50 protein-coding genes (2 of these 50 cut by a window edge) are annotated in these 57,671 nt (G+C 71.7%); 29 read left to right on the top strand and 21 right to left on the bottom strand.

All coding sequences use genetic code 11. From position 1 onward, the window contains the following. The 7 genes from DEJ17_RS06975 to DEJ17_RS06945 all read left to right on the top strand — a co-directional run. A protein-coding gene (locus DEJ17_RS06975) for a thymidine phosphorylase (RefSeq protein WP_110892709.1) crosses the window boundary here: on the top strand, positions 1-1,057 show its 3' portion. The gene continues 242 nt to the left of window position 1, outside the view; the window shows 1,057 of its 1,299 coding nt (coding positions 243-1,299); its start codon lies off the left edge, out of view; its stop codon occupies positions 1,055-1,057. A 120-nt stretch (positions 1,058-1,177) separates the two neighbouring features. Continuing rightward, positions 1,178-2,290 (top strand): adenosine deaminase, encoded by a 1,113-nt coding sequence (locus DEJ17_RS06970; RefSeq protein ID WP_110892708.1) that lies wholly within the window; start codon positions 1,178-1,180, stop codon positions 2,288-2,290. 3 nt (positions 2,291-2,293) lie between these two features. Continuing rightward, positions 2,294-2,740 carry a PTS sugar transporter subunit IIA gene (locus DEJ17_RS06965; protein WP_110892707.1) on the top strand — a complete coding sequence of 149 codons (447 nt, stop codon included), beginning with the start codon at positions 2,294-2,296 and terminating at the stop codon, positions 2,738-2,740. Then, positions 2,737-3,015 (top strand): PTS sugar transporter subunit IIB, encoded by a 279-nt coding sequence (locus tag DEJ17_RS06960; RefSeq protein ID WP_110892706.1) that lies wholly within the window; start codon positions 2,737-2,739, stop codon positions 3,013-3,015. The genes DEJ17_RS06965 and DEJ17_RS06960 overlap by 4 nt, the downstream gene beginning before the upstream one ends. A 29-nt stretch (positions 3,016-3,044) precedes the next feature. Further along, on the top strand, positions 3,045-3,887 hold the full coding sequence (locus DEJ17_RS06955) for a purine-nucleoside phosphorylase (protein ID WP_110892705.1): 843 nt from the start codon (positions 3,045-3,047) through the stop codon (positions 3,885-3,887). Then, positions 3,884-5,548 (top strand): phospho-sugar mutase, encoded by a 1,665-nt coding sequence (locus DEJ17_RS06950; protein WP_110892704.1) that lies wholly within the window; start codon positions 3,884-3,886, stop codon positions 5,546-5,548. The genes DEJ17_RS06955 and DEJ17_RS06950 overlap by 4 nt, the downstream gene beginning before the upstream one ends. A 177-nt stretch (positions 5,549-5,725) precedes the next feature. Continuing rightward, positions 5,726-6,664, top strand: a complete 939-nt coding sequence (locus DEJ17_RS06945; RefSeq protein WP_146239660.1) for a hypothetical protein — start codon at positions 5,726-5,728, stop codon at positions 6,662-6,664. An 85-nt stretch (positions 6,665-6,749) separates the two neighbouring features. Here DEJ17_RS06945 and DEJ17_RS06940 read toward each other — a convergent pair whose 3' ends face one another. Together DEJ17_RS06940 and DEJ17_RS06935 are read right to left on the bottom strand one after the other, a co-directional pair. Next, positions 6,750-8,537 carry a biotin carboxylase N-terminal domain-containing protein gene (locus tag DEJ17_RS06940; protein ID WP_110892702.1) on the bottom strand — a complete coding sequence of 596 codons (1,788 nt, stop codon included), beginning with the start codon at positions 8,535-8,537 and terminating at the stop codon, positions 6,750-6,752. Positions 8,538-8,616: 79 nt separating this feature from the next. Continuing rightward, positions 8,617-9,411, bottom strand: a complete 795-nt coding sequence (locus DEJ17_RS06935; RefSeq protein WP_110892701.1) for a nucleoside triphosphate pyrophosphatase — start codon at positions 9,409-9,411, stop codon at positions 8,617-8,619. A gap of 14 nt (positions 9,412-9,425) precedes the next feature. On the opposite strand from DEJ17_RS06935, the gene DEJ17_RS06930 reads away from it, so the two are divergent. The 4 genes from DEJ17_RS06930 to DEJ17_RS06915 all read left to right on the top strand — a co-directional run bounded on the left by DEJ17_RS06930 (position 9,426) and on the right by DEJ17_RS06915 (position 13,877). Beyond that, the gene (locus DEJ17_RS06930; RefSeq protein WP_110892700.1) at positions 9,426-10,685 is read left to right on the top strand and encodes a class I SAM-dependent RNA methyltransferase; all 1,260 of its coding nucleotides are present in this window, start codon (positions 9,426-9,428) and stop codon (positions 10,683-10,685) included. A gap of 167 nt (positions 10,686-10,852) precedes the next feature. Then, entirely contained in the window at positions 10,853-11,572 is a 720-nt protein-coding gene (locus tag DEJ17_RS06925) for a response regulator transcription factor (RefSeq protein WP_017888757.1), read from the top strand. Between the two features lie 5 nt (positions 11,573-11,577). Next, positions 11,578-12,831: a sensor histidine kinase gene (locus tag DEJ17_RS06920; protein ID WP_110892699.1), complete on the top strand. Its 1,254-nt coding sequence runs from the start codon at positions 11,578-11,580 to the stop codon at positions 12,829-12,831. Next, positions 12,828-13,877 carry a hypothetical protein gene (locus DEJ17_RS06915; protein ID WP_110892698.1) on the top strand — a complete coding sequence of 350 codons (1,050 nt, stop codon included), beginning with the start codon at positions 12,828-12,830 and terminating at the stop codon, positions 13,875-13,877. Before DEJ17_RS06920 ends, DEJ17_RS06915 begins: the two co-directional genes overlap by 4 nt. 521 nt (positions 13,878-14,398) lie before the next feature. Here the strand turns inward: DEJ17_RS06915 and DEJ17_RS06910 are convergent. Both DEJ17_RS06910 and DEJ17_RS06905 read right to left on the bottom strand, forming a co-directional pair. Further along, on the bottom strand, positions 14,399-14,608 hold the full coding sequence (locus DEJ17_RS06910) for an acyl-CoA carboxylase subunit epsilon (protein ID WP_258366690.1): 210 nt from the start codon (positions 14,606-14,608) through the stop codon (positions 14,399-14,401). Between the two features lie 44 nt (positions 14,609-14,652). After that, positions 14,653-16,248, bottom strand: coding sequence for an acyl-CoA carboxylase subunit beta (locus DEJ17_RS06905; protein ID WP_071406413.1), 1,596 nt, complete (start codon positions 16,246-16,248; stop codon positions 14,653-14,655). Between the two features lie 74 nt (positions 16,249-16,322). Here DEJ17_RS06905 and DEJ17_RS06900 point away from each other — a divergent pair, with 74 nt between their 5' ends. The 4 genes from DEJ17_RS06900 to DEJ17_RS06885 all read left to right on the top strand — a co-directional run bounded on the left by DEJ17_RS06900 (position 16,323) and on the right by DEJ17_RS06885 (position 20,496). Further along, complete coding sequence (locus tag DEJ17_RS06900; protein ID WP_110892697.1) at positions 16,323-17,123, top strand: biotin--[acetyl-CoA-carboxylase] ligase; 801 nt, start codon at positions 16,323-16,325, stop codon at positions 17,121-17,123. 4 nt (positions 17,124-17,127) lie between these two features. After that, positions 17,128-17,676, top strand: coding sequence for a PH domain-containing protein (locus DEJ17_RS06895; protein WP_181421093.1), 549 nt, complete (start codon positions 17,128-17,130; stop codon positions 17,674-17,676). An 82-nt stretch (positions 17,677-17,758) separates the two neighbouring features. Continuing rightward, on the top strand, positions 17,759-19,066 hold the full coding sequence (locus DEJ17_RS06890) for a UDP-glucose/GDP-mannose dehydrogenase family protein (RefSeq protein ID WP_110892695.1): 1,308 nt from the start codon (positions 17,759-17,761) through the stop codon (positions 19,064-19,066). Between the two features lie 11 nt (positions 19,067-19,077). After that, positions 19,078-20,496, top strand: a complete 1,419-nt coding sequence (locus DEJ17_RS06885; RefSeq protein WP_110892694.1) for a hypothetical protein — start codon at positions 19,078-19,080, stop codon at positions 20,494-20,496. Here DEJ17_RS06885 and DEJ17_RS06880 read toward each other — a convergent pair. After that, positions 20,463-21,665 carry a glycosyltransferase gene (locus tag DEJ17_RS06880; protein ID WP_146239659.1) on the bottom strand — a complete coding sequence of 401 codons (1,203 nt, stop codon included), beginning with the start codon at positions 21,663-21,665 and terminating at the stop codon, positions 20,463-20,465. The two genes, DEJ17_RS06885 and DEJ17_RS06880, sit on opposite strands and share 34 nt — an antisense overlap. A gap of 48 nt (positions 21,666-21,713) precedes the next feature. On the opposite strand from DEJ17_RS06880, the gene DEJ17_RS06875 reads away from it, so the two are divergent. After that, the gene (locus DEJ17_RS06875) at positions 21,714-22,937 is read left to right on the top strand and encodes a polysaccharide pyruvyl transferase family protein (protein ID WP_181421092.1); all 1,224 of its coding nucleotides are present in this window, start codon (positions 21,714-21,716) and stop codon (positions 22,935-22,937) included. A gap of 98 nt (positions 22,938-23,035) precedes the next feature. On the opposite strand, the gene DEJ17_RS06870 is transcribed toward DEJ17_RS06875, so the two are convergent. Next, positions 23,036-23,980 (bottom strand): GH25 family lysozyme, encoded by a 945-nt coding sequence (locus tag DEJ17_RS06870; RefSeq protein ID WP_110892691.1) that lies wholly within the window; start codon positions 23,978-23,980, stop codon positions 23,036-23,038. Positions 23,981-24,105: 125 nt separating this feature from the next. Then, positions 24,106-25,383, bottom strand: a complete 1,278-nt coding sequence (locus DEJ17_RS06865; RefSeq protein WP_181421091.1) for an acyltransferase — start codon at positions 25,381-25,383, stop codon at positions 24,106-24,108. Positions 25,384-25,489: 106 nt separating this feature from the next. Between DEJ17_RS06865 and DEJ17_RS06860 the strand changes: the two genes are divergently transcribed. Then, positions 25,490-27,361 carry a glycosyltransferase family 39 protein gene (locus DEJ17_RS06860; protein WP_181421090.1) on the top strand — a complete coding sequence of 624 codons (1,872 nt, stop codon included), beginning with the start codon at positions 25,490-25,492 and terminating at the stop codon, positions 27,359-27,361. A gap of 110 nt (positions 27,362-27,471) precedes the next feature. Then, a complete protein-coding gene (locus tag DEJ17_RS06855) occupies positions 27,472-28,503 on the top strand; it encodes a lysylphosphatidylglycerol synthase domain-containing protein (RefSeq protein ID WP_110892688.1) in 1,032 nt (343 codons plus the stop codon). A 290-nt stretch (positions 28,504-28,793) separates the two neighbouring features. Here the strand turns inward: DEJ17_RS06855 and DEJ17_RS06850 are convergent, their stop codons facing one another. Together DEJ17_RS06850 and DEJ17_RS06845 are read right to left on the bottom strand one after the other, a co-directional pair. Then, positions 28,794-30,350 (bottom strand): DUF2142 domain-containing protein, encoded by a 1,557-nt coding sequence (locus DEJ17_RS06850; RefSeq protein ID WP_110892687.1) that lies wholly within the window; start codon positions 30,348-30,350, stop codon positions 28,794-28,796. A gap of 10 nt (positions 30,351-30,360) precedes the next feature. Continuing rightward, positions 30,361-30,855: a GtrA family protein gene (locus DEJ17_RS06845; RefSeq protein WP_110892686.1), complete on the bottom strand. Its 495-nt coding sequence runs from the start codon at positions 30,853-30,855 to the stop codon at positions 30,361-30,363. Positions 30,856-30,968: 113 nt separating this feature from the next. Between DEJ17_RS06845 and DEJ17_RS06840 the strand changes: the two genes are divergently transcribed. The 6 genes from DEJ17_RS06840 to DEJ17_RS06815 all read left to right on the top strand — a co-directional run bounded on the left by DEJ17_RS06840 (position 30,969) and on the right by DEJ17_RS06815 (position 37,062). Beyond that, complete coding sequence (locus DEJ17_RS06840) at positions 30,969-32,105, top strand: 5-(carboxyamino)imidazole ribonucleotide synthase (protein WP_110892685.1); 1,137 nt, start codon at positions 30,969-30,971, stop codon at positions 32,103-32,105. A gap of 224 nt (positions 32,106-32,329) precedes the next feature. Beyond that, positions 32,330-33,985 carry a glycoside hydrolase family 6 protein gene (locus DEJ17_RS06835; RefSeq protein ID WP_110892684.1) on the top strand — a complete coding sequence of 552 codons (1,656 nt, stop codon included), beginning with the start codon at positions 32,330-32,332 and terminating at the stop codon, positions 33,983-33,985. Between the two features lie 142 nt (positions 33,986-34,127). After that, positions 34,128-35,225 (top strand): hypothetical protein, encoded by a 1,098-nt coding sequence (locus tag DEJ17_RS06830; protein WP_110892683.1) that lies wholly within the window; start codon positions 34,128-34,130, stop codon positions 35,223-35,225. A gap of 54 nt (positions 35,226-35,279) precedes the next feature. Further along, complete coding sequence (gene purE, locus DEJ17_RS06825; protein ID WP_110892720.1) at positions 35,280-35,747, top strand: 5-(carboxyamino)imidazole ribonucleotide mutase; 468 nt, start codon at positions 35,280-35,282, stop codon at positions 35,745-35,747. A gap of 38 nt (positions 35,748-35,785) precedes the next feature. After that, a complete protein-coding gene (locus DEJ17_RS06820) occupies positions 35,786-36,058 on the top strand; it encodes a hypothetical protein (protein ID WP_110892682.1) in 273 nt (90 codons plus the stop codon). 248 nt (positions 36,059-36,306) lie between these two features. After that, complete coding sequence (locus tag DEJ17_RS06815; RefSeq protein ID WP_258366688.1) at positions 36,307-37,062, top strand: family 16 glycosylhydrolase; 756 nt, start codon at positions 36,307-36,309, stop codon at positions 37,060-37,062. A gap of 13 nt (positions 37,063-37,075) precedes the next feature. On the opposite strand, the gene DEJ17_RS06810 is transcribed toward DEJ17_RS06815, so the two are convergent. The 6 genes from DEJ17_RS06810 to DEJ17_RS06785 form a co-directional block, all read right to left on the bottom strand. Further along, on the bottom strand, positions 37,076-38,218 hold the full coding sequence (locus DEJ17_RS06810; protein ID WP_110892719.1) for a glycosyltransferase family 1 protein: 1,143 nt from the start codon (positions 38,216-38,218) through the stop codon (positions 37,076-37,078). 205 nt (positions 38,219-38,423) lie between these two features. Then, entirely contained in the window at positions 38,424-39,275 is an 852-nt protein-coding gene (rfbD, locus tag DEJ17_RS06805; protein WP_110892680.1) for a dTDP-4-dehydrorhamnose reductase, read from the bottom strand. Positions 39,276-39,286: 11 nt separating this feature from the next. After that, the gene (gene rfbB / locus DEJ17_RS06800) at positions 39,287-40,273 is read right to left on the bottom strand and encodes a dTDP-glucose 4,6-dehydratase (protein WP_110892679.1); all 987 of its coding nucleotides are present in this window, start codon (positions 40,271-40,273) and stop codon (positions 39,287-39,289) included. Beyond that, entirely contained in the window at positions 40,270-41,880 is a 1,611-nt protein-coding gene (locus DEJ17_RS06795) for a glycosyltransferase family 39 protein (RefSeq protein WP_110892678.1), read from the bottom strand. The genes rfbB and DEJ17_RS06795 overlap by 4 nt, the downstream gene beginning before the upstream one ends. Further along, the gene (locus DEJ17_RS06790; RefSeq protein WP_110892677.1) at positions 41,877-43,436 is read right to left on the bottom strand and encodes a hypothetical protein; all 1,560 of its coding nucleotides are present in this window, start codon (positions 43,434-43,436) and stop codon (positions 41,877-41,879) included. Before DEJ17_RS06790 ends, DEJ17_RS06795 begins: the two co-directional genes overlap by 4 nt. After that, on the bottom strand, positions 43,426-44,367 hold the full coding sequence (locus DEJ17_RS06785) for a glycosyltransferase family 2 protein (RefSeq protein ID WP_110892676.1): 942 nt from the start codon (positions 44,365-44,367) through the stop codon (positions 43,426-43,428). The genes DEJ17_RS06790 and DEJ17_RS06785 overlap by 11 nt, the downstream gene beginning before the upstream one ends. A gap of 85 nt (positions 44,368-44,452) precedes the next feature. On the opposite strand from DEJ17_RS06785, the gene DEJ17_RS06780 reads away from it, so the two are divergent. The 3 genes from DEJ17_RS06780 to DEJ17_RS06770 all read left to right on the top strand — a co-directional run bounded on the left by DEJ17_RS06780 (position 44,453) and on the right by DEJ17_RS06770 (position 47,762). Further along, entirely contained in the window at positions 44,453-45,061 is a 609-nt protein-coding gene (locus DEJ17_RS06780; protein WP_110892675.1) for a dTDP-4-dehydrorhamnose 3,5-epimerase family protein, read from the top strand. A 14-nt stretch (positions 45,062-45,075) separates the two neighbouring features. Further along, positions 45,076-45,939: a glucose-1-phosphate thymidylyltransferase RfbA gene (rfbA, locus tag DEJ17_RS06775; RefSeq protein WP_110892674.1), complete on the top strand. Its 864-nt coding sequence runs from the start codon at positions 45,076-45,078 to the stop codon at positions 45,937-45,939. Positions 45,940-46,061: 122 nt separating this feature from the next. Further along, the gene (locus DEJ17_RS06770; RefSeq protein WP_146239658.1) at positions 46,062-47,762 is read left to right on the top strand and encodes a glycosyltransferase; all 1,701 of its coding nucleotides are present in this window, start codon (positions 46,062-46,064) and stop codon (positions 47,760-47,762) included. Positions 47,763-47,880: 118 nt separating this feature from the next. Here DEJ17_RS06770 and DEJ17_RS06765 read toward each other — a convergent pair whose 3' ends face one another. From DEJ17_RS06765 to DEJ17_RS06745, 5 genes are all read right to left on the bottom strand, one after another. After that, positions 47,881-48,735, bottom strand: coding sequence for a glycosyltransferase family 2 protein (locus DEJ17_RS06765; protein ID WP_110892672.1), 855 nt, complete (start codon positions 48,733-48,735; stop codon positions 47,881-47,883). Further along, the gene (locus DEJ17_RS06760; protein ID WP_110892671.1) at positions 48,732-49,901 is read right to left on the bottom strand and encodes a glycosyltransferase family 1 protein; all 1,170 of its coding nucleotides are present in this window, start codon (positions 49,899-49,901) and stop codon (positions 48,732-48,734) included. The genes DEJ17_RS06765 and DEJ17_RS06760 overlap by 4 nt, the downstream gene beginning before the upstream one ends. Positions 49,902-49,975: 74 nt before the next feature. Further along, on the bottom strand, positions 49,976-51,151 hold the full coding sequence (locus DEJ17_RS06755) for a glycosyltransferase family 2 protein (protein WP_220033621.1): 1,176 nt from the start codon (positions 51,149-51,151) through the stop codon (positions 49,976-49,978). Further along, positions 51,070-52,299 (bottom strand): ABC transporter ATP-binding protein, encoded by a 1,230-nt coding sequence (locus DEJ17_RS06750; RefSeq protein WP_110892670.1) that lies wholly within the window; start codon positions 52,297-52,299, stop codon positions 51,070-51,072. Before DEJ17_RS06750 ends, DEJ17_RS06755 begins: the two co-directional genes overlap by 82 nt. A gap of 3 nt (positions 52,300-52,302) precedes the next feature. Beyond that, positions 52,303-53,205 (bottom strand): ABC transporter permease, encoded by a 903-nt coding sequence (locus tag DEJ17_RS06745; protein WP_110892669.1) that lies wholly within the window; start codon positions 53,203-53,205, stop codon positions 52,303-52,305. Between the two features lie 189 nt (positions 53,206-53,394). Here DEJ17_RS06745 and DEJ17_RS06740 point away from each other — a divergent pair, with 189 nt between their 5' ends. Together DEJ17_RS06740 and DEJ17_RS06735 are read left to right on the top strand one after the other, a co-directional pair. After that, positions 53,395-53,997 carry a hypothetical protein gene (locus DEJ17_RS06740; protein ID WP_110892668.1) on the top strand — a complete coding sequence of 201 codons (603 nt, stop codon included), beginning with the start codon at positions 53,395-53,397 and terminating at the stop codon, positions 53,995-53,997. Next, positions 53,997-56,555: a hypothetical protein gene (locus DEJ17_RS06735; protein WP_110892667.1), complete on the top strand. Its 2,559-nt coding sequence runs from the start codon at positions 53,997-53,999 to the stop codon at positions 56,553-56,555. Before DEJ17_RS06740 ends, DEJ17_RS06735 begins: the two co-directional genes overlap by 1 nt. Before the next feature lie 81 nt (positions 56,556-56,636). On the opposite strand, the gene DEJ17_RS06730 is transcribed toward DEJ17_RS06735, so the two are convergent. Then, positions 56,637-57,671 carry the 3' portion of a glycosyltransferase gene (locus DEJ17_RS06730; protein WP_181421088.1) on the bottom strand. 252 nt of this gene lie beyond the right edge of the window, so 1,035 of the gene's 1,287 nt are visible here — the last part of the coding sequence; its start codon lies off the right edge, out of view; the stop codon is at positions 56,637-56,639.

Here is a 57,671-nt window from a genome sequence, read left to right as displayed (position 1 = left end):
GACGACGGTCGACAAGCACTCCACCGGCGGCGTCGGTGACAAGATCACCCTGCCGCTCGCGCCCCTGGTGGCGTCGTTCGGCGTCGCGGTGCCGCAGCTCTCCGGCCGCGGGCTCGGCCACACCGGCGGCACGCTCGACAAGCTCGAGTCGATCCCCGGGTGGCAGGCGTCCATCTCGAACGACCGGATGATGCAGGTGCTGCAGGACGTCGGCGCGGTCATCTGCGCCGCCGGGTCCGGGCTCGCCCCCGCGGACAAGAAGCTCTACGCGCTCCGCGACATCACCGGCACCGTCGAGTGCATCCCGCTCATCGCGTCGAGCATCATGTCGAAGAAGATCGCCGAGGGCACCGGCGCGCTCGTGCTCGACGTCAAGTTCGGGTCCGGCGCGTTCATGCCGACGTACGAGGCGTCCAGGGAGCTCGCACAGACCATGGTCGACCTCGGCAACGACGCCGGGGTCGCGACCTCGGCCCTGCTGACCGACATGGAGGTCCCGCTCGGGCTGACGATCGGCAACGCCCTCGAGGTGCGGGAGTCGGTCGAGGTGCTCGCCGGCGGAGGCCCCGCCGACGTCGTCGAGCTGACCGTGGCGCTCGCGACCGAGATGCTCACGCTGGCCGGACTGCCCGACGCCGACCCCGCCGCGGCGCTCGCGGACGGCCGCGCCATGGACACCTGGCGTCGGATGATCGAGGCGCAGGGCGGGGACCCGTCCGCCGCGTTGCCCGTGGCCCGCGAACAGCACGTCGTCACCGCTCCGACGTCGGGGGTCCTCACGCAGCAGGACGCGCTGCCGTTCGGCGTCTCTGCCTGGCGGCTCGGGGCCGGTCGTGCCCGCGCGCAGGACCCGGTGCAGGCAGGTGCGGGCATCGAGCTCCACGCCAAGCCGGGGGACACCGTGACCGAGGGGCAGCCGCTCTGGACGCTGCACTCCGACGACGCGTCGCGGATCTCGCGCGCGCTGGAGTCGCTCGAGGGTGCGTGGACCATCGGCCCGGCGGACTCTGCCACTGCGGCACGTGGGCCGATCGTGCGCGAGCGCATCGGGTCCTGAACCCGGCCACCCGACCGACCGGAGGCTCCCTGCACACCTGTGGGGAGCCTCCAGTGTCTTCCGTTGTGGGTTGTGCACAGGTGCCTGCGCGGCGGCGGTGACCACCGATAGCCTGGGGGCATGAGCGCCGACGCCCCGACCTACCGCCTGCCCGACGCCGGGGCGGTCATCAACGACCTGCCGAAGGTCTCGCTGCACGACCACCTCGACGGCGGCCTGCGTCCTGCGACCATCATCGAGCTCGCGGCCTCGGCGGGTGTCACGCTCCCCACCACCGACCCGGCCGAGCTCGGGCAGTGGTTCGCCGACCAGTCGAACTCCGGCTCCCTGGTGGAGTACCTGAAGACGTTCGACGTCACCACGTCGGTGATGCAGACCGCACCGCAGCTCACCCGGATCGCGCGTGAGTTCGTCGAGGACCTGGTCGCCGACGGCGTCGTCTACGGCGAGGTACGCTGGGCGCCGGAGCAGCACCTGCAGGGCGGACTAACCCTCGACCAGACGGTGGAGGCCGTGCAGGCCGGCATCGAGGAAGCCGTCGACGCCGCCGGTGGGCGCATCCGCGTCGGCCAGCTCGTCACCGCGATGCGGCACGCCGACCGGTCGCTCGAGATCGCGGAGCTCGCCGTCCGGCACCGTGACGCCGGGGTCGTCGGCTTCGACATCGCCGGTGCCGAGGCTGGGTTCCCCGCCTCGAACCACCGCGCCGCCTTCGACTACCTGGCGTCCGAACTGTTCCCCGTCACCGTGCACGCGGGCGAGGCCGACGGGCTCGTGTCCATCCGGTCCGCGCTCGTCGACGGCCGGGCGCTCCGCCTCGGACACGGCGTCCGCATCTTCGAGGACGTCGCCCTCTCCGACGCCGGCGACGGCTCGACGCTGGCCTCCCTGGGCGAGGTCGCCTCGTGGGTCCGTGACCGCGAGATCCCGCTCGAGGTCTCGCCGTCGTCCAACCTGCAGACCGGCGCGATCGCCGCGTGGGGCGACGACCTCGCCGACCACCCGTTCGACGTGCTCTACCAGCTCGGCTTCCGCGTCACGGTGAACACCGACAACCGCCTGATGAGCGGCACGTCGCTGTCGAAGGAGCTCGCGCTGCTCGCGGGCACGTTCGGCTACGACCTCGACGACCTGGCCGCGTTCCAGATCAACGCGGCGCTCGGGTCCTTCCTGCCGCTCGAGGACCGCGAGGAGATCATCGCCACCATCACGGCCGGGTACCAGGAGGCCTGACGCATGGGACTCCCACCGCTGCCGGACACCGCCGTCCTCCTCGGTGCGGACGCGCCTGCGTGGCGTGACGCGATGCGCCTGGTCGGCGGTGGGCTCGTCGCTTCGGGTGCCACCACCGACGAGTACACCGACGCCATGATCGGCATGGTCGAAGAGCACGGGCCGTACATCGTGATCTCGCCGGGGCTCGCCTTCGCGCACGCCCGGCCGGGTGGTGCCGTCGTACGGGACGGACTCGCGATCGTGACGCTCGCGTCGCCGGTGGCGTTCGGCCACCCGCACAACGACCCCGTCCGTGTGGTGCTCGGGCTCGCGGTGGCCGAGGTCGGCACCCACCTGGAGTCGATCGGCGAGATCGCGAACCTGTTCAACGACCCGACCGTCACCGGACGGATCGCGGCGGCGACCACCGCGGACGAGGTCCGCGCGATCATGGGGGTCTCCGCGTGAAGATCGTGACCATCTGCGGCGCCGGCATCGGCTCGAGCGGCATCCTCAAGGTGAACGCCGAGAAGGCGCTCGACGCCCTCGGGCTGTCCGCGTCGGTCGTCGCGGCGGACGTCGCGTCGGTGCGGGACGTGTCCGACGACGCCAACGTCATCCTGACGAGTCAGGAATTCGTCGAGGCGATCGGGGACACCTACGCCGAGGTGATCGTGATCAAGAACCACTTCGACCAGGGCGAGATCACGGCGGCGGTCGACCGGGCGCTCGGCGAGCACTGAGCGCTCAGTCCGCCCTTTAGAGTTGGGGCATGAGCACCGAGAACCCGCTGAACGACCCCGCTGCCGACCCGTTCGAGGTCGCGCGGGACGCCGCAGCCGCCATCGCCGAACAGTCCGGCATCGAGCGGCACGACATCGCCCTGACCCTCGGCTCGGGCTGGGGCAAGGCCGCCGACATCATCGGTGAGACCGTGTCCGAGATCCCGGCCGAGCTGGTCCCCGGGTTCAGCGCCTCGGCCGTCCCCGGACACTCCGGCACGATCCGCTCCATCCGCCTGGCCGACGGCCGTCACGCGCTCGTCATCGGCGCACGGACGCACTACTACGAGGGCCACGGCGTCCGCCGGGTCGTGCACAGCGTCCGCACGGCCGCGGCCACCGGCGCCTCGATCATGGTGCTGACCAACGGTGCCGGCGGCATCAAGGAGCACTGGACCCCCGGCACGCCGGTGCTCATCAGCGACCACATCAACCTGACCGCGGACAGCCCGCTCGAGGGCGCGACGTTCATCGACCTCACCGACCTGTACTCGTCGCGGCTGCGCTCGGTCGCGAAGTCCGTCGACCCGTCCCTCGACGAGGGCGTCTACACGCAGTTCCGCGGCCCGCACTACGAGACCCCGGCCGAGGTCCAGATGGCGAAGACCATCGGCGGGCACATCGTCGGCATGTCCACGGCGCTCGAGGCGATCGCTGCCCGTCAGGTCGGCATGGAGGTCCTCGGGTTCTCGCTCATCACGAACCTCGCCGCGGGGATCCAGAAGACGCCGCTCTCGCACACCGAGGTGCTCGAGGCCGGCAAGCAGGCCGAGCCGGTGATCGCCGACCTGCTCGCACGCGTGGTCGCTGCACTCGGGCAGCCGGCATCGTGAAGCTCGACCTCGACCAGGTGCTGGGCACCGCGCGGGCGTGGCTGGCACAGGACCCCGACCCCGAGACCCGCGACGAGCTGGCTGCGGCGATCGACGCGGCCGCCGACGGTGACGGTCCCGCTGTCCGGACCCTCGCCGAGCGATTCGACGGTCGGCTGCAGTTCGGCACCGCCGGACTCCGCGCGGAGCTCGGCTGGGGCCCGCTGCGCATGAACCGCGTCGTCGTGACCCAGGCTGCTGCGGGGCTCGCACGGTTCCTCATCGACACCGGTCGCTCGTGCAGCGTCGTCATCGGGTACGACGGCCGGGTCAACTCGGACGTCTTCGCGCGCGACTCGGCCGAGGTCATGCGCGGCCTCGGGCTCGAGGTGACCCTGCTGCCCTCGGCCCTGCCGACACCGGTGCTCGCGTTCGCCGTCCGGCACCTCGACGTCGGTGCCGGCGTCATGGTCACCGCGAGCCACAACCCGCCGCGGGACAACGGGTACAAGGTCTACCTCGGCCAGGACGACGACGGCTCGCAGATCGTGCCGCCCGTCGACGGACGCATCGCGGACGCCATCGACGCCGTCGCCGCCGGGTCGGTGACGGAGCTGCCGCGCGACACGGACTACACCGTGGCGTCGGCGGGCCTGCTCGACGCCTACGTGGCCGCCACTGCCGCGATCGTGCCCGCTCCGGCACTCGGTCTCGATGAGCAGCCGAAGGTCGTCTACACGGCGATGCACGGCGTCGGGTGGGAGACCGCACGCGCGGTGTTCGCCGCCGCCGGGTTCGCCGAGCCAGCGGTCGTCCCGGAGCAGATCGAGCCGGACGGAGCGTTCCCGACGGTGTCGTTCCCGAACCCGGAGGAGCCGGGCGCCATGGACCTCGCGATCGACCGTGGTCTGGCCGTCGGCGCGGACCTCGTGATCGCGAACGACCCCGACGCCGACCGGCTCGCGCTCGCGATCCCGGACGGATCCGGTTCCTACCGTCGGCTGTCGGGCAACGAGGTCGGCTGGCTGCTCGGATGGCGAGCCGCCGCACGGGCATCGGAGTCCGGCGCGACCGGCACGCTCGCCGCCTCGATCGTCTCGTCGCCGGCGTTGGCCCGGGTGGCTGCACGCCACGGGCTGGGGTACCGCGACACCCTGACCGGCTTCAAGTGGGTCTCGCGGGTGCCCGAGCTGCTCTTCGGCTACGAAGAGGCCCTGGGCTACCTGGTCGACCCGTCGGTCGTGCGCGACAAGGACGGCATCTCGGCGGCACTGGAGCTGCTGTCCCTCGCCGACGAGCTCGCAGCGTCGGGCTCGACCATCGCCGACCACCTCGAGGCCTTCGCCGCCGAGTTCGGGGCGTTCGCTTCGGGGCAGGTCGCGACCCGCGTCGACGACCTGTCGCGCATCGGGGAGATCATGGCGTCGCTCCGGTCCACGCCGCCGACGACGCTCGGCGGGCTCGACGTGCTCGCGGTGACGGACTACGCCGACGGGGTGGCGGGCTTCCCGCCCTCGGACATCCTGCGCTACGACCTGTCCGGTGACGCCCGGGTGATCGTCCGCCCGAGCGGGACCGAGCCCAAGGTGAAGGTCTACATCGACACCGTCGCGGACGCCCCGGCAGAGGCCCAGCGCCTGGTCGACGCCCTCGCCGACTCGGTGCGCCCCCTGGTGTCGTAGGGCGCGTCCGCCCGAACCAGGTTCCGGACACAGCACCGCGCATTTTCGCGGTGCTGTGTCCATTCCGCAGTGTCGCGTAAGCCCGGTACCGCTCCACAATGGCGACGGGTCGGCTGATTCTCCACAGTGACCGGGTCATCGCGCCGTGAGCGGCCGCCGGGACGCCACGCTGTCCCCATGGAACGCCTCACGCTCATGACGACTCCGGTGGACAGCGCAACGGCTCGCAGCATGCGGCGCAGAACGGAGCGGGGCGAGTTCCTCCGCATCGGCCACGGCGTCTCGACCCCCGCCCAGGCGTTCCGGGATGCGTCGGAAGCGGCTCGTCACCGTGCCCGGATCGACGCCGTCCTCGCTGCCTCCCGTCCAGGGCTGATCGTGTCGCACGCGTCGGCCGTCGTCATGCACGGGCTGCCCTGGTTCGGGCCGCTTCCGGATCGCGTGGCCCTCACCGATCCCACGCGCGACCGCGCGCAGCGGCTGCGGTTCAGCGACAAGGTGCCGGCGCGTGGTCGGGACGTGGCAACCGTGCTGATCGACGGGGTCGTGACGACGGACCTGGTGACCACGGCCATCGACGTCGCGCTCCGATCCGACCGTGGCCATGCCCTGGTCGTCCTCGACGCGGTGCTCCGACGCGGGGTCGATCGTCACGACCTGCTGGCCGAACTCGAATCGCGACCGACACGCCGTGGTGCCCAGCGGGTCCGAGCGCTCCTCGAGCTCGCGGACGGCCGGATCGAGTCCGTCGGAGAGAGCCTCGCGCTGTTGGTGATGCACGATCTCGGGTTGCCACTGCCGGAGCTGCAACACGAGTTCTTCGTCGACGGCCGGTGCATCGCGCGGGTCGACTTCTGGTTTCCGGAGCAGGGGGTGGTCGTGGAGTTCGACGGACTCGTCAAGTACCGGGCCGGCGAGGTTCGCGGCGCGCGGACGGCAGACGAAATGGTGATCGCGGAGAAGTTCCGAGAGGACGCGGTACGTGCAGTCCCGGGGGTCCGGGGTCTCGCCAGGCTGATCTGGCGGGACGTCCTTCCGGGAGGAGATGCTCCGTCCACGCTCCGGAGGTCCGGACTCCCGGTCCCAGAGGCGATCCGCACGACACCGACGTGGTGACGCACCGTGGAACGGACACAGCACCGTGTAGATGCACGGTGCTGTGTCCGGAACCTGGTTCCGGGGGAGAGAAAGTGCCCCCGCGCTACGCGAGCTCGAGCAGCACGTGACCGGACGACACCGTCTGACCGACCGGAGCGTTCAAGCCGGTGACGACGCCGTCCTTGTGGGCCTGCACCGGCTGCTCCATCTTCATGGCCTCGAGCACGACGAGCAGGTCGCCCTTCACCACGGTGTCTCCCTCGGCGACCGCGAGCTTCACCACGGTGGCCTGCATCGGCGACGCCACGGACGACCCGGACTTCGCCAGGCCCCCGCGGACGGCCGACGAGCGGCGCTTCGGGGGAGCGGAGGGGCCGGCGGGACGACGACCGGCGAGACCGGCACCGGCAGCACCGCCACCGACGATCGACGGCATGGTGACCTCGATGCGCTTGCCCTGCACCTCGACGACGACGCTCTCGCGCGCAGCCGGGGCCGGCAGTTCCTCGGGGGAGCCGCTCCACGCCGGGATCTCGTTGACGAAGTCGGTCTCGATCCACTGCGTGTAGATCGAGAACGGCTCGTCGTCGGCCGTCGCGAAGGCCGGGTCCGACACCACGGCACGGTGGAAGGGGAGCACGGTCGGCAGACCGGTGACCTCGAACTCTGCCAGTGCTCGCCGGGAACGCTCGAGCGCCTCGGCACGGGTGGCGCCGGTGACGATCAGCTTCGCGAGCATCGAGTCGAACGAGCCGGACACGACGTCGCCGGAGACGACGCCCGAGTCGACACGGACACCGGGGCCGGACGGCGCGTTGAACGCGTGCACGGGGCCGGGCGCGGGGAAGAAGTTGCGCCCCGGGTCCTCGCCGTTGATGCGGAACTCGAACGAGTGTCCCCGCGGTGTGGGGTCCGAGTAGTCGAGCACGCCACCCTCGGCGATGCGGAACTGCTCGCGCACCAGGTCGATGCCGGTGACCTCTTCGGAGACGCAGTGCTCAACCTGCAGGCGGGTGTTCACCTCGAGGAACGAGACGGTGCCGTCGGCACCGATGAGGAACTCGCAGGTGCCGGCACCGACGTAGCCGACCTCGCGCAGGATCGCCTTGGACGACTCGTACAGCGCGGTCTGCTGCTCGGGCGTCAGGTAGGGCGCCGGCGCTTCCTCGACGAGCTTCTGGTGGCGTCGCTGCAGCGAGCAGTCGCGGGTGGAGACCACGACGACGTTGCCGTGTTCGTCCGCCAGGCACTGGGTCTCGACGTGGCGTGGCTTGTCCAGGTACTTCTCGACGAAGCACTCGCCCCGACCGAACGCGGCGATCGCCTCACGCGTGGCGGACTCGAACTGCGAGGCGACCTCGTCGCGCGTCCGTGCGACCTTCAGGCCACGGCCGCCGCCGCCGAACGCCGCCTTGATGGCGACCGGCAGGCCGACCTCGTCGGCGAACGCGATGACCTCGGAGGCGTCCTTGACGGGCTCGATGGTGCCGGGGGCGAGCGGTGCGCCGACCTTCTCGGCGACGTGGCGCGCGGAGACCTTGTCGCCGAGGCGCTCGATCGACTCCGGCGACGGGCCGATCCAGACGAGCCCGGCATCGATGACGGCGCGGGCGAAGTCGGCGTTCTCGGCGAGGAACCCGTAGCCCGGGTGCACGGCGTCCGCGCCGGAGCGGCGGGCGACCGAAATGATCTTGTCGATGACGAGGTACGTGTCGGCGCTCGTGGTGCCGTTCAGCGCGTAGGCCTCGTCGGCGAGGCGGGCGTGCAGGGCATCGCGGTCCTGATCGGCGTAGACCGCGACCGAGGCCTTGCCCGCGTCGCGGGCCGCGCGGATGATGCGGACGGCGATCTCGCCGCGGTTCGCGATGAGGACCTTGCTGATACGGGGCATGACACAGCAGCGTATTCGTGCGGCGGGAGTGCGTTTTGACTGGCACCCACAAAGAACCACCCGGAACAGGTGCGGATGTCTACAGTGTCCACAGGTCGTGCCAGGCAATGCCGAAGCCCCGGAGGAGCATCGAACGCAGCACCGGCAGCGACATCCCGATCACGGCGGACGGTGCGCCGTCGATCCGCGTGATGTACGCCGCGGCGCGACCGTCGATGGTGAAGGCACCGGCCACCTCGAGCGGCTCACCCGTCGCGACGTACGCGTCGATCTCGTCGACGGACACGTCGTCGGCGAAGGTCAGCACCGCGCTGTCGACCGCCACCACGCGGTCGCCGGCGGCGGCCAGCGCCGACCCGCCGGGCGCGACGTCACCCAGCTGCGGGATGCCGGCGGTGGACGTGACCAGGGACCGGACGGGAGGCACGGGCCGGGTCGGGGCCGCGCCTCCAGGCCGTCCCGTGCCCGGGTCCGGATCGCGGCGTCGGTCGTCGCGTCGTCGATCGATCACGCAGTGTCCGCTCCACAGCGTCCCGCCGCCAGCGGCGAGCATCTGCCGCCAGCGCTCCCGGGCGACCGCGGGGTCGTGCGGCTTGCCGTACAGCTGTCCGTCGACCTCGAAGGCCGAGTCGCCGCCGAACACGACCCCGTCGACCGGCGACCCGGCGACGGCGGAGTCGGCGACTGCGGACGCCTTCGCGACGGCCAGGAGCGAGACGAGCTCCGGCCCGGTCAGGGCACGGCCGAGCGACGCCGCGGCGGCGGCGCCGACGGCGTCCTCGTCGACCCCGGGGGACACGAGCACGGGATCGACCCCGGACTGGGCGAGGAGTGCTCGGCGGGCGGGGGATGTACTCGCGAGGTACAGACGCATGGGACCATCTCACCATGGGTGAATCCGTCGGCACGCTGCTCGAACTCGACGTCACCGGGATCGCCCACGGCGGCATCTCGGTGGCACGGCACGAAGGACGGGTGGTCTTCGTCTCGGACGCGATCCCCGGGGAGCGTGTCGTCGCCCGGGTGACCGAGGACCGCAAGAAGTCGTTCTGGCGGGCCGACACGGTCAGCGTCGTGACGCCGAGCGAGCACCGCGTCCACCACGTCTGGCCCGAGGCGGCACTCGAGCGGGACCCCGAGACGCGCCCGGGTGGTGCCGAGTTCGGTCACATCGCCCTCGCACACCAGCGCACGCTCAAGCACGATGTCCTCGTCGACTCGTTCGCGCGGTTCGCACGGACGGACCTCGCCGAGGTGCTCGGCCACGACGTCGTCGTCGAGGCAGCGCCGGGCGACGACGCCGCGAACGGCCTCGGCTGGCGCACCCGCGTCCGGCTGCACGTCGACGAGCAGGGCACCGCCGGCCCGTTCGCAGCCCGCTCGCACTCCGTCATCCCGGTGACCGGCCTGCCGCTCGCGACCGCCGTCGTGCAGCAGAGCGCCCCGCTCGGCCGTGGCGCGCTGCCGGGCTCGTCGGTCATCGACGTCCTCGCACCGAGCGGTTCCGAGGGGGCACGGCTCGTCATCGACGACCAGAAGCCCACCGTGGTGACCGAGGTCGTGGGGGAGCGCACGTTCCAGGTCGACGACAACGGGTTCTGGCAGGTGCACCGTGCCGCGGCCACCGTGCTCACCGAGGCCGTGCAGGACCTGGTCGACCGCGACCGCCTCGACCCCGAGGGCACCCACCTGGACCTGTACGGCGGTGTCGGCCTGCTCGCCGCCGCCCTCGGCGACCTGGTCGGACCGAAGGCGCGCATCACGAGCGTCGAGAGCGCCGGCCGTGCCACCGAGCACGCGCAGGAGAACCTGTCCGAGTGGCTCGGCGCCCGCGCCGAGACCGGCCGGGTCGATCGCTGGCTGACGAACACCGTGGCGAACGCCTCGCGCGCCGAGCAGGACCGCTTCCGCGCCGGCACGATCGTGCTCGATCCGCCGCGCGCCGGTGCCGGTCGTGACGTGGTTGCGCAGATCGCCGCGCTCCAGCCGGAGCAGGTCGTCTACGTGGCGTGCGACCCGGTGGCGCTGGCTCGCGACGTCGCGACGTTCGCCGATCTCGGATACCGGCTCGAGGCGCTGCGGGCCTTCGACCTGTTCCCGCACACCCACCACCTGGAAGCCGTCGCACGCCTGGTTCCCGCACGCTGAGGCCCCGGGCCGCACGCCCTCGCGTGTCGGGGTGTCCACCGATCGGCGGACCGGCCAGCGTGGCGCAGTCCAGAAGCCCCGCACCTGAGTCCGGGCTGGGTATCCTGGGTCGTTGATGGCACTCCGGTTTCAGGGGCCGGCGTCGCGCATCGGAACGAGAGGCCACTGTGGCAGCAGGAACGACAACCACCAGCACCGAGACGTCAGGGGCGGCCACCAGGCCGGTCCGGGTCGCGATCGTTGACGACCACGAGTCCGTCCGACTCGGGATCCAGGCGGCGTGCCAGAACGAGGGGTTCGAGGTGGTGCTCACCGCCGCCAGCGTCCCCGAGTACGTCCAGAACCTCGACGGGCGAGAGGTCGACGTCGTCGTCCTCGACCTGTCCCTCGGTGACGGCTCGACCGTCACGGAGAACGTCAAGGGCGTGCAGGGGACGGGATCGGCGGTGCTCGTGCACTCCATCGCGGACCGTGTCGCCAACGTGCGTGAGGCGCTCGCAGCAGGGGCTGCCGGCGTCATCCCGAAGTCCTCCGCCACCAAGACGGTGATGGCCGCGGTCGCCACCGTCGCACGCGGCGACGTGCTCAACAACCTCGAGTGGGCGAGCGCCATCGACGCCGACCGCGACTTCGCGAAGGCGCAGCTCGGCCGCCGCGAGCGCGAGATCCTGCACCTCTACGCCTCGGGCCTCCCGCTCAAGCTCGCCGCGCAGCAGCTCGGCATCGGCTACTCGACGGCCCGTGAGTACCTCGACCGGATCCGTGTGAAGTACGTCGAGGTCGGTCGCCCCGCCCCGACGAAGGTCGACCTGCTGCGTCGAGCCGTCGAGGACGGGATCCTCCCCGGGCTCGACTCGGGCATCGACCCCGACGGCGACGGTCGCTGACACGGATGGCGACCGCGGCTGAACCGGCGCGGACGGTCGTCGAACCGGCGCCGTTCGGCGCCGATCCGGCGCGCAGCGTCCGCGCCTCGATCACGCAGGCGTCGGTCGAGCGTGCGTTCGCGATCCTCCTCGCGATGGCGGCGATCGGCCTCGGCATCGTCGACGCGCCCGCGGTCCTGGAGCAGCTGCCGTACCTCGACCCGTTCTGGGGTCCGACGCTGATGCTCGCCCTCGCGGCGTCGTTCGTGTTCATCGGGGTCTCGGCCTTCGTGCAGCGGGTGGCGCAGCCGGCGCAGATCGTCTGCGCGCTGCTGTTCCTCGTCGTGCTCGTGACGTGGACGGCGACCGTGCAGGAGCCCATCCCGTCGTCGCAGCAGCCGTGGCCGTGGTGGTTCTGCACGGTCGGCTGCACGGCGGCGGCGATGGGCTTCGCCACGTGGCGCGCGACGGTCTACACCGCGCTCGTGCCGGCGGTGTACGTCGTGATCCGGCTCAGCCCGCTCGGCGGCGACGTCGGGGTCCTCGCCGTCCTGCTCGACGGCGTCTACACGGCGCTCCTCAGCGGCGCGGTGCTCGTCATCGCGGTGGTGCTGCGGCGTGCGGCCACGGCGGTCGACACGGCGCAGTCCACGGCCGTGCGGCGGTACTCGCTCGCCATCCGGGAACACGCCACCGAGGTCGAGCGGGTCCAGGTGGACGCCATCGTGCACGACAGCGTGCTCACGACGCTGCTCTCCGCCGCACGTGCCGACACGCTCGAGGCCAAGACCCTCGCCGCGCGGATGGCCCGGAACGCGATCGACCACCTCGAGGCTGCGGCCACCGACGGTCCCGGTGACGTCGCGCCGGTCGCCCTCGGGGAACTCCGGGCGCGCATCCGCGAGGGCGTGGGCGCGTTGCCCGCCCCGGTCCGCCTCGTCCCGACGCCGACCGGGTCGGTCCGTCTGCCCGCCTCGGTCGCCGACGCGCTGGCCTCGGCGGCGCTGCAGGCCGCGGTGAACAGCGTGCAGCACGCAGGCGGCGCTGACGTCTCCCGCTGGGTCCGCATCGAGCAGCAGGGGCAGGGGGTGCTCGTCGAGGTCGGTGACGACGGCCGCGGGTTCGACGTCGCTGCCATCCCCGCCGAACGGCTCGGTGTCCGCCGCTCCATCGTGGAGCGGATCGCGACCGTCGACGGGCGCGCCGAGGTGCACACCGCACCGGGCGAGGGAACCCGCATCGTGCTGACGTGGTCGCCGGCTGACAGGACGACCGCATGAAGGTCTCCCTGCCGGCGAGCATCGCCCTCGGCCTGGCGTCGCTGTTCTCCGTCTACCACCTGGTCCTCGCCGCGGCCACGCTCCCGCGTGTCGACCAGGTCGCCCCGATCATCGCCTGCATGGTCCTGTACGCCGCTGCGACCGGGCTCGCGCTGTTCGTCCCCGGCAGGGTCCTGCCGGTCTGGACGGCCTGCTTCTCCCTCGCCACCGCGATCGTGATGCCGGTGATCGCCGCCCCCGTCCTCGTCGAGGGTCGTGGTCCGGGCTCCGCCACCTGGTGGATCGCAGCCATCGGCACCCTCATGGTGGTGCTCGTCGTGCGCGGCCGGGGTCCCTTCGCGTGGGCCGGCGTGCTGTTCCTGACCGTCTACACCGTCGCCTGGGCCGGCCTCGGCTCGCTCGGCGGGCTCGGGGTGGTCGGCAGCGTCGCCTGGGTCGCGATCGCCACGGTCTTCGCGGCCGCGATGAGCCGCGCCCTCCGGAACACCCGTGAGCTCGTGCTCGCCGAGCAGGAGACCGCCGATTGGCAGGCTGCGCAGGACGCCCACGTGTTCGAGCGGCAGTTCCGGCTGCGCCAGACCACCCGGATGGCCCTGCCGATGCTGCAGCGCATCATCGACTCCTGCGGTGACCTCGACGACGCCGACCGTGCCGAGTGCCTGCACCTCGAGCAGGCCATCCGCGACGAGATCCGCGGCCGGTCCCTGCTGTCGGACGACGTCCGCGACGAGGTGATGCGCCTGCGTCGCCGCGGAGCGACCGTCCAGCTGCACGACGACGGCGGGCTCGACGACCTGGACGCACCGGACATCCGCCGCATCCACGCCCGGGTCGCCGAGGCGCTCCGGCAGGCCCGTGACGCCGACAACGTCATCGTCCGGACCGTCGGCGAGGGCTCCGACTCCGCGGTGACCGTCGTCGGACTCCGCCTCGACGGGGCGGCCAGCGAGTCAGCGGCGCTCGGAGCGGGGCTGGACGACGACGACGGTGACGAGGACGACTCCGTCGCGCTCTGGCTGGAGATCCCGCGGCACGAGCCGGCGTAGCGCGCGGCACTCGCGCGCGCGTGTCGCGACGATGCGCCACGTGATCGACAGGTGGATCGTCGCGAACGAGGTGCGGACGAGGTGCGGACGATCATGGTGCGCCGGGCGTGCGGGCGGCGGTGGACGCGATGGGGGACAGCCAGGAGGCCTGTGGCGGCCCCGGCCCGCCGCTCCGACACCCGTCCGCAGCCGCCACACGCCCCGGAAACGGGGAACGGGCCGGTCGGAATCCGACCGGCCCGTTCACGACCCGAGGCTGAGCGACAACCCGAATGTCGCCCTGCCTCGCAGCGGACGGTGGCTTCGTACCCTAGTCGGCCACCGACCTGCGATGTCTTTCGTTGAAGGACACCGAACACCAACTACTATGCCCACGCACGAGCTGCATGTCAGTCGTCATTATGGGGGACAATTCTGGCAGTTCCGGTCCGCATGTGCGGATCGTGTCCCCCGAGTGAGGGGATACCGACCGGGAAGTGCGCCCTGCAACGCGTTCCGGTCACCTGCGCACCAGGGGTACATCAGCGGAGAGATCGGCCCCAGGCGCCCGGTCCGTGGTCGAGCGGGCGGCGCAGTCCGCGGGCCGCGGCGTCCCACCCGGTGCGGGGCTCGACGACCACGGCAGCGCGACCGGCGGCCGCGGCCTCGTCGGCCTGGCGCTGCAGGACGGCCACGACCGCGGCGAGCTCCTCGGGCGTGGGGTCGCCGGAGACCACCCGGACGTCCGCCACGGAGGCGGGCTCGTCCGAGGGTACGGCTGCTGCGTGTCGGCCCATCAGAGGGGAATGTTCCCGTGCTTCTTCGGGGGCAGCGTGGCACGCTTGCCCCGCAGCGACCGGAGGGCCTTGATGACCGACACCCGGGTGGCGTGCGGCTGGATGATGCCGTCGAGCTCACCGCGCTCGGCTGCCAGGTAGGGCGACGCGACGTTGTACGTGTACTCGTTCGCGAGCTTCGTGCGGACTGCGGCGACGTCCTCGCCGGACTCCTCGGCGCGCTTGATCTCGGCGCGGTACAGGATGTTGACGGCACCCTGACCGCCCATGACGGCGATCTCGGCGGTCGGCCACGCCAGGTTGATGTCGGCGCCGAGCTGTTTCGACCCCATCACGATGTACGCGCCGCCGTAGGCCTTGCGGGTGATGACGGTGACGAGCGGGACGGTGGCCTCGGCGTAGGCGTACAGCAGCTTCGCGCCGCGGCGGATGACGCCGGTCCACTCCTGGTCGGTCCCGGGCAGGTAGCCGGGCACGTCCACCAGGGTCAGGATCGGGATGCCGAACGCGTCGCAGAACCGCACGAACCGGGCGGCCTTCTCGCCGGCGTCGATGTTGAGCGTGCCGGCCATCGCCTGCGGCTGGTTCGCGATGATGCCGACCGTGCGGCCCTCGACCCGGCCGAAGCCGATCAGGATGTTCGGGGCGAAGAGCGGCTGCACCTCGAGGAACTCACCGTCGTCGACGATGTGCTCGATGATCGTGGTGACGTCGTACGGCTGGTTCGTCGAGTCCGGGATCACGAGGTCGAGCTCGTGGTCGGCGTCGGTGGTCTCGAGCTCCGGGGCGACGTCGTAGGCCGGCGGGTCGGACAGGTTGTTGTCCGGCAGGAACCCGATGAGCGAGCGCGCGTAGTCGAGCGCGTCGGTCTCGTCCTCGGCCAGGTAGTGGGCCACGCCGGAGACCGCGTTGTGGGTCTGCGCGCCGCCGAGCTCCTCGAAGCCGACGTCCTCGCCCGTGACGGTCTTGATGACGTCCGGACCGGTGACGAACATGTGGCTGGTCTTGTCGACCATGATCACGAAGTCGGTGAGGGCGGGCGAGTACACCGCGCCGCCGGCCGCCGGGCCCATCACGATGGAGAGCTGCGGGATGACGCCGGAAGCCTGGGTGTTCAGGCGGAAGATCTCGCCGTACTTGCCGAGTGCGACGACGCCTTCCTGGATGCGGGCGCCGCCGGAGTCGAGGATGCCGATGATCGGCACGCCCGTCTTCAGCGCGTGCTGCATGACCTTGATGATCTTCTCGCCGGCGACCTCGCCGAGCGACCCGCCGAAGACCGTGAAGTCCTGCGCGTACACAGCGACGTTGCGGCCGTGGATCGTGCCGACACCGGTGACGACCGCGTCACCGTAGGGGCGCTTGGCGTCCATGCCGAACGACGTGGTGCGGTGCCGCACGAACTCGTCGAACTCCACGAAGGAGTTCTCGTCGAGCAGCTGCTCGATGCGTTCGCGGGCGGTGCCCTTGCCCTTCGCGTGCTGCTTGGCGATGGCGGATTCGCCCGCGGCGGTCACGGCCTCGTGGTACCGGTCGCGGAGGTCGGCCAGCCGGCCGGCCGTCGTCGACAGATCGGGGGTGTCTCCTGAAGTCACCCGCTCACCCTACCGGCGGGTGGGACGCTGCCGGTTGGAGGACCCCCACGGTTCCTGCCCGTACATTTGCGTGCATGTCCACATCCCCGTCGCCGTCGTTCCCCGTCACCAGCGAGGCCGTCCGGTCGGCGGGCGCGACGATCACCACCCCCGCCGAGACCGGGTCCACCAACGCGGACCTGCTCGCCGGCGCCCCGGAGCAGCAGCACGGCAGTGTCCTCGCGACCCTGCACCAGACCGCGGGCCGGGGCCGGCTCGACCGCACCTGGACCGCTCCGGCCGGTGAGACGCTCGCCGCCAGCGTGCTCGTCCGTGCGGACCTGGACGACCACGACCGCGGCTGGCTGCCGTTGGTCGCCGGCGCGGCGATGCGCGACGCGATCGCGTCGGTCCTGCCCGCCGGCGCGGACGTCGTCGTGAAGTGGCCGAACGACGTGCAGGTCGCCGGGGACAAGGTGTGCGGGATCCTCTGCCAGGTCGCCGCCGACGGCAGCGTCGTGGTCGGGGCCGGCGTGAACCTGACGATCCCGGCGGATCGGCTGCCCACCACGACGTCCACGTCGCTCCTGCTCGTCGGCGCGGTCGACGACGCACCCGCCCTGGCCGACGCGGTCCTGTCCGCCTTCCTGCAGTCCGTCCTGGAGGCGGTGGCCGGCCTGGTCACGGGTGGTCCCGCCGCCGGGACGGTCCGGTCCCACGTCCGCGCCGCCTGCGGCACGATCGGTCGCCGCATCCGCCTCGAGCTGCCGGACGGCACGGTCGAGGAAGCCGACGCGACCGGCATCGACGATGCCGGCCGCATCACGATCCGGGACCAGGCGGGCGTCACCAGGGGCGTCGCGGTGGGGGACGTCACCCACCTGCGGTATGCATGACGGCATGACCGCCGAGCCCCCGCCCGAACGTGTCGTCGCACGCCTGCGACCGCACGCCCGTCGGCTGGTGCGCCCGGCGGTGTTCGTCGTGCTCGTCACCGCCGCCGGCGGGTTCGGCTTCGGGGTGTTCCAGGCGCAGTTGGCGTGGCTCAACGCCGTCGTCGCGCTCGTCGTCGTGGTGCTCGTCGTGTTCGGCGGCGCCGTCCCGCTGTTCCGCTGGATGTCGGAGCGGTACGTCGTCACCACCCGTCGCCTGGTCGTGGTGGGCGGACTCGGTACCCGGACCCGACGGGAGCTCCTGCACTCCCGCGGCTACGACGTGACGGTGCGGCGCCGCGGGCTGCAGGGGCTGTTCCGCTCCGGCGACGTGCTCGTGTTCCCCGGGGACGACCCAGCGGTGGTCCTCGCCGACGTGCCGCACGCCGACCTCGTCGTCGCCGTCCTGCACGACCTGGTGGAGGCGTACGAGGCCCGGCGTCGGCACCGTGAGCCGGACTGGGACGAGATCGTCGGCGGTCCGGACCGTCCGCCGTGGGGCGACGTGCGGGCCTGACCCGGCCGCTGCGGGCGTCGATGCGGGCGTCGCCGTGGGCGCCGTGATGAGACTTCGGCGAGAAACCGGTACCGTCTTCGACGTGCGTATCTCTGTGATCGGCTGCGGCTACCTCGGTGCCGTGCACGCCGCCTCCATGGCCAAACTCGGACACGAGGTCGTCGCCGTGGACGTCGACCCCACCAAGATCGAGCGGCTCGCCGCGGGCGAGGCCCCCTTCTTCGAGCCCGGCCTGCCCGAGATCCTGACCGAGGCCCTCGAGTCCGGCCGGATCCGCTTCACCACCGACATGGCCGAGGTCGCGGGTGCCCGCGTGCACTTCCTCGCAGTGGGCACCCCGCAGGGTCCGACCGGTGCCGCGGACCTGACCTACGTCAACGCCGCCGTCGCCGCGCTCACCCCGCACCTGTCCGCCGGCGAGTTCGTCGTCGGCAAGTCGACCGTGCCCGTCGGCACCGCCGCGCGCCTGGCCGCCGAGGTCAGCGAAGCCGTCCCCGGTGCCACGCTCGTCTGGAACCCCGAGTTCCTGCGTGAGGGCTTCGCCGTGCAGGACACCATCGCGCCGGACCGCTTCGTCTACGGCGTGCCCGACGGCGAGGCCGGCGAACGGGCCGTCGCCGCGCTCGACGAGGTCTACGCCGAGGCGCTGTCCACCGGTACGCCCCGACTCGTCGTCAACCTGCCCACCGCTGAGCTCGTGAAGATCAGCGCCAACGCGTTCCTCGCCACGAAGATCTCGTTCATCAACTCGATGGCCGAGATCGCCGAGGTCGCCGGTGCCGACGTCACGGCGCTCGCGGACGCGATCGGTCACGACGCCCGCATCGGCCGCAAGTTCCTGAACGCCGGCCTCGGCTTCGGTGGCGGTTGCCTGCCGAAGGACATCCGTGCGTTCCAGGCGCGGGCGAACGAGCTGGGGGTCGGGGAGTCCCTGGCGTTCCTGGCCGACGTCGACGCCACGAACCTGCGACGTCGCGCCCACGTCGTCGAGCTGGCGCAGGAGCTGCTCGGCGGCGTCGTCAGCGGCAAGCGCATCGCGGTGCTCGGCCTGGCCTTCAAGCCGAACTCCGACGACGTCCGCGACTCGCCGGCCCTCGACATCGCGGCCCGCCTGCAGGAACTCGGTGCCGTCGTCTCGGCGTACGACCCCGAGGCCGTCGTCACCGCGCGCCGCGTGCACCCCGAGCTGGACTACGTCGAGAGCGCGGCCGAGGCGCTGGGCGGGGCGGAGCTGGTGCTCGTGCTGACCGAGTGGACCGAGTTCCGCGAGCTCGACGCGACCGCCGCAGCCGCGCTCGTGGCGTCGCCGGTCGTCATCGACGGCCGCAACTGCCTCGACCGTGACGCGTGGACCGCCGCCGGTTTCACGTACCGCGGCATGGGACGCTGACGTCTCCTGGCGTGCAGCAGCGCGGCCGACGCCCGGACCGCGCCCGCACCCTGCTGACCGCGGGGTTCCGCGGCCGGGACTGGGCGACACCGGTCGTCCTCGCCGCCACGCTGCTCGTCCTGACCACCTCGGTGGCACGGACGTTCTCGTCGATGCCGCTCGCGAGCGTCGATGAGTCCGCCCACGTGGACTACGTGTTGCGGGTGTGGCACGGGCAGCTCCCGGTGCTCCTGGACGGCATCCGCTTCCGGCCGGGCTTCGGCGGGACGCCGCCGGTGCAGTGGGTCGCGCAGCACCCGCCGCTGTACTACGTCCTGCTCGCCCCGGTGATCGGCCCGCTCGTGGACGCCGGGCACCCCGTGCAGGCGGTCGTGTTCGGCCGGCTGTGCAACGCCGTGTTCGCCGCCGCGGTCGTGCCGAGCGCGGCGTGGGCGGCCTCGCGCTGCTTCCCGGGCGTCGTGCGGCTGCCCGCGACCGTCGCCGTCGTCACCGCGTCGACCAGCGTCCTCGTGGTGCAGGGCGGCGTCGTCTACAACGACTCGCTGGCGGCGCTGACCTGCGCGTTGGCCTGCGGGGTCGCCGGTGCGGCACTCCGGTCCGGTGTCGGCCCGGGACTCGCGGTCGGGGGAGCACTGGTCGCCGCCGCCGGCACGGCGACGCGGCTGACCTTCGCGCTCTGGCTCGTGGCGATGGTCGTGGCGTTCGCGCTGTCCCGGACGGTGCGGCTCGGTCGCCTGCACGGGATCGGTGCCCGGGTGCTGGTCGCCGCGGTGCCCCTCGTCGCCGCAGCTGCTGCGTCCGGGTGGTTCTGGCTGCGCAACCAGGCGTTGACCGGGTCGTTCAGCGGGCGGCCGACCGCGTGGCCCGGGTACACGCCCCGGCCGCACTACTCCGAGGTCGAGGTCGTCTCGATGCTGGGGTTCTGGCGCCAGCTCTTCGCGCTCTTCCGCGGGGCACTCCCGATCGCGTCGCCGCTGCCGTGGGTGCTCCTGCTCCTGCCGGTGCTGCTGTTCGTCACTGCCCTCGTCACGCGTCGCCTGCGACCCTGGGCCCCGGCGGACGACGACCGGTGGCCGCGCCGGCTCGTCGTTGCGATGCTGGTCGTCGTCACCGTGCTGTTCGTCGTCGTCGAGATCCGCTACGCCGCCGGCGGTGGGGCGCCGCTGAACCGCTACACGCTCACCGTCCTGGTGCCGATCGCACTCGCGATGTCGGCGGGGTTCCTCGCCTGGGGCCGGGCCGGCACGTGGATCGCGCTGGCCTGGACCGTGGCGGCCTTCGTGCCGACCTGGTCGCTCGTCGACACGGCCGGGTCCGAGCTGGTCGGACACTCCGGCGCCGTGGTCGTGCTGGCGGCCTCGGCCGCGGCGGTGTGCGCCGCGGCCGTCGTGGTGCTCTACGCGATCGCCGCGCGCAGCACCGCTCGGTAACGCTCGCCGATCCGTTCGGTGGAGAACTCCGCTGCCGATACGACGGCCTGCTCCTGGTAGCGGGTCCGTGCCGCGTCGTCGGTGAGCACACGCTGGAGCGCTCGGCGGAGTGCCGGGACGTCACCCGGGGGCACGAGCACGCCGGACACGTCGTCCTGCACGACGTCCCGGATGCCGGGCAGGTCGCTCGCGACGATCGCGGCCCCGACCGCCGCGGCCTCGAGCAGGGTGACCGGCAGTCCCTCTTGGTCGCCGTTCGCCGCGGGGATCGACGGCACCGCGACGACCGTGGCCGACGCGAGGGTCTCGAGTACCTCGGTGCGCCCGCGCTGGCCCAGGAACGTCACCGGCAGCCCGGCGGCCTGCTGCTCGAGCTGCGCCCGGTAGGGGCCGTCGCCGACCACGGTGAGTCGCCACGGCACGTCGTCACCGAGTCCTCGGAGCGCCGCAATCAGGTTGCCGAAGCCCTTCTTCTCGACGAGTCGCCCGACCGCCACCACGTGGTGTTCCTGTGCGGGGACGCGGGCGCGGGTGTCACGGGCCGGACCGAGATCGACACCCATGGGGATGACGGTGGAGCGTGACTCGGGCACCCCCCACTCGGTCAGGCGGTCGCGCATCTCGGAGTTCACGGTGGTGACGTGCGCCGAACGGCCGAACACCCAGCGCTTCAGCCGCACCAGGGGAGCGGCGCGCAGGGCGTAGATGTCCCCGCCGTGGGTCGTGACGACGATCGGAACGCCCGGGGCCGCCAGCGTCGCGACGAGTGCCTGCGGGATGGCCCAGTGGGCGTGGATGACGTCGGGCTTCGCGGAGCGGACCACGCGCCGGATCGCGAACCACTGCGCGAGCACCAGCGCCGGCACCTGCACGATGCGGGAGCGCCGCTCCTTGAGGTTGTCGAGGATCGCGCCGTCGGCCAGGTCCTCGAACGCCTTCGGGAAGTACGGGAACCGCCGGACACCGACGTCGCCGATGCGCTCGGTGGTGGCACCGCCGGGCACCCGGGGGGTGAGCACCATCGTGTCGAACTCGAGCGCCTCCTGGTGGGCGAGGTCGAGCACGAACGCCGGGACACCGTCGTCCGGGCGGGCCGGGAACGTCGAGCCCAGGACGAGCAGACGGGGGCGGTCCTGGCGGGAGCGAGCGGAGCGAGTGGTGCGGGACATCGTGCCTTTCCGGGGCTGGCGGGGGACGGTCCGGTAGGCTCTCACCCCGTGCGCGTACTGATCCACAATAGCGATTCGCCCCACAACCGCGGGGACCGGGCGATCCTCGCCGGCAACGTCGAGCTCGTCCGCCGCCGGTGGCCGGACGCCGAGATCGTCTCCCTGTCCCAGTACCCCGAGCGGGACGCCGCGTGGTTCGGGATCCGGTTCCTGCCGGTCTCCCCGTACAGCACCGGCATCGGCGACCTCTTCGCCCTGCTCCGTGCCGCTCGCGGCGCCGACGTGGTGCTCTGGGGCGGCGGCGAGATTCTGAAGGACTACACGAACAAGCTCGGCCTCGTGTACTGGTTCGGCAAGATGCTGCTCGTCCGTGCGGTCAACAAGCACCTCGTCGGGGCGTTCCAGGGCATCGGCCCGACCACCGCCGGGGTCAGCAAGCGCCTGATCCGTGCCACCGTCGACCTCTGCAGCGCGTTCGCCGTCCGTGACGACGAGTCCCGCGAGAAGCTCCTGTCCTGGGGCGTGACGACGCCGATCGTGTCGTCCTTCGACCCGGCGGTCGTCGGGACGGTCACTCCGCCCGACGCCGAGGTGCTCGAGCGGCTCGAGCGCACCACCGGCCTGACCGCCGAGCAGCTCGAGGGCTCGATCGGTTTCGGCGTCCGTCGCTGGTTCCACTACAAGCGCAGCGGCTGGATCCCGTTCCGCTTCCTGCCGAAGCGCTTCCGTCAGACCGGCGTCGACAGCGACAAGCTCGTGACGTACCGGCAGGCCGTCGCCGACCTCGCCGACCGTGTCATCGACCGCTGGGACGCCGACGTGGTGTTCTACCCGATGCACATGGAGGCGTCCGAGGGCGACGCCGCCTTCGCCCGCGAGGTCATCGCGCTCATGCGGCACGCCGACCGCACCCACGTGGTCGAGGCCGACGAGTTCTCGCCGTCCGAGTACGCCGGGCTGATGTCGCGCAGCCGCCTGTTCCTGGCGAGCCGCCTGCACTCCGCGATCGTCGCCACCATCGCCGGGGTCCCCGCTGCGGTGCTCTACTACGTCGACAAGGGCCGGCTCTTCTTCGAGCAGATGGGGCAGCAGGCGTACTCGAAGCCGATCGAGGCCGCACTCGAGCCCACGTTCGTCGACGATGTCACGGCGCAGCTCGAGGCGCTCGACGCGGACCGCGACGCGGTCCGCGCGCAGCTCGCCGAGGGCGTGGCCCGCATGGCGACCGCCCTCGACGCAGACTTCGCCGAAGCGACGCGCGACGTGCGCTGACATCGCGCGCTGACACGGCGGGTGCGAACGCGCGCCCGTGACGGACAGGAGGCCCGTGGCGACACCGCCACGGGCCTCCTGTCCGTCGTCAGCCTGCGTCAGCTCGTCCGGGACGCGAAGCGCTTCAGGTACGTGATGTCGTTGCGGTAGACGTCCTGGTCGCCGGGGAGCGTGCCGCTGGCCGCCCACTGCCAGAAGGTCCACTTCGACCAGCTGCGCCCGAGGGTGCCAGGGGTGGTGAAGTTCTGCACCGGGTAGATCGCGACGAACAACGGGTTCTTCGAGAACTGGTTGCTGTTGTTCGTGCAGCGCTTCCACCAGTCGGTCGTGGTGTAGATCGCGGGGTACCGACCCGTCTTGGCGACGACGGTCCGGTTGAAGTCCTTGATCCACGTGCGCATCGCGCCCCACGACTTGCCGTAGCAGGTGCCCTGGGCGGCGCTGCCGTACTCGATGTCGAGCAGCGGTGGCAGGGTCTTGCCGTCCTTGCTCCACTGACCGCCGTGGGCGAAGAAGTAGTTCGCGGTCGCGGCGCCGCTCGCCTGGCTCGGCTGTGCGTACACGTAGCCGCCGCGGTACAGGTTGCGCTGCTTGGCGGTGGCGTACTGCTGCTTGTAGGTGGAACTGACGTACGAGGTGCCCTCGGTCGCCTTGACGTACACGAACCGGGCGCCGTTGCGGTACGCCTGCAGGAAGTTGACGCTCGGCTGCCACGCGCTGATGTCGAAGCCCTGCACCCGGCCGGGGGGCGGGCCGCCGGCGGTGGCGGCAGCAGCCGACGAGCTGAGGGACTGTGCGCTCACCCCGCCGCCCGAGGTCGCGTCGGGGAAGGTCGTCACGTGGGTCTCACCGGCGTGGGCGGCGATGCCGGCACCCATGGTGTGGTTACCGGTGCGGTCCATCTCGGCGATGGAGAGCTGCTGACCGGTGTCGGCGGGTTCCGTTGCGGTCACGCCGACCGCCGGGCCGCTGCCGAAGGTGATGGCCCCGGCGACGGCGGCAGCGGTGCCGAGTCCGAGGAGTCTGCTGATCGGTGCGCGCATGTGGTCTCGTCTTCCCTGTCGAGATGCCGTGGGCCTGATCTCCCACGCCGCGGTCCGAGTGATGCTACCCGGCCTCGGCGACACCTGTCCGTGAGGCGCACACAGGCGGCGTCCGCCGCCGGGGTCTAGTGGGCCGTCCGCGTGCGCTCGTCGTCCGTCTCGACCTCGGGCAGGCGGCCGCGCGAGGAGACCTCGCGGGTGGCGTGCTTCTGCCGGCGGTTCAGGAAGTTGCGCTCCACGAGCCACCACATCCCGACGCAGATCGCCAGGGTCACCGGGATCACCACGAAGACCATCATCAGGAACTGCCACTTCGGGTACAGGCCCATCGGCAGGAGCAGCAGGTTGCCGAGTCCGAGCAGCGGACTGTGGAAGAGGTAGATCGTGTACGACACGAGGCCGGCGAGCACGAAGGGCTTCCACGCGAAGAACCGTGCGAGCCAGGTGTGCTGCCCGGTGACCGCCTTGCGCCCCATCCAGGTCAGCAGGATGCCGGCGAAGATGCCGAGGACGACCTCGGACGGCCAGGTCTGGTGCTGCCAGTAGTCGCGGTTGCGGAAGAAGACGAGGAGCATGCCGACGAACATCGCGGCCACGAACACGCCGCCCTGCCATCGCGGACCGCCGAGCTTCGAGGTGTTCAGCTTGCCGGTCAGGTGCTCGTCTCGGGCCTTGACGGTGAGCTCGGCGGCGAGCATGCCGACCGCGAAGAGGCCGACGAACCACGGGTGCATCCACGAGTAGCGGCTCTCGGAACCCATCCACATGCCGATGAGGACCAGCGAGGACGCGGTCGCCCAGCCGCCGAAGACCTTCCAGAGCGGCAGGATCAGCAGCGGCATGAGGAAGTAGATCTGCCACTCGACGGCGACCGTCCACATCGGGCCGTTGATCTTGCCGATGTACTGCGGGAAGAAGTCGTGCACCAGGAAGAAGTGCGTGAGGAACGTGCCCCAGCCCATCGGGAGCTTGGTGTCCCACTGGGTGCCGCCGGGCTGCCCCATCACCGGGACGAACAGGATGATGAGCGCGAAGACGACGAGCGACGCCCAGTACGGCGGGATGATCCGTCGGGCGCGGCGCCAGATGAACTTCCAGAAGCCACCCGGCAGCCGGTAGCGGTCGAACCGGGTCACGACGGGCAGCATCAGGACGTAGCCGGACAGGACGATGAACAGCGGGACGCCGAGGTAGCCCCACCCGATGAACGGTCGCAGCCACGGCAGTTCCGTCGGTCCGGTACCGGTCGTCCCCGTGAAGAGGTACGCGTGGTAGAACACCACGGCCAGGGCAGCGAGACCGCGGAGCCCGTCCAGGTACGGGAACTCGAGTCGACCCCCTGCGCGGGGAGCGGCCGCCGTCGGTTCGGCTGCGGATTCGGCTGCGCGGGTTTCGGTGGCCAACGAACGTCCTCGAGGTGGTCGGAGCGGGGTCCCCGGCAGTCTCCCACACGCCGAGCGGGGCCCGCGATCCGCCTCGGTGCGGTCCGGCAAGCGAACGGATGTCATGATGAAGCACGTGACCGTGACGACGACCGCACCACCGCAGATCACCCACGAGCCCGCTCGACGGCGTTCGGGGGCGGGTGCGCGACGGTACCGGCACGTCGTCGCGCCCCTGGTCCTGGGCGTCCTCGTGGTGATCGGGGTCGCCCTGAGCGCCGCCGTGGCGTACCACAACCGCCTCGGCGTGACGAACGTCGACGGCATCTCCTACATGGGCATCGCGCGCGAGTACGCGAACGGCTGGCTGCCCGACGCGATCAACGCGTACTGGTCGCCGCTGGTCTCGTGGTTGATGGCGCCGTTCATCGCGCTCGGTCTCGGCATGCAGACGGCCTTCGCGATCGTCAACTGCTTCGCCGTGGCCGTCGTGCTCGGCATCGGCGGGTGGCTCGTCTGGTCGCAGAACCACCGCATCGTCCCCGCCGTGCTCTTCATGGTCACCGCCATCCCCGCCCTGATGAGCGCGGTGTCGGTGCAGACCCCGGACCTGCTCGTCGTCGCGTGGGTCGTCGGGTTCCTCTGGGCGCTCCGCTGGGCCGACCAGGCGCTGCACGGCTCGACGCGCGCCAGGATCGCCTCCGGCGCGGTGCTCGGCGTCGTGGCGGCGCTCGGGTACTTCACGAAGCTCTTCCTGCTGCCCGTGGCCGTCGGCGCCGTGGTCCTCTGGCTGCTGCTGCGCGTCTGGTCCGCTCGTCGCCGCCGTGAGCCCGTCCGGCACTGGTGGACGGCCCCGGTCGCCACGATCGTCGTGTTCGCCGTCGTGATCGCGCCGTGGGTCGGCGCGCTGACCGTCAAGTACGGCACGGTGACGCTCGGTTCGTCGCTGTCGGTGAACATCGGCTCGAAGTTCGACGACGGCGGCCGCGCCACGGACTGGCCGTTCCTGCCGGTCCCGCCCAACGACCACGCCTTCTCGCCCAACGAGGACTTCACCCCGTCGGTCTACAAGCAGGGCCCGATGGACAACCCGGACCCCGCCGTGGTGCCGCCGCCCACGCAGTCGACCACCGAGGACACCGCGCCGAAGGTCACGAAGGATTCCGGCATCGCGGCCCGCGCCGGGTACTACCTGCACGAGCGCATGCTCGCCCTGCCGTACTACCTGCAGAAGATCAGCACCTTCGCCCCGTTCGCGGCGCCGATCGCCCTGCTCTTCGCGGCAGCACTCGTCATCGGTGTCGTGCGGTTCCGTCGTTACGCGTTCACCTGCATCGTCGCGGCGACGACCCTGGTGTACTTCGTCGGCTACGGCATGATCACGTCGTCGTCGAGTGGCGGCGGCAACGCCCGGTACTACTGGCCGCTCTTCTACCTGACCGCGATGATCGGGGCGCTCATGCTGCCGGCCGTCTGGCGGTTGGTGCGCCGTCGCGGCGTGGTCCGGACGATCGTGGCGTGCGTCGCGATCGCGGTCGTGCCGATCGCCTCGTACACGCAGAACTGGCTCGGGTCCCCGGCGCCCTTCTACCCGTCGGTCAACCGCACCGAGGCGTTGCGCGTGTTCGGGCCCACCGACGTGCCGGAGATCGTCCGGCTCGCCGACCAGATCCGGGCGAGCGGCGCGCTGCCCGAGGACGCCACCGTCATCGGCTCGAACTACCGCTCGCTCTCGTCGCTCGCGTTCCTGACCGACACGCGTGTGTACGGTCGCTCAGGTCAGGGCTACACGTACCACTCGGACGCGATGCGCAACCTGTTCATCGACGAGGGCGTGCAGTACTTCGTGCAGTTCGACCCGGCGACCGCCCCGGCGCGCGACTACTCGGTGGCCGGCAAGCTGGTCGGCACGTACAACGCGACGATCTCGTGCAGCGCCGACCGCTCCACCGACCCGGAGATCCCCTGCCGCGTGCAGATCGTCAAGCTCGCCCGGTGACGCTCGACCGGTGATGGCTTCGCGACTCGCTCCCTGCGGCAGCACCGCAGGGAGCGGCCCGCCCCACCGTCTACCATGACCTGAGCCCGTGACCTGAGCAGGAGACCCGTTTGTCCGCAAGCACCAGCGACACCCCCGCGCCCGAGGGGAAGCGTCCGTCGAGGCGACGACGGTTCCTCGGCAAGGCGATCCCCATCGCCTTCTACGTCCTGCTCGCGGTGTTCCTCGTGCTGTACGTCCGGAGCGTGGACTGGGGACAGCTCGCCGGGCTCGACTGGCAGTGGTCGTGGGTGATCCTCGCGACGGTGATCAGCCTCGGCTTCCGGTACTGGGGCGTCGGCATCTGGTTCTACCTGCTGCGACGGCTCGGCGCGACCGGGCTCAAGGGCAGCGGCGTCACCCTGACCTACGTGTACGCGAAGTCCTGGATGGGCCGCTACATCCCCGGTGCCGCGACCTGGATCATCGGCAAGGTCTACTTCGCCTCGAAGCACGGCGTCTCGAAGGCGCGGCTCGGTGTGAGCGGGCTGCTCGAGGGGGCCCTGCAGATCGCCGCGACCCTGGCCCTGGCGCTCGTGCTGCTGCTCATCGACCCGCGGACGCACAACCTCGACCCGTGGCTGATCGTCCTGATGATCGCGGCGTTCGTCGGCTGCGTCGTCTGCCTGATCCCGCGCGTGTTCGTGTTCCTGATCGGGATCGCGCTGAAGATCCTGCGGCGCAAGCCGCTCGAGGCCGACGTCCGTCCGAACCTCGGCACGGTCCTCGGTGGTGCCGGCCTGTACGTCGCGGGTGCGGTGCTGTCCGGCACGGCGTACTACTTCATCACCCTCGGCGTGTACCCGTCGCTGAAGCTCACCGACGCGGCCTTCGTGATCGGTGCCGCGAGCATGGCCTCGGCGATCAGCATGCTGGCCGTCTTCGCCCCCGGCGGGCTCGGCGTCCGCGAAGGTGTGCAGGCTGTCCTGCTGACCCTCGTGATGCCCGCGCCGATCGCCCTCGTCGTGGTGGTCGTCACCCGTGTCTGGAGCCTGGCGGTCGACGGACTCTTCCTGCTCTGCGCTGCGGCCCCCACGTGGTTCCGGCGCAACCGTCCGACCGACGACCCCTCCGCGGTCGAGGGCGGCGTCCCCGCCGCCTGACGAGCGTCGCCCGGGGCGTTTCGTGAGCAGCAATGGTCGGGTCCGGATGACGGACCCGACCATTGCTGCTCACGAAGTGGGGCACCGGTCGCGCGTGACAGACGGGAGGCCCGGTGCCAGCTGGTGGGGCCCACCTCCCGTCCGTCTCGTGGTGCGTCCACCCCGCGCCGTGCGCCGTCCGCCGAGGGGTCACAAAGTGTCGGTTGAGGCCGCGCCTGCCGACGGTTCGCGACCCCTCGGGGCCGCGCCTGCGGCACGTCGTGCCACCTCGGTGCCCCACCGCCGGCGTGTCAGGGGGCGGAAACCGTCGTCGCCACTGCCCGGCGGTCGGCGCGGGCGACCTGCACGACCGACGCGACGAGGCCCACGGCGACCAGGGCCACGACGACCACGAGCACCGCGGGCGGCACCGGGCCGATCTCGGAGTACCGCAGCAGCCCGCGGCCCGTCACCGGGAACAGCGCCGCGTTCCAGAACCAGGCAGACGCCACCGCGAAGCCGTACACGCCCACCGCGGGCAGCACGACGGCCAGTCCCACCACGACCCAGGAGCGCGCCCGGCCGGCCGGCACCAGCCGTCGCCAGGCGAGCGCGCTCAGCACGATCAGGCAGACGATCGCGGGGAAGTAGTACCGGCCCTGGGTGGCCGCGACCTCGGTGGTGGTGAGGTACGAGTGTGCGCTCGTGCGGTTCTGGATGCCGATCAGCAGCGCGGGGAACACCGCGAGGCAGAGCGCCACCCGCAGGTCCGGACCGCGTCGGAACGCCCACCCGACGAGCACCACCAGGACGACCAGGGTCAGGACGGCGGTGAGCAGGTCGCCGATGGTGACCTGGGCCCGGCCGCCGAAGCTGCCCCAGAACGTGCGGGCCAGGGTGCCCCAGCTGACGTCGAGGAAGTGTCCGAGCGTGGGGCTCTCGCCCGGTGGGAAGTCCTTCGGTGGACGCATGGCCGTGTAGCCGTTCGGCTGCACACGGCCGTACGTCACCAGGTTGTGCAGCCACCACCAGGCGCCGATGCCGCCGGAGACCACCATCGCGACGACCGTGCGGACGACCCGTTGCCGCAGGGACAGCACCCCCGCGCCCGCGAACAGCACCACCACCGCGACGAACGGCACCGCCGGCAACCCGGTGCCCTTGATCCAGACCAGGGCCCCTAGGACGACCGCCAGGGCGATCGTGGTGCGCCAGCGGAGGTCACCCGTGAGCAGGCGGGTGGCCAGCCAGACGACGATCCCGGCGACGAGCAGCACCGGGGCGTCGTTCGAGAACGACGAACCGATGGACGCGAGCTCGGGCGTCGCGAACACGGCAAGGGCACCGATCAGCGCGGCGCGGGGGCTTCGGGTCACACGGCGCACCGACGCCCAGGCGAGCAGCGGCAGCGCGGTCACGGCCAGCACGTCCGCCAGGCGGAGGGCGACGAAGGCGTGGTCCCAGCGGAGTTCACCGAAGTCGACGGCACGGAGCACCGCGGCTCCGGCCAGGTAGGCGGTCGGCGGGTGCTGGGTCATCTGGTTGACCGTGGCCGACGGGCCCGGGGCGTTCTGGAGCAGCTCGCTCACCGTCGACCACTGGTCGGACGGCTTCGTCGCCTGCTCGACCTTGGCGGCCTGCACGGCGTTGGTGACGAACAGCTCGCCGGGTGCGGCCCACGCGTCACCGAGGGCGAGGTGCACCGCGGCGTCGATGTGCGCGGTTTCGTCAGGGGCCTCGAACACCGGGACGATCAACGCCCACGCCACCAGCCAGAGCCCGAAGGTCGCCGTGATCACCGCGATCGCGACGCGTTCCCAGCGTGCGATGCGGGGTGGAGCAGGGGTGGTGGTCATCTCGGCCGTCACCCCACCGATCCTAGGTCAGGCGCCGTGCGGGACCCGCGGCGGCGTCGGGCACCGACTCGTCGGCAGCGGCCGCCCGCGTGGCGGTCCGCTCGGGGTGGTAGACCCAGACCTTGTAGAGCCAGAACCGGAACACCGTGCCGAGCACGAGCCCGATGACGTTCGCGACGTTGTCGGCGAGCACCGAGGTGAGCCCCATCGCGTAGTGCGACACCCCGAGGCACGCGAGCGCGATGACCATGCCGCCGAGCGACACGACGACGAACTCGATGCCCTCGCGGGTGGCCACGGCCCGTCGCTGCTCGCGGAACGTCCAGTACCGGTTGCCCATCCAGTTCACGAAGATCGCCACGACGGTGGAGACGACCTTCGCCCAGAACGGCCCGGAGTGGACGTCCTCGGGGTTCAGGACGGTGATGCGCAGCACGTTGAACACCGTGGTGTCCACGACGAAGCCGACGGCACCGACGACACCGAAGCGTGCCAGCTGGGCGATGAGGCGCCGCACGTGCCCTCCAGGATCCGTAGAGTTGTGACCGGTCGTGCAGAGCACGGCCCGAACAGCGATTGTAGACAACGCGTTCACACCGCACGGTGGGAACGCCGGAAGGATCACACAGCATGGCGTTGCGCGTCGGGGTCATCGGTGGGGGACAGCTGGCACGGATGATGGTGCCGGCCGCGGTCGAACTGGGGATCGACATCCGCGTGCTCGCCGAGGGACCGGGCATGTCCGCGGCCATCGCCGCGACCGCAGAGGGCGACTACCACGACGCCGCCACGGTGCTCGAGTTCGCACGACAGGTCGACGTCGTGACCTTCGACCACGAGCACGTGCCGCAGGACGTCCTGCGCAGCCTGGTCGACGCGGGCGTGGCGGTCCACCCCGGACCGGCCGCGCTCGCCGTCGCGCAGGACAAGATCACGATGCGCCGCCGGCTCAGCGAACTCGGACTGCCGGTGCCCGACTGGGCCGCCGTGCACGACCCCGACGAGCTCCGCGACTTCCTCGCCGACCACGGTGGCCGAGCCGTCGTCAAGACGCCGCGGGGCGGGTACGACGGCAAGGGCGTCCGGGTCGTCTCCGACGCGTCCGACGTCGACGACTGGTTCATCGCCGTTGCCGAGGCCGGCGGCGACCAGGCGCTCCTGGTCGAGGAGCTCGTCCCCTTCACCCGCGAGCTCGCGCAGTCCGTGGCACGCCGCCCCTCCGGGCAGGTCGTCGCCTGGCCGCTCGTCGAGACCGTCCAGCGCGACGGGGTCTGCGCCGAGGTCATCGCCCCGGCCCCGGACAGCGCCGGCCGCATCGCCGACCTGGCCGAGTCGATCGCCGTCCGCATCGCCGAGGAGCTCGGGGTGACCGGCGTGCTGGCGGTCGAGCTGTTCCAGACCGACGACGAGCGCATCCTGATCAACGAGCTCGCGATGCGTCCGCACAACACCGGGCACTGGACCATCGACGGTGCCACCACCAGCCAGTTCGAGCAGCACCTGCGGGCTGTCCTCGACCTGCCGCTCGGGGCCACCGGCTCGTTCGCTCCGGTGTCGGTCATGGTCAACGTGCTCGGCGGACCCGCGGACGGCGACCTCGCCGCCCGGTACCCCGCAGCGCTCGAGGCCTTCCCCGAGGCGAAGTACCACTTCTACGGCAAGGCGCCCCGGCCCGGCCGGAAGATCGGCCACGTCACGGTGCTCGGCGACGACGTCGACGACGTCGTCTACCGCGCCCGCGCGGCAGCGGCGCACTTCGACGACTGACGGCACCTCCGACGGCCCGGGTCGCGTCCTCGACGTGACCGGATGACGGACGGGAGGCCCGTGGCGACGCCGCCACGGGCCTCCCGTCCGTCACGTGCCGAGGACGCGCTTGTCCGTCGGACAGCGGACACCCCCTCGGGTGGCACCCGCTCGGGAGGCTGGCGAGGGCCGGGAGCGCGTGTTCCCCTGGAACGGTCCGTGCCCGCCCGTCCAGGGGAGTCTCCATGCGTCGCCGTCCGCGCCGTGCCGCCGTCTGCGGTGCCGCCGTCGCCCTCGTCGCAGCGGTCGCCGGCCTGCTGCCGACCGCGACCGCGTCCGCCGCGACGTCGGCCCCCACCATCCGCTCCGCCACGTCCGCGTCGCTCTACGGGGCCGGACCGTACCGGTCGCCCACGAGCGAGGCCGCGAAGGCCCAGGCCGCCCTCGCCACCACCGACCCCGCCGGAGCCGCGGCGGCTGGGACCATCGCCGGCTACCCGGTCGCCACCTGGCTCGGCGACTGGAGCCAGGGCACACAGCTGACCAAGACCATCAGCACCGCCCTCACCGGGGCCGAGCAGACCGGCACCACCCCCGTGTTCGTGCTCTACGCGATCCCAGACCGCGACTGTGGCGGGTACTCCGCCGGCGGGTTCGACGAGCGGTCCTACGACGCATGGGTCGACCAGGTCACCGCGGCGCTCGCCGGGCACCGCGCAGCCGTCATCGTCGAACCGGACTCCCTCGCGATGCTCAGCAACGCCAAGTGCAGCACCGCGCTCGACGAGCAGCGCTACCGGATCCTCTCCCGCACCGTCGCTGGGCTGACCGCCGCCGGGGTCCCCGCCTACCTGGACGCCGGCAACTCGAACTGGGTGCAGCCCGCGCTGATGGCGTCGCGGCTGAACAGCGCGGGCGTGCAGCAGGCCCGCGGGTTCTTCACGAACGTCGCGAACTACTACCCGACCGCCCAGGAGCAGGCGTACGCACAGAAGGTGTCCGCCGCGACCGGGGGCTCCCACTACGTGATCGACACCTCGCGCAACGGGCAGGGCTGGCGCGGCACCTGGTGCAACGGGCCCGGCGCCGGGCTCGGCACGTCACCCCGGGTCGTGTCCGACGGCACCGCGCTCGACGCCCTGCTCTGGGTGAAGACCCCCGGCGCGAGCGACGGCACCTGCAACGGTGCCCCGGCCGCGGGCAAGTGGTACTCGACCTACGCGCGCGCCCTCGTCGCGAACGCCCGTCTGGGGGTGCCCGCCGCAGACCTGACGCCCCGCGGCTCGCTCGAGGCCGTCGCCGGCACCGGCGGCGGCGTCCGCGTGTCCGGCTGGGCCTACGACGAGGACGACCCCACGCAGCCCGTGCGGGTCCGTGCCACCGTCGACGGCGCCTCCGCCGGGGTCACCACCGCCGGGCTCGACCGGCCCGACGTCGACGCACGCTCCGGGGTCGGCGTGACCCACGGCTTCGACGTCGTGGTGCCCACCGCGGCCGGCGCTCGCCGCGTCTGCGTCACCGCGGTGAACATCGGCGCGGGATCGGACACCCCGCTCGGCTGCTCGACCGTCCGCGCCTACCGGCACGACCCCTACGCCGCGCTCGAGTCCGCGAAGGCCGTGCCCCGGGGCATCGCCGTGCGCGGCTGGGCGTTCGACGGCGACGCGGTGGCCTCGGCGAGCCGAGTGGCGATCAAGGTCGACGGCAAGCGGGTGACGTCGCTGGACGCCGACCGCAAGCGTGCCGACGTGGACGCGACCTGGGGCTCCGGCGGGTCGCACGGCTTCGCGGGCACGGTCCGGGTGGCGGTCGGCAAGCACACCGTCTGCGCGATCGCCCACAACACCGGGAGTGGAGCGGACCGCAGGGCGTCACCGTGCCGGACCGTGACGGTGCGCTGAGGAGGCATCCTCCGTGCGACGTTCGTCGTCCGGTGCGAGGTTCCGTCGTCGGTGCGAGGTCCTGCGGCTCGCACCACGCACGGAACCCCGCACCGTTCGCGAGTGACCATGCACGGTGCGAGGCATGCGAGAGGATGGGCGCATGCCGCGTGATCTCGTCCGCCGGGCCGCCCGACGCCTGCGCCGTGCCGTCGTCGGGGCCCCGCCGCAGCCGGTGCCCCTGCCCGTCCTCGGGTACGTCGTCGCCGGTGGTAGGGGCGCGCACCCGGCCTCGGCGCACGTCCGTGTCGTCCGCCGCACCGAGCACCTGGCTGCGAGCGGCACCGCCGAGGTGCGTCAGGTCGACCCGGCAGCGTTCGTCGACGGCTCCGACCAGACGCCCTACGCCGCGCTCCTGGTGCAGCGGGACATCCTTCCCCTGGACGGTGTGCAGCCCTTCCTGGCAGCGGCCGCCTCCAGGGGCATCCGCGTCGTGGCCGAGGTCGACGACGACTTCTTCACCGAGTCCGGACGCGCACGCCTGGCCCGCGCCGAGTACGACCCCGACCGGCTCGCCTCGATCGACGCCCTGGTGCGCGGTGCCGACACCGTCGTCGTGAGCACGCCCGAACTCGCCGACGTGGTCCGTCCGGTCGCGCGGGACGTCGTCGTCGTGCCGAACGCCCTCGACCCGGAGATCTGGACCGCCGGCCCGACGGCGGACGACGACGAACGGCTCGCGGGGGAGCATCGGGTGCTGTACATGGGCACGCTCACCCACGCCGCCGACCTCGAACTCCTGCGTGACGTCTTCGCCGACCTCGCCACCGCCGACGGGACCCCGATCCGGCTCGAGGTCATCGGCGTGACGGAGGAGGGCGGCGCCGACTGGTTCCGCCGGGTGGACGTCCCCGACGGGCACTACCCCGCGTTCTCCCGCTGGCTCATGGCACACCGGGAACGCTGGCAGGCGGGCGTCGCACCGCTCCGCGACGAGGAGTTCAACCGCGCGAAGAGCGACCTGAAGTTCCTCGAGTACACCGCGCTCGGACTGCCGGCCGTGGTGTCCGACCGTCCGTCCTACGCCGTCGCACGAGCCCACGGCGCCGTGGCCGTCCCGGACGACGTGCCGGCGTGGCGGGACGCTGTCCGGACCGCCGTCGAACGTGGCCGGGCGGACGAACACGCCGCACGCTGGGTCGCCGAGGACCGCACGATCGGCCGCGACGGCGACACCTGGCGGCGGGTGCTGCTCGGCTAGGCTCGTCGCGTGACCGACTCCGCCGCACCCGCACAGCCGCTCGTCTCGATCATCATGGGGTCGGACTCCGACTGGCCGACCATGCGGGCCGCGGCGGACATCCTCACCGAACTCGGGATCCCGTTCGAGGCAGACGTCGTGTCGGCGCACCGCACCCCGGACAAGATGACCCGCTTCGCGCGCGGTGCCGCCGGACGTGGCATCCGGGTCGTCATCGCCGGGGCCGGCGGAGCGGCGCACCTGCCGGGCATGGTGGCCTCGATGACGACGCTGCCGGTGATCGGTGTCCCGGTGCAGCTCGCGCGCCTCGACGGCCTCGACTCGCTGCTCTCGATCGTGCAGATGCCGGCGGGGATCCCGGTCGCGACGATGGCGATCAACGGTGCCGCGAACGCCGGGCTGCTGGCCGGGCGGATCATCGGCTCCTCGGAGCCGGCCGTCGCCGCTCGGCTGACCGAGTACGCCGACGGACTCGAGCGCCTGGTCGAGGAGAAGGCCGCGCGCCTGCGCGACTCACTCTGACGGGTCGTCGGGGCGGTGCATCGCGCTACGGTAGCGGGATGCGCCGAGCCCTCCCCGTCCTCGTCCTGTCGGCGGTCGCCGTGGTCGCCGCGGTGGTCTGCGGGTTCGCCCTGGTCGCAGCCGGTCCGCTGAACCCGGTGTCCGGCTGGTCCGGCCCCGCTGAGAGGGGCTTCGTGTCGACGAAGTCCCAGTACGAGTCGATGCTCGCCTCGGTGCACATCGCCGAGGTCGCGGCCGTGGTCGCCGTCGTCGCCGCGGTGTCAGCCGTCGTGGTCGCAGTGGCCGCTCGACGTCGTCGCGCACGGCCCTGACTCACGACACGACGGCGACTCGCAGCCGATCGGGGCGGTGCCCGACCCGCGCCACGCGTACTGACCAGGACTTCTTGCCCGACTGCTGATCCCCGCGCAAGACCCGTGTACTGGGGGTGCGCTGGAGTGTCAACCCCCAGGCGCAGATTGTGGATAGCAACTACCGTGAACGCCGGGCAGCCGAGATCCGGTCGCCCGGCACCCACGGGAACGGGTGCGAACAGTCACGTCAGGGAGTGACAGACCTCATGCAGAAACGCACCACCAGGAGGGCAGCACTCGCCGTCGTGCTCCTCGGAGCAGCACTCGTCGCCGGACCGCTCGGTCAGGGGACCGCGGCGACCGCCAGCTCGGCACCGCTCGGCGACGTCGGGAACTTCAAGCAGACCTTCCGCGAGCAGTTCAGCACCGCGGCCAGTGCCAAGGGCGCGTTCGCCAAGAAGTACGCCAACTCGTGGCAGCCGTACCCGGACGGGACCGGCGGCATGTACTACTCGGGCTCGCAGATCAGCTCGCACAACGGGTACATGGACGTCAAGCTCGACGGCAAGCACGGTGCCGCCGGCACCTTCGGCACGCCGACGGGAGCCTGGGGCCACAAGGGCGGGAAGTTCATCGTCCGCGCCAAGGCCACCGGCGGTGCCGGCAACGGCGCGGCCTTCATGCTCTGGCCGTCGTCCGACCGTTGGGCCGACGGGGAGATCGACTACCCCGAGGCCAACTTCGACCAGCAGCCGATGCTGCACCACCACTCGATGATCGCGGGCCAGGAGGCCAACGCGACGAGCATGAGCACCGGCGTCTCGTGGCGTTCGTGGCACACGTACTCGATCGAGTGGGTGCCCGGGAAGTCCGTCCGGTACCGCCTCGACGGCAAGGTGATCAAGACGATCACCAGCCACGTGCCGAAGACCGCGCACCGGTACATGTTCCAGGTGGGCGACTGGGGCGACGCCGGTCACCTGTACATCGACTGGGTCAGCACCTACACGTACAAGGGCTGACGCGGTCCGACCGTCAGAGGTCGGCGTGCAGCTGCCAGGTCTCCGCGGCGGAGTCGGACCAGTCGTACATGCGTGCGCGGTCCGGCCCCGCCACGGCCAGCTGGCTCGCCAGGTGCGGGTCGTTCACGACCTGGTAGACCGCCTGTGCGAGCCGCGCCGGGTAGGACTCCCGCGGCGACCGGGCAACGGTGACGCCGGCGTCCGACGCGACCTCCGCCACGGCGGGGTCGTCGGAGTGGATCACCGGGGTCCCGAAGCTCATCGCCTCGATCACCGGCAGACCGAAGCCCTCGGCGAGGCTCGGGAACACGAACACCGTCGCACGGTCGTAGACCACCGCGAGGTCGGCGTCGTCGACGCGGCCGAGGACCTTCACCCGGTCGCGTGACAGACCCGCACGCTCGGCGGTGCCGTACACGTCGACGTCGCCCCAGCCGTCCGGACCGGAGATGACGAGGGGCACGTCGGCCGGGGCGTCCGGGTGGGCCATCGCCTCGATCAGGGACGCCAAGGCCTTGCGGGGCTCGAGTGTGCCGACCGCCAGGACGTAGCGGTCGGGCAGACCGAGACGCTCGGCGCGCAGGTCGGCGTCGACGGGCAGGCGGAGGCGCCCGCTCGGGGCGCCGCCGATCACGCGGAGCCGGTCGTCGAACCGGTGGATCTCGTTCAGCGCACCCGCAACGGCGTGGGTCGGCACCACGACGGCGTCCGCGTGCCTCCACGCCCGCTTCACCATCGCCTTGTGGAAGTGGACACCGCGTGGCGTCAGCGTCTCGGGGTTGGTCCACGGCACCACGTCGTGGACGGTGACCACGGTCTGCCGACCCGGGTCCTGGAAACGGTCGTGCTTGACCAGCGGGGCGAGCACGCTCGGCGCGTGCACCATGCCCTTGGCGATGCCGCCCACGAACCCGCCCTGCCAGGCGAGCGACAGCTCACGACGCGGCAGGGGCAGTCGCTGCAGGTCGGACAGCCCGGGCAGGAGCGTCCGCAGGTGTGCCATCTCGTCGGACCCGACGGCGGAGACCACACCCGCCACCTCGCAGCCGCTCGGCGCGTGCTCGACGAGGTGGCGCGCGAGCTCCTCGGCGTAGCGCCCGATGCCGCCCGGTACGGGCGCGACGATCTGGTCGACGATGACGTGGAGGGTGGTCATGGTGCTGTGCTCCTCGTCGTGGTGCGTGGACCCGTGGTACATGGGCCCGTGGTCATGGGGCCGAGGGCCGGCCCCGCGCTCGGCTGCCCGACACTACCAGGGCGATCGCAGCGCCCCCTGGGCGCGGCGGAGGTCGGACAGGAGGCGCGGGTCGGGTTCCGCGACGTCGGGAACCCGGCCCGCGCCTCCTGTCCGAGAGCCGTGCCTACGCCGTCAACGCACCCGCCACGACGGCGGCGTGCAGCGCGTCGCGCCAGTCGCGCATCGGTGCGAGGCCGGCGCGCGACCAGCCGTCGTGTCCGAGCACGCTGTAGGCCGGACGCGGCGCCGGTCGGACGAACGCGGCGCTGTCCGTGGGCAGCACGCGCTCCGGGTCGAGCCCGAGTTCGCGGTAGATGGCCCGCGTGAAGTCGAACCAGGAACCCTGTCCGGCGTTCGTGCCGTGGTAGATGCCCGCGGGGGCATCCCCGTCGACGAGCTCGACGATCCGTGCCGCGAGGTCGCCTGTCCACGTCGGCTGGCCGACCTGGTCGGTGACGACGCTGACGGTGTCGTGCGACCCGGCGAGCCGGAGCATCGTCGCGGCGAAGTTCGGCCCGTGCGCGCCGTAGATCCACGCGGTGCGGACGACGTACGAGGTGTCCGGGGCGATCGCGCGGACGAACGCCTCGCCAGCGGCCTTCGTGCGGCCGTAGGCGTTGATCGGGTCGGTCGGGGCGTCCTCGGCGTAGGGTGCGGTGCCGTTGCCGTCGAAGACGTAGTCGGTCGACACGGTGACGAGCTTCGCGCCGTGGCGGACCGCCGCCTCGGCGAGGAGCTTCGGCCCCGTCGCGTTGACCGCGTGGGCGTCGTCCTCGTGGTCTTCCGCGTCGTCGACCTTCGTGTAGGCGGCCGAGTTGATCACGACGTCGTGCCCGGCGACGGCGGCGTCCACCGCGTCCGGGTCGGTGATGTCGAGGTCCGCCCGCGACAACGCGCTGACGTCGCGGCCGGCGAGTGCTGCCTGGAGGTCCTGGCCGAGCATGCCGGCGGCGCCGGTGATGAGGTACCTGGTCACGGTGTTCCGGCTCAGCTCAGGGCCGCACGCTGCTTGAGCGGCTCCCACCAGGCGCGGTTGTCGCGGTACCACTGCACGACGTCGGCCAGACCCTGCTCGAACGGCACGAGCGGCTCGTAGCCGAGCTCCGCCTGGATCTTCGAGATGTCGACGGAGTACCGCAGGTCGTGGCCGAGGCGGTCGGCGACCCGGTCGACGTACGACCAGTCCTTGCCGGTCGCGTCGAGCAGCAGCTGCGTGAGCTCCTTGTTGGTCAGCTCGGTGCCGCCGCCGATGTTGTAGATCTCGCCGGCGCGGCCACGGGTCAGGACCATCGCGATGCCGCGGGTGTGGTCGTCGACGTGCAGCCAGTCGCGGATGTTGTTGCCCTCGCCGTACAGCGGCACGTGCTGGTCGTCGATCAGGTTGGTGACGAACAGCGGGATGACCTTCTCGGGGAAGTGGTACGGCCCGTAGTTGTTCGAGCAGCGCGTGATCGAGAGGTTCAGCCCGTGCGTGCGGTGGTAGCTGCGGGCGAGCAGGTCGCTCCCGGCCTTCGATGCCGAGTACGGGGAGTTCGGCTCGAGCGGGCGCTCCTCGTCCCACGAACCCTCGCTGATCGAGCCGTAGACCTCGTCGGTGGAGACGTGCACGAAGCGCTCGGTGCCGTGCCGGAGCGCGGCGTCGAGCAGACGCTGCGTGCCCACGACGTTCGTCTCGACGAAGATGCCCGAGTCGCGGACCGAGCGGTCGACGTGGGACTCGGCGGCGAAGTGCACGATCGCGTCGACGGTCGGAACGACCTCGTCGAGCTTCGCGGCGTCGCGGATGTCGCCGTGGACGAAGGTGTAGCGGGGGGAGTCCGCGACCGGGGCGAGGTTCGCTTCGTTGCCGGAGTAGGTCAGTGCGTCGTAGACGACGACCTCGGCGCCCTCGAGGCCGGGGTACGCGTCCTCCAGCGTGCGGCGGACGAAGTTCGAGCCGATGAAGCCGGCTCCTCCGGTGACGAGGATCTTCACGAGTTCTCTTTCCTGACGGTCGGTTCGTGGGTCGGCGGCGATTCTAGCGGGCCGCTGGAAGGGCGGGCGGAGGCACCCGCCGAGGCGGGGCCGACGGCCGTGGCGGGTGCTTCCGGTGCGGCGACGGTGCGCCACACCAGGACGGCGGTCGCGACGGCGGCGACCGCGAACAGGGCCACGACCAGCGCGATCACGGCCGGCCCGGTGAGGGCGCCGCCTGCCATCGCGGAGATCCCGCCGGGCGTGACGCGGAACTGCGTGTTCTCCCACGCGCCGCGGTAGGTCAGTCCGACGCCGTACGTGCCGATCGCGAGCGAGCCGACGACCGCCAGCCGGGCCAGGCGCCGGCGGAACTCCGGCCGGACGACGAGCGTGTGCCACGCGACCGCCTGGGCGAGCACGAGCGCGACGACCGCGACGAACAGGAACCTGCCCTGCAGGCCGTTGCCCTGGTGCGTGCCGAGGTAGTTCCGCCAGTTGTAGGCGAGCGTGGCGACCAGGAGAACCGTCGGCCAGACGAGCAGGATCGTGGTCACCCGGCGGCCGGGAGCACGCCTGGCGTAGGACCAGCCGATGACGGCCAGCCCCACGACCGCGAGCGTGTCGACGACCATCGGCGGCAACGGCCACTGGTTCGCACCGAGTGCGCCGAAGAACGAGGCGGTCAGGCCGTCCCACTGGCGTCCGGCGAACGCCCCGGGGTTCGCACCGCCCGCCGGGTAGGGCTGCACGGTCGTGACGGCGCGCAGGGCGTCGGGCAGGAGCGTCCCGCTGACGAGCAGCGTCCGCACCCACCACCAGCCGGACACGACGACGGCAGCGAGCACGACCACGCCGGCGTGCAGGCCCCGGCGACCCCACGTCCGGCCCGGTGCCAGGGCGAACACGAGGACGACGAACGGGATCGCCAGGAGCCCCAGCGCGTTCAGGGCGGCCAGCCCGGTGACGGCCACGGCGAGCCCGGCGGTGGTCCACCACGAACGGTCGCCGGTCAGCACGCGGGCGCTCAGCCAGACGAGCACGGCGCCGAGCAGGACGACCGGTGCCCACACCGTGACGCCGGAGGTGACCTGCGCCAGTTGCGGGACGGCGAAGAGCAGGACCGGGGCGACGAGCGCGGTGCGGGGCGAGCGGGTCACCCGACGGACGGTCGCCCACACCAGGACCGGCAGTGCGGTGACGAGCAGCACGTCGAACACGCGGAGCACGAGCACCGAGGTCGCCCAGTCGTGCGAGCCGAACCGGATGACGCGCAGGACGCCGGCGGCCACCAGCCAGTAGGTCGGCGGGTTCTGGGACATCGGGTCGATCGCCGGGGAGTCCCCGGGCACCGCCGCCAGCAGCGCGTCGACCGTGGGGCGGTCGACGGCCGGTACCGGGTGCTCGACGATCTGGCGCACGGCGGCGAGGTAGTGCATCTCGCCACCGTGCGGCCAGCCGAGTCCGAGTGCCAGACGGAACGCGGCGTCCACGTGCGCCGGCTCGTCGGGTGCCCCGAACGCCGGGGTGACCAGGGCGAACGTGAGCAGGAAGGCGAGCCACGCCAGTGTGACGGTGCCGAGCAGGACCCACTCGTGCCGGCGGACGAGTGGTCGTGGGGCGCTCACGCGTGCACCTCCGGACGGCGCATGAACCGGACGAGCAGCACGGCCGCGACGGTCAGAGCGACCGCGGCGACGGCGACGAGGGTGAAGTTCGTGCCGGCGGGGACCATGCCGTAGCGGTCGAACCGGCCGACCGCGAACTCGTCCACCCAGAAGGCGGCGTCGTGCCCGAAGGCCCGCAGGGCGTAGACGACGCCGTACAGCGCGATGGCCATCGCGGCGATCGACATCCCGACGGCGAGCCGGGTGGTGCCGGCTGCGGTCACCGTGACCCGGCGCCAGGCGAGGGCGCTCAGGGCGATGAGGGCGATGAGGGTCGGGTAGTAGTAGCGCCCCTGGGTGCCGGCGACGATGGTGCTCCGGACGTACCCGCCCCACCCGCTCTGCAGGTGCAGGGCGATGAGGATGACCGGGAACGACGCCAGCACGATCGCCGGGCGGAGTGACGGGCCGCGGCGGAAGCCCCAGACGACGATGCCGACGAGCGAGGCGATCGTCAGCGTGTCGATCAGGACCTGGGCGAGCTGGAACTGGGTGAGCCCGCCGACGCTGCCCCAGAAGGTGCGGGTGACGCCGTTCCAGTAGTCGCGGAGGAACACCTCGGGGCTGGCTGCGGTGCCGGCCGGGAAGGACATCGGCGGCCGTGCACCGGCCATCCCGTCGGGCTGGATGTCGTGGTACACGAGGATGTTGCGCAACCACCACCACCCGCCGACGACGGCGGCGAGCCCCAGGGTCCACAGGGTCCGGAGCACGTTCCGCCAGAGTGTCGCCCGGGTGCAGCCCGCCGCCATCACGCCGATGCCCACGAACGGGATCGCGGGGAGTGCGGTGCCCTTGACGAGCAGCATCGCACCGAGCAGCAGCCCGATCCAGATCGTCGTGCGCACCCGCAGGTCACCGGTGAGCAGTCGCACGACGAAGTAGACGAGCGCCCCGGCCAGCGGCAGCATGAGTGCGTCGTTCGTGACGGAGGCGCCGATGGAGGCGACCTCGGGCAACGCGAACACCGCGGCACCGCCGACCAGGGCGGCCCGTGGAGACCGGGTCAGCCGCCGCACGGTCGCCCACGCCAGGAACGGCAGCGGCAGGACGAGCAGCGCGTCGAACAGTCGCAGCACCATGACGGCGAGGTCCCAGCGGAGGTCCTCGAAGTGCACCAGCTGCAGGACCCCGGCGGCCAGGGCGTAGTACGTGGCGGGGTGCTGCGACATCTGGTCGATGCTCGTCGGGTGCACGCCCGGGAACTCGCGGAGCAGCTCGCCCCACGTCTGGTTCACGTCGGTCGACTGCCGCATGTTGCTGATCTGGGTGTCGTGCACCGCGTTGAGGTAGTGCATGGCGCCGGGTGCGGGCCAGCCGTTTCCGATCGCCAGGTGCAGCACGGCGTCGACGTGGGTCGGCTCGTCCGGGGCCTTGTACGTCGTGGTGACGACGGCCCAGACCGCGAGGACGGCGGCGAACGCCACCGTCAACGCGATCACGAGGGTGCGCTCGCGCCGTCCGACCGCGGGTCGGACGTCGGAGCGCGACACGGCCGGAGCCGTGTCAGTCGCCATACCGCTGCAGTTTCTGCAGGTCGAGCTGCTCCTCGGCCAGCGTGCGGTTGAGGCGGGTGAGGTCGGCCACGACGCCGATGACGATGGAGAGGAGTGCGGTGATGAGCAGGACGACGCCGAGGATGATCGACTGCAGGTGGTTCCCGCCGGTGTTCATCGCGAGGAGCACCAGGTACCGGATGAGCGGCCAGAGACCGAGCGCACCGAGCACCGCGGCGACCCAGAGGAACAGGGCCATCGGCCGGTACATCAGGTAGACGCGGGCGATGGCCGAGCCGGACTCGAACATGTGCTGGAAGATGTTGTTGAAGAGCCGCGACTCGCGGGTCTTCGGGTTGGTCGTGATCGGCACCGACGCGATCGCCAGACGCTTGTAGCCGGCCTGCACGATGGTCTCCATGCAGTAACTGAAGCGCGTCACGATGTTCAGGCGGATGAGCGAGTACTTCGAGTACGCGCGGAACCCGCTCGCCGCGTCGGGCAGGTCGAGCCCGGCCGCACGGCTCGCGACCCACGAGCCGAAGCGCTGCATGAGCTTCTTGAAGCCGGAGAAGTGCTCGATGGTGCGCGTCTGCCGGTCGCCGATGACGATCTCGGCTTCCTTCCGGAGAATCGGCTGCACGAGCTCGGCGATCTGTGCCTGCGGGTACTGGTTGTCCCCGTCGGTGTTCACGACGATGTCCGCACCGTGCAGCAGTGCGTAGTCGACGCCGTCACGGAACGAGCGGGCGAGGCCCATGTTCGTGCTGTGGTGCACGAAGTGCTTGACGCCGTGCTCCTTGGCGACCTCGACGGTACGGTCGGTGCTGCCGTCGTTGATCACCAGGATCTCGATCTCGTCGATGCCGTCGATCTCGCGCGGGATGGAGTCGATGACGCTGGCGAGGGTGTTCTCCTCGTTGAGGCAGGGGATCTGGACGAATAGCTTCACGGGCTCGCTTGGTCTCGTTTCGGGAGTCGGCAATGCGCAGAACCATGACAGCCTATGCGAACTCACGGCTTGCTAGGCTTCCCCGGTGCAGATCCGCGAACTGAAGATCCCTGGCGCGTGGGAGTTCACGCCCGTCCAGCACGGCGACGCACGAGGAGCATTCCTCGAGGCGTACCGCGCCGACGTCGTCGAGGAGACCGTCGGTCACCCGCTCGACCTCCGCCAGGTGAACATGTCGATCTCCGCGGCCGGTGTCGCCCGCGGCATCCACTACGCCCTCGTCGCGCCGAGCCAGGCGAAGTACGTCACGGCCGTGCGCGGGGCGTTCATCGACTACATCGTCGACATCCGCGTCGGTTCGCCGACCTTCGGCCAGTGGGACTCCGTCCGCATCGACGACGTCGACCGCAAGGCCGTCTACCTGTCCGAGGGGCTCGGCCACGCGATCGTCGCGCTCGAGGACCAGTCGACCGTGAACTACCTGGTCAGCGCGCACTACGACCCCGAGCGCGAGAAGGGGATCACCATCCTCGACCCGACCGTCGGGCTCGACCTGCCCGAGGGCCTCGGCGAGCTCGTGCTCTCCGAGAAGGACACCAGCGCGCCGACCCTCGAGGAAGCCGCGGCACAGGGCCTGCTGCCGACCTACGAGGAGTGCGTCGCGTACACCGAGTCGCTCCGGACGAAGAAGTAAGGAACGGGACACCGATGAAGGGCATCATCCTCGCCGGCGGTTCCGGCACGCGCCTCTGGCCCATCACCAAGGGCATCAGCAAGCAGCTCATGCCGATCTACGACAAGCCGATGGTCTACTACCCGCTGTCGACCCTGATGATGGCGGGCATCCGCGAGGTCCTCGTCATCACGACGCCGGAGTACAACGACCAGTTCCGGGCGCTGCTCGGCGACGGATCGGCACTCGGCATGGAGATCCAGTACGCCGTGCAGCCGTCGCCGGACGGCCTGGCGCAGGCCTTCGTCATCGGCGAGGACTTCATCGGTGACGACAGCGTCGCGCTGGTGCTCGGTGACAACATCTTCCACGGCACCGGCCTCGGCACGAACCTGCGGAAGAACACCGAGGTCGACGGCGCGACGATCTTCGCGTACCACGTGGCCGACCCGAAGGCGTACGGCGTCGTCGAGTTCGACGACGCCTTCACCGCGGTCTCCATCGAGGAGAAGCCGGCCGAGCCGAAGTCGAACTACGCCGTCCCCGGTCTGTACTTCTACGACAACAAGGTCATCGAGATCGCCAAGACGATCGAGCCCAGCGCCCGCGGCGAGCTCGAGATCTCCACGGTCAACGAGCGCTACCTCGAGGCCGGCGAGCTCGGCGTGCAGGTCCTCGACCGCGGGACCGCCTGGCTCGACACCGGCACGTTCGAGTCGATGATGCAGGCGTCCGAGTACGTGAAGGTCATCGAGGACCGCCAGGGCTTCAAGATCGGCTGCATCGAGGAGATCGCCTGGCGCAACGGCTGGATCGACGACGCGCAGCTCGCGGAGCTCGCCGCGCCGCTGGTCAAGGGCGGCTACGGCGTCTACCTCCAGCGACTCCTCGGCGCCTAGCACCGCCCGTGGCCTCCGGTTCTGGGTGGTTCGGCCGACGCCGCCGTCCGGACGCGACGACCTCCGGTCACCCCGGCCAGGAGGCCCGTCCCGCGTCCGTGACGGCGGCGTCCGTCGTTCCCGTGACCGGGGTCCCGGACCCGCTGCCGCAGCTGGACCACGACGTCACGGTGCTCGTCACCACCCGTTCGGACCGGCATGCCGAGGTCGCTCGCCTCGTGTCGGTCGCCCGAGATGCCTTCGGCCGTGGGGTCGACGTCCGGGCCGTGAGCTACGTGGCGGACGCCTCGCCGATCGACCCGTTCGGCCGTCGGTTGCCCTGGGCGGTGCAGGAACCCGTCGACGGCCTCGGTTCGGCGATCAACGCCGGGGTCGCTGGCGGCGTAGGCCGGACGCTCGTGGTGGTCGACACCTCGGTGTCGGTCGAGGTGCCGACGCTTGCCGCCCTCGCTGCGGCGGGCACGGTCGCGCAGGCCCGTGTCCTGATGCCGGACGGCACGTTCCGCTCCGGTGCCCGGCTGCTGCGCCCCGGGGCCCTGCCGTGGTCGGACGACCGCGCCGACGCCGTGACCGACGGCGACACCGTCTTCGCGGCGGACCAACCGGTGCTCTCGGTGCCGGGGGCGGCGCTGGTGCCGGCACCGAGCCTCCCGGACGAACGCATGACCCTGACGGCCTGGAGCCGCGCGGTCGCCGATGTCCACGGCGGACCGGTGCGCGTGGTCGGGGAAGCGAGCCGCTGGGTCGAGGCCGGCCGCACGGTCGACGCCGCGACCGTCGACACGTTCGCCGCCTGGCGTGACCGCGAGCCCGAGGGGGGCGCGGTCGTGGCCGGTCCGGCGCTGCCGCCGTGGGGTGCCCGCCCGGTCGCCCCGACCCCGCGCGTGACCGGTCACGACGCCGAGCACCTGACGTGGTCGCTCAAGATCGCCGCTCCCGCCGGGCCCGAGGGCGACGGCTGGGGCGACGTGCACTTCGCGGCGGAGCTGGCCGGGGCACTCGAGCGGCTCGGGCAGCGCGTCCGGATCGACCGCCGCGACGCCCACGTGCGGGACGACGACGCCGCGGACGACGTGACGCTGGTGATCCGCGGCCTCGACCGGGTGCCGCCGAACCCTGCATCGGTGAACCTGCTCTGGGTGATCAGCCACCCCGACGACGTCGCCGACACCGAGCTCCGGTCGTTCGACGCGGTGTTCGCGGCCGGGCCGGTGTGGGCTGCCGATGCTGCTGCCCGTGCGGGTGTGCCGGTCCGGACCCTGCTGCAGGCGACCGATCCGGCGGTGTTCCACCCGGGAACCCGCAGGGCGGACGACGTCGACACCGGCCGCGTGGTGTTCGTCGGGTCCACGCGGGGGACCGCACGACCGGTCGTGTCCGACGCGGTCGCGCTCGGTGCCGACCTGCGTGTGCACGGTCCGGGGTGGGACGGTGTGGTGCCGTCCGCGTTGCTCGGCGCAGCGGCGCTGTCCCGGGCCGAGGTCGCGCGCGCCTACGCTTCGGCGCGTCTGGTGCTCAACGACCACTGGCCGGACATGGCCGCCGGGGGCTTCGTGTCGAACCGGGTGTTCGACGTGCTGGCCACCGGGGGAGTCGTCGTGACCGATCCGGTCGCCGGGCTGTCCGACGTGCTCGACGTGCCGACGCTGGCGGTCGCGCGCTCCCGTGACGAACTCGCGGCGCTGCTCGACCCGGCGCGGCCCTGGCCGTCGGTGGCCGAACGTTCGGCGGTCGCGTCGCGCATCGCGGCGGAGCACTCGTTCGACGCCCGAGCCGCCGTGCTGCTGGCCGCCGCCCGCGCCCGCTTGCTTCGCCGCTCCTGACGCCGCCGGGTGAGCCGGGCCCGCAAGACACCGGTGTTCGCGCTCGGAACACCTGCAGACCGCGGTGCAGCACGCGAACACCGGTGTCTTGCGAACAGGCCAGCCGACCGAGCGGGAACTACTTGCGCGTCACCCAGCGGGCGCGGAGCGACAGGCCCGCGTGCAGCACCACGCGCAGGGGCCAGAGCCACCACGCGCGGTACTTCCGCGACAGGAACCGGTAGGCGCTGCGGTGGTGCTCGATCTCCATGCGGCGGCGGTTCGACGAGGTCGAGTGGGCTCCGGTGTGGGTGACGACCGCCGACGGCACGTACACGTTCGCTCGGCCGGCGAGACCGACGCGCTGCCCGAGGTCGACGTCCTCGAAGTACATGAAGTAGGACTCGTCGAACCCGTCGAGTTCGCGGAACAAGGACGTGCGGATGAGGAAGCACGCACCGGAGAGCCAGCCGGCCTCGCGCTCGACGACCTTCGTGGTGGACCAGTACCGCTGGCTCCACGGGTTCGCCGGCCAGAACCGCGAGAACGCCGCATGGCCGAGGCCGGTCCGGAGCGAAGGGAGTTGCCGGGCGGACGGGTAGGTCTCACCCTGGTCGTCGAGGATCCGGGGCCCGAACGACCCACCGGACGGCATCCGGTCGGCGGCGGCCACGAGTTCGTCGATCGAGCCCTCGCCGAGAACGACGTCGGGGTTCGTCACGAGCAGGAACTCCGGGCGCACGTCCGGTAGCACGTCGTCGAGCGCGCTCAGTGCCGCGTCGATCCCACCGCCGTAGCCGCGGTTGCCGCCGGAGGACACCACGACGGCGCCGTACGACTCACCGATCGCCCGGAGCGCGTCGATGTCCTCCGACCCGTTGTCCGCGATGACGACGGCGACCGGCTCCTCCGAGGCGCCGGCCACGCTCGCCAGGAACGGCCGGATCGTCTCACCGGTGTTGTAGGTGACCGTCAGCACCGCGACCCGGATCACCGTCCGCCCCCGGCGACCGACTCGTAGGCCTCGACGTGCACGGCTGCCGTGGCCTCCCACGTGAACGAGGAGGCCCGGTTCAGCGCCGCCGCCCGGTGCGACGCCACGAGCGCGGGGTCATCCAGCAGCGCGGCCATCGCATCGGCCAGCGCGGCGGCGGACGGCTCGCTGTACACCGCGGCGTCCCCACCGACCTCGGGCAGCGACAGCCGCCGGGTGGTCAGGACGCACGCGCCGGAGGCCATCGCCTCGACAACGGGCAGCCCGAAGCCCTCACCGAGGGACGGGTAGACGACGAACTCGGCACCGCCGAGGAACCCGGCGAGGTCCTCGAGCGGCAGGTAGCCGGCCTCGATGACGTGGTCGGTGGGCTGCAGGGCGTCGAGCCGCGCGATGGCCGACTCGTCCCAGCCGCGGGCCCCGGAGAGCACGAGCCACGGGGTCTCCGCACCCGGACCGCCGTCCGACCCGGCAGCCGCACGCGCGGCGCGCACGGAGGCGTACGCGTCGAGCAGCGCGGTGACGTTCTTCCGCGGTTCGATGGTGCCGAGGAACGCGATCCACGGCGCACCCTCGGGCAGTGTGGCGGCGATCCGGGCGTCCTCGATCGCGGCGACGTCCGGCTCGTGGAACACCGCGCGGTCGACGCCGAGCGGTGCGACCCGGACGTCGGCGCGGATGCCCCGCACGACCCGGGCGGCCTCGGTCGCGGTCGCGGCGCTCGGCACGATGACGACGGGTCGTGTGCGCAGCGACCGACGGCTCCACCAGGTGAAGAAGGTGCGCTTCAGGCGCGAGTGCCATTCCGGGTTCGAGAAGAACGTGGCGTCGTGCAGCGTGACGACGGACCCGCCGCGCCAGCCGAACGGGAACGTGTAGTGCGGGGAGTGCAGCACCCGTGCCCCCAGCCGACGGCCGAGCGCCGGCAGCCCGGTCTGCTCCCACAGGAACCGGAGCGGCACCGAGTCGGTCCAGCCCGGCGCCGTGTGCACGGTGGCGTGCGGCGCGAGGGCCCGGAAGTGTGCGGCGTGCACGGGACGGACGACCAGGTGGACGTCGAGCGACGGGTCGGTCAGGTGCGACACGACCCCTTCGACGTAGCGCCCGACGCCGCCGAGCGCCTGCGGTACCGCGGTCCCGTCGACGAGGACGGTGAGCTGCGGCACGCGTGGTTCCTTCCGGGCGGGGACGTCGGGGCCGGGGCCGTCGACGGGGGAGTGTCCAGGATAGCCCGCTGCGCTCATGCGCCCGGGTCCACGCTGCGGCGCGGGACGGACGCGCGCCGGGTCTCGCGGAGCCGGCGCGCGAGGTGGACCGGCAGGGTCCCTGCGACGTCCGCGAACGCCGTCAGGACGAGCCGCGCCTCCCGGCGGGTGCGACCGGAGGCCAGCCCGCGCAGGCCGCGCACCAGGGTCCGGGCGCTCGCCCGCGCGACCGTCGGCCAGGGGGCGTGCCAGAGGGCGACGACGATGCGGTTGCGGGCGTTCCGGAAGACGAACAGGTCGCTCTGCACGCCGGACGACGCCGAGTGGTCGTGCTCGACGACCGCGCCGGGGGCGTGCTCGACGCGCCACCCGCGGCGGCGCAGCCGCCAGGCGAGCTCGGTGTCCTCGTAGTACATGAACAGGGACTCGTCGAGCAGGCCGACGTCGTCCAGGGCCGTGCGCCGGAGTGCGGACGCGCCGCCGGAGAACCCGAAGACGTCGACGTCGGCGACCCGGTCGACGGGCGCGAACCAGTCGCGGTCCATCCCGTTGCCGTCGCGGTCGACACGGACGCCGGTCGAGTTGAGACGGACCTCGCCGTCCGCCGACGGCGTCCAGAGACGGCCGTCGTGGTCGCGCAGCACGCGCTGGTCAGGTGCCGGTTCCGCACCGGCCGGGAGGCCCGTCCAGCGTCCGGCGAGCACGATGCGGCCCGTCACCGCGGCGACCTCGGGCCCGGCGTGCGCCAGGTGGTCGCGGAGCGCCGCGACGAAGCCCGGTGCGGGCACGGCGTCGTTGTTCAGCAGCACGACGACGTCGGCGTCCGTGTGCCGGATGCCGGTGTTGGCGCCGGCCGCGAACCCGCCGTTGTCGCCCCGTGCGAGGACGGTGGCCTCCGGCAGGGCACGGCGGAGCACCGCGACGGAGTCGTCGGACGACCCGTTGTCGACGACGATGACGTCGTCGGCCGCGCCCTCGTCGAGCACGGCACGGACTGCCGCCGTGGTCAGGTCGGCGCGGTTCCAGTTGACGACGACGACCGCGGTGCGGGGAGCGTCGCCGGGCCGGGGCGTGCCGTCGGGCCGGGGCGTGCCGTCGGCACGGGCCCCGGTGTCGCCGTCGACCGGGCTCAGTCGAGCTCCTCGATCGAGGGCTGCGCGTAGACCGTGCCCACGGCGTTCTCGAACCCGGGGACCTCGAACGAGTCGCACTCCGGCATGTCGTGCAGGTGTCGGCCGGCGGAGTCCATCATCGACACGTTGATGAAGTACTTCCCGGTGCCGAACGCGGTGTCGGCGATCCGCAGGCGGAGCTTCCGGCGACCGTGCAGTGGCTGGAGCTCGAGGCCCATGATGCCGGTGGTGGTGCCGTAGACGACCTGGCCGCCGGCGTTGTTGATCTGCACCGCGGCCTCCCAGTCGGCGATGCCGTCCAGGTGCTCGAACTCCATGTCCACGACGAGGTCGTCGCCCGGCATGACGTCGGCGCGGGGCTCCTTGCCGTCGACGTGCACGCTCGCGCCGACGACCTTGCCGCGGCCGACGGCGACGTCGGTGCTGAGCTCGCCCTGGCGACGTTCCTCGAGCACCTCGCGGAACATGCTCACGGCCTGGACGGGGTCACCGTCGTGCAGCACCTTGCCCTTGTTGAGCAGGACGACGCGGTCGCACATCTCCTGCACCTGGCTGAGCGAGTGCGTGACGATGATGATCGTCTTCCCGGCCTCTTGGAAGGTGCGGATGCGGTCGAGGCACTTGCGCTGGAACGCCTCGTCGCCGACGGCCAGGACCTCGTCGACGAGCAGGACGTCGGGGTCGGTGTGCACGGCGACGGCGAAGGCGAGTCGCACGTACATGCCCGATGAGTAGAACTTCACCTGGGTGTCGATGAAGTCCCCGATGCCCGAGAACGCCAGGATGTCGTCGAACTTCTCATCGGTCTGCTTGCGGCTGAGTCCGAGCAGGCTCGCGTTGAGGTAGACGTTCTCGCGACCGGAGAGATCGGGGTGGAACCCGGCGCCGAGCTCGAGCAGTGCGGCGAGGCGACCGCGGCGGGACACGGTGCCGGAGGTCGGCTGGATGATGCCGCCGATCGCCTTGAGGAGGGTCGACTTGCCGGAGCCGTTCTGGCCGATCAGCCCGACGGTCGAGCCGGCCTGGATCGACACGGTGACGTCGTCGAGGGCCCAGAAGTCCTGGCGGTGCTTGCGGCCGGCACGACCGAGCGTGACGATGCGCTCACGCAGGGTGTTGTCCTTGCGCACGGTGAAGCGCTTGCGGACGTGGTCGATGACGATGACGTCGGGACGCTCGGCGGTGTCGCCGGTGGCCGTCGGGGCGACGGGGGTGCTGATGGCCATGGTCTAGAGCTCCTGCGCGAAGTTGCCCTGCAGGCGGGAGAAGATCCGCTGCGCACCGATGAGGCAGAGGAGGCCGATCACGAAGGCGATCCCCAGCCGGAGCATCAGGTGGTCGGGGTACGTGACGTCGGCCGGGTCGTGCAGCCAGATCGCGTTCTGCAGGCCGAGCACCGACAGGGTCAGCGGGTTGTTCGTGTAGACGGTGAGGAGCCAGTCGGCGTTCACGGTGGCGACCACCCGCGCGTACGAGTAGACGATCGGCGAGGCCCAGAGCAGGACCATCAGGCCGACGTCGATGACGAACTGCACGTCGCGCAGGTACACGTTGAGCGCGGACAGCACCAGACCGATGGCCGCGCCGTAGACCAGGATCACTGCGAGCGACGGGATCAGGTAGACGAGGCCCTCGTGCCACGGGAAGACGCCGATGACGACCGTCGCGGCCAGCAGGATCACGAACTGGATGGTGAAGTTCACCAGGGCCGCGCCCACGCTGGCGAGTGGGAAGACCTCGCGGGGGACGTACACCTTCTTGATCAGCCCGGAGTTGCCGACGATCGACCCGGTCGACCCGGCGACGATCTCGCTGAAGAGCGTGTAGGCGGTCAGGCCGGTGAAGACGTAGATCGCGAAGTTGTCGATGCCGTTGGCGGCGCCGAGGACCTTGCCGATGACGAAGTAGTAGATGAGCAGCTGGGTCAGCGGGCGCACGAGCGTCCAGACGAACCCGAGCGCCGAGTCCTTGTACCGGGCCTTCAGGTCGCGTCGGACGAGCATGCCGAGCATCTCGCGCTGCCGGAAGACGTCGCGCAGCTCACGGAAGGTCCCGCGGAAGGCGCTCGTCGGCGCGCCGATCACGACGAGGGGTTCCTTCGCGAGCGCGGTCATGCGGGCTTGGTCGACCATACGTCTCTTCGTTCGTGGGGGCAGGACCGGAACAGCATACTCACCGGGCCCGCGGGACGGGGTTGGGCGACGGCCGTCGTGCACCCCGAGTGGGGGTGATTCCGGCCGATCCAACCCTCAACCTTCACTTTCGAGTTACCGTTGTTGCAACCCGGACCCTTGTCAACATCCACAGGACGGCCCGTCAGCATGCTCCTCGCATCCAGGCCGATCGCTGCGTTCGCGGTGGTCGGTGCACTCAGTCTCCTCTTGGCCGGTTGTTCCGGTGGTGGCGGCGACGCCACCCCGTCGCCGTCCGCGTCCGTCTCGCGCACCCCGAGTGCGACCCCGACGGGCGACGACTCGGCGACCACGGCCCCCACCGACACGGCCTCGACGCCGACCGACGGTGGGTCCGACGACGGTGACGGCGACGTCGCCTCCGACGACGACACCCCCGGTGCGTTCCCGGGCAGCGGCGCGACCAACCAGCCGGACACCGACCCGTCGGAGTACCCGGCCACGGCCGTCGTCACCTTCGCCGGCTGGGACACCGGTTCGAAGACCCTCCAGGCCGGCGGCCTGGTCTCCGGCACGACCGACACGAGCGGGAAGTGCACCTTCACCGCGACGAAGGACGGCGTCGAGCGCACCGCCACGAGCACCGCACAGGCGAGTGCGTCGTCGGTGAACTGCGCGCAGGTGTCGTTCCCCGCGGCGAAGGTGCCGAGTGGCACCTGGTCCGTCACCCTGACCTACGCCGTCGGCTCCGCGTCGACGACGTCCGACCCCCTGACCGCCGAGGTCCCGTGATGCGCAACTCCCGCACCCCCCGCACCGCCCGCTCCCGTCGTTCCCTGCGGAGCTCCCTCGCCCTGGTGGCGTCCCTCGCCGTCGCGGTGAGCGGCCTGACCTTCGGCACGGTGCTCGCGGAGCAGACCACGACGCAGTCGGCCTCGGCCGCGGTCGCCTCGGACTTCGACCCGGGCAACATCATCAGCGACGCGAACTTCTACAACGGCTCGGCGATGAGCGCCGCCGCCGTGCAGTCGTTCCTGACGAGCGTGGCCCCGAACTGCAAGAAGGCCTCGGGCGGCCCCGCCTGCCTGAAGGACTTCTCGCAGAAGATGAGCTCGATCAGCGCCGTCTCCGGCCGGTGCGCGGCGATCGCCGGCGGCACCAAGAGCGCCGCGACGATGATCGCCCAGGTCGGTGCCGCGTGCGGCATCAGCCAGAAGGTGCTGCTCGTGCTCCTGCAGAAGGAGCAGGGCATCGTGACGACGTCCTCGCCGACGTCCTACATGTACCTGCACGCCACCGGCTTCGCGTGCCCGGACACCGCCCCGTGCGACCCGGCCTACTACGGCTTCGGCCAGCAGGTCTACGCCGCGGCGCTCCAGTTCAAGCGGTACCAGGCGTCACCGACCTCGTGGGCGTACCAGGCGGGCCGGACGAACTCGATCCTGCTCAACCCGAACGCGGCCTGCGGTCGGAAGTCCGTCTACATCCAGAACCAGGCGACCGCAGGGCTGTACATCTACACGCCGTACACCCCGAACGCCGCGGCCATGTCGAACCTCTACGGCTCCGGTGACAGCTGCTCGGCGTACGGCAACCGCAACTTCTGGCGCATGTACACCGACTGGTTCGGCGCTGCGGCCGGCGGCGGGAACCCGTACGGCGACGTCGACTCCGTGACCGCGACCTCCACCTCGTCGATCACGGTCACCGGCTGGGCGGCCGACCCGGACACCACCAACGCCCTGCGCGTCGCGTTCTACGTCGACGGCGCCGGCGCGAAGACCGTCACGGCGGACAAGACCCGGAGCGACCTGGCCGGCACCCTCGGCGCGAACAACACCAGGCACGGGTTCTCGACCGAGCTGACCGGGCTGAGCCTCGGCAAGCACTCCGTCTGCAGCTACGCCATCAACCAGGGCCCCGGGGCGAACACCCTGCTGGGCTGCTACACCCGGACCATCACGAGCGCGGCACCCAAGGGTGTCCTCGACTCGGTGACCGGTGGCGTCGGCACGATCTCGGCGACCGGCTGGGTCCTCGACCCCGACTCGTCCAAGCCCGGCTCGTGGAAGATCCTCGTCGACGGTGTGAGCAAGGCGACCGGCACGGCGGACAAGACCCGCACCGACGTGGCGAAGGTCTACCCGGGCGTCGGCAGCACCCTCGGCTTCTCGAAGACGATCGGCGGCATCAGTGCGGGCACGCGCGCCGTGACGCTGTACGTGGTGGACAAGCCCGGCACGAAGTACGTCAAGGTCGCGTCGAAGTCGGTCGTCGTCGACGCCCCGACCACCGGCAAGACCGGCAAGACCGGTGCCGTGCGCGGCTCCTACGACTCGGTCACCGGCGGTGTCGGCACGGCCACCGTGCGGGGCTGGGCGATCGACCCGGACGTGTGGGACCCCGTCAAGTACAAGATCCATGTCGACGGCGTGAGCACGAACAGCGGGGTCGCGGACGCCACCCGCACCGACGTCGAGGCGACGCACCCCACGTGGGGCTCCGACGTCGGCCTGACGCTCCGGCTCACCGGCCTGAAGGCCGGCAAGCACACCGTGCGCGTCTACTTCCAGGACCTGCAGGGCGGCAAGTACGTCAGCTTCGGCACGAAGACCGTCACCGTGAGCGCCGCGTCGACCGCTGAACCCGACGCGTCGGGGACCACCGGCAAGACGGGCAAGACGGGCTCGGTCCAGGGCGCGTTCGAGTCCGTGGTCGGCGGCGTGAACAGCGCCACGGTGCGCGGCTGGGCGATCGACCCCGACGTCTGGGACCCGGTCGCCTACAAGATCCACGTCGACGGTGTCGCCATCGCCCCCGGCACCGCGAACGCGAAGCGGACCGACGTCGAGGCCGTGCACCCCGCGTGGGGCTCCGACGTCGGACTCGCCCTGAAGATCCCCGGGCTGACCGCCGGCACCCACACCGTACGGGTGTACTTCCGGGAGCTGCCGAGCGGCACGTACAAGAGCTTCGGCACGAAGAGCGTGACGGTCACCGACCCGCCGACCACCGGCAAGACGGGCAAGACCGGCTCGGTCAAGGGCCTGTACGAGTCCGTCACCGGCGGCGCGGGCACGATCACCGTGGCCGGGTGGGCGATCGACCCGGACGTCTGGGACCCGGTCAAGTACAAGATGCACCTGGACGGCGTGGCCGTCTCGCCGGGCACGGTGAACGCGACCCGCACCGACGTGCAGGCCGCGCACCCGGACTGGGGTTCGGACGTCGGGCTGTCGCGGAAGCTCACCGGGGTGAAGAAGGGCACGCACACCGTGCGCGTCTACTTCCAGGACCTGCCGAGCGGCACCTACAAGAGCTTCGGCACGAAGACCGTCACCGTGCAGTAGACGGTCACCACATGATGGACGGGAGGCCCGGTACCAGCTGGTACCGGGCCTCCCGTCCGCCATCGGTCGCGTCGACCGCCGTCAGCGGCGCACGCGCCGCGCCATCAGGCCCACGCCGTGCAGCAGGCGGTACTCGGGGGAACGCGTGAGGCCCTCGAAGCGGGCCGCGATCTGGTCGCGCTCCGCCTCGGCCAGGCGGCGGGCGGTGTCGTACGCACCGACCCGCTGCTCCGACGCGACCAGGCGCGCGTTGATGTCGTGCACGCCGGCCAGGTGGACGTCGCGGTCGTGCTCGGCCTGCCGGAGCGTCTCGCGCTGGGCGGTGGCCCACCGCAGGAACGCGCCACGCTCACCGCTCCGAACCGCTGCGGCGGCGACGGCGGCGTCGAGCGACGGACCGACCTGTTCGGCGCGGCTGCGGAACGAGTGCCGCTCGACCACGACGGCGCGGAGCCGGGCGACCAGGGCGGTGCGCTCGTCGCGGGGCATAGCGAGCACGCGCTCGAGGGAGTCGGCGTCGTCGAACACCGGCACGTCGGACAGGCCGAGCTCGTCGAGCCCGAGTGCGCAGTCGGTGACGGGCAGGGCCCCGGACGCGAGCGACTCGTACAGGCGGGAGTTCAGGGTGCCGTACTCGGCGGCCGGCTCGATGACGTCGTCGACGACGAACCCGGCGGCGCGGTAGACCTCGGGCAGGGCGAAGTAGGACACGGCCGGGCGGAGTTCGACGCCCGCGGAGGCCTCGACGTGGTCGACGTTCGCGGCGAACCAGACGATCGGTTCGGCCGGGGCGACCTCGGCGAGGACGTCCTGCACACGGCGGCGGACACCCCAGAAGTTGACGGTGGTCACGGCGCGGTCCGTGCGCTCCCGCGGTGCGGGGGCGTCGGTGGTGAACAGCTCGGTGTCGACGCCGATCGGCACCACCTCGACGGGACCGCTGTAGGCCGCGGCGATCGCGTCACGGGCGATCCCGGACGAGGTCCAGACCGCGTCGAACTCGTCGAGGTACGGCAGGGCGGCCCACTTGGCGGTCCAGTTCCGCACCCACGCCACCAGGGCGGTGCCGGCGGGGACGTAGCCGGGCACGAAGGACTCGATCATGCTGACCACGAC

This window comes from Curtobacterium sp. MCSS17_011, from assembly GCF_003224275.1.
In the GTDB taxonomy this organism is placed as follows: domain Bacteria; phylum Actinomycetota; class Actinomycetes; order Actinomycetales; family Microbacteriaceae; genus Curtobacterium.
Note: the sequence above shows the minus strand (reverse complement) of the source record. Positions and strands in the feature narration are given on the sequence as shown.

Bases quoted from the DNA above. Each gene is read 5' to 3' on its own strand.
- DEJ17_RS06955 (WP_110892705.1), top strand. From the start codon at position 3,045: ATGAGCACCGAGAACCCGCTGAACGACCCCGCTGCCGACCCGTTCGAG.
- DEJ17_RS06895 (WP_181421093.1), top strand. From the start codon at position 17,128: ATGACCGCCGAGCCCCCGCCCGAACGTGTCGTCGCACGCCTGCGACCG.
- DEJ17_RS06915 (WP_110892698.1), top strand. From the start codon at position 12,828: ATGAAGGTCTCCCTGCCGGCGAGCATCGCCCTCGGCCTGGCGTCGCTG.
- DEJ17_RS06940 (WP_110892702.1), bottom strand. From the start codon at position 8,537: ATGCCCCGTATCAGCAAGGTCCTCATCGCGAACCGCGGCGAGATCGCC.
- rfbA (WP_110892674.1), top strand. From the start codon at position 45,076: ATGAAGGGCATCATCCTCGCCGGCGGTTCCGGCACGCGCCTCTGGCCC.
- DEJ17_RS06880 (WP_146239659.1), bottom strand. From the start codon at position 21,665: ATGTCCCGCACCACTCGCTCCGCTCGCTCCCGCCAGGACCGCCCCCGT.
- DEJ17_RS06840 (WP_110892685.1), top strand. From the start codon at position 30,969: ATGGCGTTGCGCGTCGGGGTCATCGGTGGGGGACAGCTGGCACGGATG.
- DEJ17_RS06935 (WP_110892701.1), bottom strand. From the start codon at position 9,411: ATGCGTCTGTACCTCGCGAGTACATCCCCCGCCCGCCGAGCACTCCTC.
- DEJ17_RS06735 (WP_110892667.1), top strand. From the start codon at position 53,997: ATGCGCAACTCCCGCACCCCCCGCACCGCCCGCTCCCGTCGTTCCCTG.
- DEJ17_RS06970 (WP_110892708.1), top strand. From the start codon at position 1,178: ATGAGCGCCGACGCCCCGACCTACCGCCTGCCCGACGCCGGGGCGGTC.
- DEJ17_RS06945 (WP_146239660.1), top strand. From the start codon at position 5,726: ATGGAACGCCTCACGCTCATGACGACTCCGGTGGACAGCGCAACGGCT.
- DEJ17_RS06930 (WP_110892700.1), top strand. From the start codon at position 9,426: ATGGGTGAATCCGTCGGCACGCTGCTCGAACTCGACGTCACCGGGATC.
- DEJ17_RS06965 (WP_110892707.1), top strand. From the start codon at position 2,294: ATGGGACTCCCACCGCTGCCGGACACCGCCGTCCTCCTCGGTGCGGAC.
- DEJ17_RS06815 (WP_258366688.1), top strand. From the start codon at position 36,307: ATGCAGAAACGCACCACCAGGAGGGCAGCACTCGCCGTCGTGCTCCTC.
- DEJ17_RS06745 (WP_110892669.1), bottom strand. From the start codon at position 53,205: ATGGTCGACCAAGCCCGCATGACCGCGCTCGCGAAGGAACCCCTCGTC.
- DEJ17_RS06810 (WP_110892719.1), bottom strand. From the start codon at position 38,218: ATGACCACCCTCCACGTCATCGTCGACCAGATCGTCGCGCCCGTACCG.
- DEJ17_RS06750 (WP_110892670.1), bottom strand. From the start codon at position 52,299: ATGGCCATCAGCACCCCCGTCGCCCCGACGGCCACCGGCGACACCGCC.
- DEJ17_RS06870 (WP_110892691.1), bottom strand. From the start codon at position 23,980: ATGCGCGCACCGATCAGCAGACTCCTCGGACTCGGCACCGCTGCCGCC.
- DEJ17_RS06830 (WP_110892683.1), top strand. From the start codon at position 34,128: ATGCCGCGTGATCTCGTCCGCCGGGCCGCCCGACGCCTGCGCCGTGCC.
- DEJ17_RS06820 (WP_110892682.1), top strand. From the start codon at position 35,786: ATGCGCCGAGCCCTCCCCGTCCTCGTCCTGTCGGCGGTCGCCGTGGTC.
- DEJ17_RS06835 (WP_110892684.1), top strand. From the start codon at position 32,330: ATGCGTCGCCGTCCGCGCCGTGCCGCCGTCTGCGGTGCCGCCGTCGCC.
- DEJ17_RS06860 (WP_181421090.1), top strand. From the start codon at position 25,490: ATGAAGCACGTGACCGTGACGACGACCGCACCACCGCAGATCACCCAC.
- purE (WP_110892720.1), top strand. From the start codon at position 35,280: ATGGGGTCGGACTCCGACTGGCCGACCATGCGGGCCGCGGCGGACATC.
- DEJ17_RS06920 (WP_110892699.1), top strand. From the start codon at position 11,578: ATGGCGACCGCGGCTGAACCGGCGCGGACGGTCGTCGAACCGGCGCCG.
- DEJ17_RS06740 (WP_110892668.1), top strand. From the start codon at position 53,395: ATGCTCCTCGCATCCAGGCCGATCGCTGCGTTCGCGGTGGTCGGTGCA.
- DEJ17_RS06790 (WP_110892677.1), bottom strand. From the start codon at position 43,436: ATGGCGACTGACACGGCTCCGGCCGTGTCGCGCTCCGACGTCCGACCC.
- DEJ17_RS06900 (WP_110892697.1), top strand. From the start codon at position 16,323: ATGTCCACATCCCCGTCGCCGTCGTTCCCCGTCACCAGCGAGGCCGTC.